Source organism: Methylorubrum populi (assembly GCA_036946625.1).
GTDB lineage: Bacteria > Pseudomonadota > Alphaproteobacteria > Rhizobiales > Beijerinckiaceae > Methylobacterium > Methylobacterium populi_C.
In genome coordinates, this window is record JAQIIU010000003.1 from 453,247 (window position 1) to 509,570 (window position 56,324).

Here is a 56,324-nt window from a genome sequence, read left to right on the forward strand (position 1 = left end):
CGAGCCCTGCCTCGCGTAAAGACTGCCCATGCCCCGCCTCAGGCTGTCGACCGATCCGTCTCCCCTGTCCCACGGCGGCCCCGGCGGCCCCGGCGAGGGCATGGCGGTCTCGCAGATCGCCGGCGTGCTGCGCCGCTCCTGGGCCTGGATCGCGGTGCCGACCCTCGTCGCCGCGCTCGGGGCCGGCGTGTTCGTCCAGGTGGTCGCGCCGCGCTTCACCGGCGAGGCCAAGGTCCTGCTGGAGAGCCGCGATCCCGCCTTCGCCCGCACCGCCGCCGAGCGGGGCGAGCAGACCCTGCCGATCGACGAGCAGGCGGTGGCGAGCCAGGTGCAGGTGGCGATGTCGCGCGACATCGCCCGGGAGGCGATCCGCAGCCTGAAGCTCGCCGGCAATCCCGAATTCGATCCGCAGGCCGAGGGCGCCTCGGCGATCCGGCGCACGCTGATGATGCTCGGGCTCGCCTCCGCGCCGATGGAGCGCGGCGCCGAGGATCGCATCCTCGAGAACTACCTCGATCACCTGCTGGTCTATCCGGTGGGCAAGTCGCGCATCCTCGCCATCGAGTTCCGCTCGCGCGATCCCGACCTCGCGGCCCGGGGCGCCAACACGGTCGCCGACCTCTACCTCGCCTCGCTGGCCGCGGCATCGGTCGACACCGCGCGCTACGCCTCGACCTGGCTCGGCAACAACATCGAGACCCTGCGCGCCCGCGTCGCCGAGGCCGAGGCGAAGGTCGAGGCGTTCCGCACGAAGAACGGGCTGATCGGCGCGGGCAGCAGCGCGGCCTCCCAGCCGCTCTCCTCGCAGCAGCTCTCCGAACTGTCGAGCCAGCTCTCGCAGGCCCGCACGATCCAGGCCGACCTGACCGCCCGCGCCAAGCTGCTCAAGGACATGATCAAGGAGGGCCGCGCCTTCGAGATCCCGGATGTCGCCAACAACGAGCTGATCCGGCGCACGGTCGAGAGCCGGATGGCGATGCGGGCGCAGCTCGCCCTGGAATCGCGCACGCTGCTGCCGGCGCATCCCCGCATCAAGGAGCTGACCGCGCAGGTCCAGGATCTGGAGAGTCAGATCAAGGCCGCGGCCGAGCGGGTGGTGCGCACCCTGGAGAACGACGCCAAGATCGCGGGGGCCCGGGTCGAGAGCCTGCGCGCCACGGTCGAGGGCCAGCAGGACGTGGTGGCCCGGGGCAACACCAGCGAGGTGCAGTTGCGCGCCCTGGAGCGCGAGGCGAAGTCGCAGCGCGAGCAGCTCGAATCCTACCTCGCCCGCTACCGCGAGGCCGCCGCGCGCGACGCCGAGAGCGCGAGCCCGGCCGATGCCCGCGTCGTCTCCCGCGCGGTCGCGCCCGATCTGCCCTCCTTCCCGAAGAAGGGGCCGATCGTCGCCTTCGCCACCGTGCTCGCCTTCCTGCTCGCCAGCGCGGGCGTCGTCGGCCGCCACCTCCTCGTCACGCCGCCGGGGCCGGACGGGGACCGCACCGAGAACGAGGATGAGCCGCCCGCCCGCCGTGCGGAAGGGGACGGTCCGCGCGATCCCTATCCCGAGCCGGAGCCGCCCTCGCGCCGCGGTCCGGCGCACGAGCCCCTCTACGGTGCCCCCTACCCGGCTTCCGCCGCGGAGCGCTTCGCCCCGGCGCTCGCCTTCGCCCATTCCCTGCGGGCCACGGCCACGGTCCACCATCCCGTCTTCGCCAGCCCGGCGCCGATCGTCTCCGAACAGCCTCCGCGCGGCGGCAGGGGGGGAATCGACGTGCCGGCCAGGGCTTCCGCCTCCTCCGCCGATCTCGACGGGCTGATCGCCCGGCTCGAACACGGGGCCGGCGGGCGCTCCAAGGGCGGCTGCGTGCTCGTGGTCGAGACGCTGCGCACGGGCGGCGTGCCGGGCCTCGCCTCCGACCTCGCCCGCGTGCTCGGTCCCCGCGGGCAGACGCTGCTGATCGACGTGAACGGGGCGTCGACCGACCCGGCGGAGCCGGGGCTCACCGACCTCGTGGCCGGCGCGGCCGACTTCCTCGACGTGATCCAGCCGGTGCGCGGCTCGCGGCTGCACGCGGTCAAGCGTGGCTTCGCGCCCCTCGACGTGCTGGTGGAGGAGCCGCAGGGGCTCGCCATCGGGCTCAACGCCCTGTCGCAGAGCTACGATTGGGTGCTCTGCCACCTCGACGCGAGCCTCGGCCGGGACGCGTCCGACCTCGTCACCGCGGTCGGCCCGTGCATGGACGCGATCGTGATCGCCTCGGATGCCGCGACCGACGACCCCGCGCTCGTCGGGCTCTACCGTCTCGCCAAGGAGGCCGGAACCCGTCAGGTCCTGGTCGCCCGCAACGCGGACGACGCGCGGGGGGATGATTCGGGCGCGATGCCGCTGCGGCTCTCCGCCTGACGGAGGCGATTCAGGGGGGCGGCGGCGATCGCGGGGGCAGCCGAGAACGGGTTGGGCCTCGTCCCGAAAGGGGGCTCCGGCTTGTCTGAAAAGACGGTGCACAATCGAAAACCGGGAGCCTCTCCCCGGACGCGGCGGTGGTTCCGCCGGCGCTGATCGGAGAAAGGCCGGCGAAACCGCCGAGCCTCGCTCGGGGGCCGCGTTCGGCCCGGCCCGTCACCTTTGCCCGTTCGACGGGATGCCTGCCTTAACAACATTTGGAGTTGCGGCCGCCGCAGCCGCCCTCGCCCGACGGCGATGCGGGACAGGTCCTCGCTGTGACGCGTCCATGTCCTTGATCCACCGTCTCGTTCGGCGAGCGGTGACGGGGGACGCGATGGGCCGGCGATCGCTGTGACAGGGCGACGCAGACGGGTGCGCCATCGCGCAGGGTAATCGCTCGAAGCCGCATGAGCGGCTTCGCGGCGCGAAGAGCGCCGCGCGGAGCGGGTTTTTCAGGACATTCGTCCTGAAAAACATCGAGCGGAGCGAAAGCCTGAGCCCGCGGAGGCGGGCGCCGGCGACTGAGGCCGGCAAAAACCAGGGCAATCTCTTTCAAGCGATTGCCCTGCGCCATCGCGCTTGCCCGAGGGGCGATGTGTGAATCGCCTCAGAACGGCAGCTTCATGCCGGGCGGCAGCGGCAGGCCCTTGGTCAGGTCCGCCATCTTCTCCTGCGCCGTCGCCTCGGCCTTGGCCCGCGCATCGTTGCAGGCGGCGACGATCAGGTCTTCGAGGATCTCGCGCTCGTCGGCCACCATCAGGCTCGGATCGATCGAGACGCCGAGCACCTGACCCTTGGCCGTCATCCGCACGCCGACGGCGCCGCCGCCGGAGGCGCCCGACACCTCGACCGAGTCGAGTTCGGATTGGAGCGAGGCCATCTTCTCCTGCATGGCCTGGGCCTGCTTCATGATGCCCATGAGGTCGCGCATGATGGGTCCGCTCCGGTTCGGGTCGAGGAAAATTCCGCTCTCCGCACTTAGGCGCGAAGGGTTTCGTCTGCCAGGGCGCGGCTCCGCTCAAGCCTCGTCGTCGTCCGCCTCGTCCGGGGGCGGCGCGGCCGGTCCGGCCTGCGAGGCCGCGTCGGTCATGTCGGCCTCCGGCGCCTTGTCGCGCACGTCGACGATCTGCGCCCCGGGGAAGCGGGACAGCACCTCGCGCACGAGCGGGTGCGCGGCGGCGTTCCGGTGGCGGGTCTGCTCGGCGGTCCGCGCGTTTTCCGCGAGCGTCGGCGCGCCCTCCTCCTTGGAGAGCGCCACCAGCCAACGCCGCCCGGTCCAGGCGTCCAGCGCCCGGGCGAGGTCGGTCGGGAGGTTCTGGCGGCCGCCGGGGGCGAGCCGGAACTCGATGCGGCCCTCCTCGAAGCGCACGAGGTGCACGTCGCGCTCCAGCGCCGCCTTCAGGGCGATGTCGCGGGCGGCCTCGGCCTGGGCGACCACGTCCTCGAACCGTCCGAGCCGCGGGCCGGCAGGCACGGCCGGGCGCGGCGCCGTCTCCGGGGCGAAGGCGGGAACGGGCACGGAGGCCAGGGCCGGCCGGGACGACGGCTGCGCCGCGGGCGCCGCCGCCGTCTGCAAGGCCGCCGAGCCGTGCGAGGCCATGGCACCGCCGTCGCGCCCGGGGCTCGGGCGGCCGTTCGGGGCGGCGCCCTCCGAGGCGGCCGCGTCGGCCCGAAGCTGGCGCAGGGCCTCGTCGGGGGTCGGCAGGTCGGCGGCGTAGGCGAGCCGGACGATCGCCATCTCGGCGGCCGCGAGCGGCCGGGGCGCGGCCTGCACCTCGGGCAGCGCCTTGAGCAGAATCTGCCACGCCCGCGACAGGGCCCGTACCGGCAGGCGCCCGGCGAACCGGGCGCCGCGCACGCGCTCCGCCTCGCTCAAGGTGGGGTCGGCCTCGGCTCCCGGCACCAGCTTGAGGCGGGTGACGAGATGAGTGAAGCCGGCGAGATCCGAGAGCACCACCGCCGGGTCGGCGCCGGCATCGTACTGCGCGCGCAACTCGGCGAAGGCGGCGGGCACGTCGCCGCGCATCGCGGCCTCGAACAGGTCGAGGATGCGCGAGCGGTCGGCGAGCCCCAGCATGTCGCGCACGCCCGCGGCCGTGACCGCGCCGGCCCCGTGGGCGATCGCCTGATCGAGCAGCGAGAGCGCGTCGCGCACCGAGCCTTCCGCCGCGCGGGTGACGGCGGCGAGCGCCTCGTCCTCGGCCTCGACGCCTTCGGCGGCGCAGACCTTCTTCAGGTGGGCGGAGAGCACGTCGGCCTCGACCCGGCGCAGGTCGAAGCGCTGGCAGCGCGACAGGATCGTCACCGGGACCTTGCGGATCTCGGTGGTCGCGAACACGAACTTGGCGTGGGGCGGCGGCTCCTCCAGCGTCTTCAGGAAGGCGTTGAACGCCTTCTCCGAGAGCATGTGGACCTCGTCGACGATGTAGACCTTGTAGCGGGCCGAGACCGGCGCATAGCGGATGCCGTCGATGATGCCGCGCACATCGTCGATGCCGGTATGCGAGGCGGCGTCCATCTCCAGCACGTCCATGTGCCGGGATTCCATGATCGCCTGGCAGTGCTGGCCGAGTTCCGGCATCGACACGGTGGGGCCGGTATCCGGCTGGTCGGCGCGCAGGTAGTTGAGGCCGCGGGCGAGGATGCGGGCGGTGGTCGTCTTGCCGACGCCGCGCACGCCGGTGAGCATCCAGGCCTGCGGGATGCGGTTGGCCGCAAAGGCGTTCGCCAGCGTGCGCACCATGGCGCCCTGGCCGATCAGGTCGTCGAAGGTCCGGGGACGGTACTTGCGCGCCAGCACCCGGTAGGGCGTCGCGGCCGGCGCGGGGGCGGGCATGCCGGGCAGGCCCGGCTCGTCGGTGAGCGTGCCGTGCGTCTCGTCCATGCCGCCGTTCGGATTTTTTCGAAGAGGCCGTGCCGTCCGGCTCAAGCGGACGGCGAGGGTGGGAGGCTGGACAAAGACCCGCTCGGTCTCGTTAGGGCTGCTTCCTTCCGGACCTGACCCGGTTGGCGAGTGAAACGTCCCTCGCCAACCTCCCGCGCCGTATATGACGGCCCGCGCGGGCGGATGCAAGCGGGTTGCCTCGCCCGCCCCGCGCGGCCATGCTCCCCCGAACGAGGGGAGGAGCCATGCGAACGACCGCGATCCCGAAGCGTTGTGCCGCCCTGGCGCTGCTCGCGGGCCTGTGCGGGCCCGTCCTCGCGCAGGACCAGGCGCACGAGGGTGCCCTCAAGGATTGGCAGGGCCGCTACCGCTACGAGCACGTCGCCGGACGCACGGCCGGGGGCACGGGCATCGTCGTGAACTACGATCTGGTGCTGAAGCCCCCGGATGTCCGCGGCGGGTGCGTTCTCACCGTGCAGGGCTTCCAGGCCGACGAGAGATACCGCTGCCGGACCCGTCGGACGGGGCAGGATCTCGCCGTGGAGTTCCATCGCTACGGCGACGGCGGGACGGTCAACAAGTACGGGGTGGCGGTCTACAAGCCGGGGCAGCCGCTGTTCACCCTGGCGAAGGGAGCGGGCGGCAAGCTCGTCACCCGCTGGCAGGGCCTCAAGCCGGATGGCGAGGGTGTGGCCGAGAGCGGGGCCTATTTCGCCAGGGCGAAGTGATCCTGGCTGCCAGCGGCGCCCACAGGCGTGCCCGCGGGACCGGCAACCGTCGCGGTGCCGGATCGCTTATGCTGCCGCTCGCGACGACGGGGCGTGGCAAAACCCTGAAACCCCGTCACCCCTTCAGCCGCGCCTTGATCCGGTAGGTCAGCCCGTCGCGCACGTCGCGGTAGCCGTCGAGGCGCTGCTCGCGCGTCCCCTCCTGCACCAGCGTCGGGTCCGGTGTCGGCCAGTACTCGACATCCGCCGCGACCGTGTGGGTGAGTTCGAGGGCGCGGTGGTGGGCCTCCGGCGAGAGGGTGACGATCAGGTCGAAGTTCAGACCCTCCCAGTCCTCCAACTGCTCGACGGTGCGGGGCTTATGGCGCGCGGCGTCGATGCCGATCTCGTCGAGGGCGGCGACCATGAACGGGTCGCTCGGCTCGCCCGAGCGCACGCCCGCCGACTGCACGTAGGTCGACTTGCCGAAATAGTGGCGCGCGATCGCCTCCGCCGCCAGCGAGCGCACCGCGTTGAAATTGCACATGAACAGGACGGACTGCACCCGCCGCTTCTTCGGGCCGGTCCCGGGGATCGCGTCGTCCGCCATGCCCCGCCTTAGAGCGTCGTCCCGAAGGGGGAGGGCCGATCTGTCCGAGGAGACGATGCAGACACGGTCACCTCCCGCGAAGCCGCCCGCGACGCCGCCCGCGACGCCGCGGCCGAGATGCGCCCGGGTCGGGTGTCTCGCCAGGGGCTTCCGCACGAGCCGATACGGGCAGGCTCGATATAGGCCGCCCGGGCGGTTCCCGAAAGCGCATCGTTTGGCCGGGCGCGACGGTCGTCCGGGCACGATGGTGCCGCAGGCCGGTCAACCCTTCCAGTGCAGGGCGAAGATCAGGGTGAACAGGCGCCGGGCCGTGTCGTGGTCGAGATCGACCTTGCCCTCGAGGCGCTGCCGCAGGAGTTCGGAGGCCTCGTTGTGCAGGCCGCGCCGGCCCATGTCGATCGCCTCGATCTGCGTCGGCGAGGCGGTGCGGATCGCGCTGTAGTAGCTCTCGCAGATCATCTCGTAGTCGCGGATGACCCGCCGGAACGGGGTGAGGGAGAGCAGGTGGGTCATCACCGGCGCGCCGGCCTCCGTCGCGATGGCGAGGGACAGCTTGTTCTCGACCAGCCCGAGCACCAGCCCGTAGGGGCCCTCGTCGCGCTCGGGCAGGGTGAAGCGGTTCTCCTCCAGGATGTCGTAGATCGCGATGGCGCGCTCGTGCTCCTGGTCGGGATTGCCGCGCCCGATCGAGGCCTCGTCGAGGCGCACCGCCGCGAGCCGGTTCCGCGGCTTCTCCTGTGCCCCTTGTGCCCCCTGTCTCGGTTCGGCCTTCATCGCCGCCGCCTTCCCGCAGTCGGCGCCCGAATTCCCGGGCGCCCGGTTTCCGATCACATGAGCCGCAAGCTCAGCCCGCGGGCAAGCCGCTGCACGGCCTCGGTCCGAAAAGTGATCGCCTGCCGCCCTGAAAACCCGCGCGCGTCACGGATTCAGGCGGATCGCCACCGAGCGGGCATGCCCGTCGAGGCCCTCGGATCGCCCGAGCGCGATCGCCGCCGGCCCGAGCGCCCGCAGGGCCGCCGGATCGCAGCGCAGGATCGAGGTGCGCTTCATGAAGTCGAGCACCCCGAGCCCCGACGAGAACCGGGCCGAGCGGGCGGTCGGCAGCACGTGGTTCGGGCCGCCGACATAGTCGCCGATCGCTTCGGGCGTGTGCGAGCCGAGGAAGATCGCCCCCGCGTTCCGGATTCTTCGGGACAGTGCGTCGGCATCTTCCGTCTCGATCTCGAGATGCTCGGGGGCGATCGCATCGACCAGCGGCACCGCTTCCTCGAAGTTCCGCACGCGGATGATCGCGCCGTAATCGCGCCAACTGGCGCGGGCGATTCTTTCACGCGGCAAGGTCGCCAGGGCGCGCTCGACCGCCGCCTCCGTCGCCTCGGCCAGGGCGTCCGAATCGGTGACGAGCACGGCCTGGGCCGCCTCGTCGTGCTCGGCCTGGGCCAGCAGGTCGGCGGCGATCCAGTCGGGGTTGGCGTGCCGGTCCGCCAGGATCAGCACCTCGGACGGGCCGGCGATCATGTCGATGCCGACCTGCCCGAACACCCGCCGCTTGGCCGCGGCGACGTAGGCGTTGCCGGGGCCGACGATCTTGGCCACGGGGGCGATGCTCTGCGTGCCGTAGGCGAGCGCGGCCACCGCCTGCGCCCCGCCGACCCGGTAGATCTCGGTGACGCCGGACAGTTGCGCGGCGGCGAGCACCAGCGGGTTGAGCTGGCCCTCGGGCGTCGGCACCACCATGACGATGCGCGCCACGCCCGCCACGCGCGCCGGCACCGCGTTCATCAGCACCGAGGAAGGGTAGCTCGCCGTGCCGCCGGGCACGTAGAGGCCGACCGATTCGAGCGCGGTCCAGCGCCAGCCGGCGGTGACGCCGAGATCGTCGGTGGCGAGGTGATCCTGCGGGATCTGACGGCGGTGGAAGGCCTCGATCCGCTCGGCGGCGAGCGCCAGGGCCGCGCGGGCCTCCCCGGAACAGGCGGCGACGGCCGCCTCCACCTCCCCGGCGGTGATGCGCAGGGAGGCCTCGGAGAAGTCCTGGCCGAGCCGGTCGAGGCGGCGGGTGTAGTCGACCAGCGCCGCGTCGCCGCCCGAGACGACGCCGCCGATGATGCCGCGCACGGTCTCGTCGACGTCCTCGGCGATCTCGCGCTTGAGGCCGAGCAGGCGCTTGAACGCCTCCCCGAATTCCGGGGAGCGGCTGTCGAGGCGGATCATCGGGGGCAATCGGTCCGTCGCAGGAGGGGGGTCACGGGCGGTTCTCGACGAGGGTGCGCACGGCCTCGTGGTCGGGGCGGCCGCCGGCCTCCCAGACCGGGCCGAGATCCTTCAGGCGCACCTCGACGCATTCGAGTTCGAGCCGGATCGCCGCCCCGCCGGAGAAGACCAGGGTGGCGATGCCGGAGGGAGCCTCGGTCTCCTCGAAGGTGACGGCGAGGAGGCCGAGCGGCGCGTCGGAGGCGGCCCCCGGCGTGATGCCCTTGGCCTTGACCGACAGAACCCGCTCGAAATGCACGCCCGCGAGCCGGCGCCGGGGCGGCTCGCCCGGGGCCACCGACCAGTCGAAGCGGCGGGCCGCCATCACGAAGCGGTGTTCGCCCGGCAGCCACGCGAGGTCGTCCGCCCGCAGGATCGCGTCCTGCAGGTGGGCGGAGATGACGGCGAGATCCTCGGCATCGAGGGCGGCGAGCCTGAGAAGCTCCATGCGGATACGCTCCGGGCTCCCCGACCGGACGCGCGGGGAGCGGATTTCGAGGCGTAGGTAGCGACGCGGCCCGCCTGCGGCAACCGCCGACGCCGAAGGCGTCGGGACCGACGGCTCTTTCGGGCTCATCGCGCGTTCATGAGCGCGCGGCTAAGGTTTCTTACGGACAACCTTCGCCACTCAAGAGGGGATGCGGACGATGCGAAACGGAATTCCGGGCAAGAGGGGGAACATGGGTCGGACCTTGGGGCGCATCCTGGGCGTCGCCCTGGCCCTCGGGCTCGTGGTCAGCCCGGCGAGCGCCCAATACGACCGCGGCGGCTACGACGGCCCGCGCCGCTACGACGACGGATACGGTCGCCGCGGCTACGACGACGACGGATACGGCCGGCGCCGCGGCTACGACGACGAGGACGACGGCCCGCGCTTCCGCGGTCCCCCGCCCCCGCGTTACGGCCGCGGCGGCGGCGGCATCTGCGTCACCGCCCGCGGCAACTGCCCGACGGGCTTCGCGCCGGTCAATTCGCCCTGCGCCTGCGACATTCCCGGTTTCGGGATCAAGCGCGGCGCCGTGGCGCGCTGATCGCCCGACATCGACGCGATGAAGGCGGCCCCGGGGCGCGTATGGCGTTCCGGGGCCCGATCGTGTCAGGCCCGCACGCGCTCGATCCGCGCGCCGCAGCGGGCGAGCTTGGCCTCCAGCGCCTCGAAGCCGCGGTCGAGATGGTAGACCCGGTTGATCTGGGTCTCGCCCTCCGCCGCCAGCGCGCCGATCACCAGCGAGACCGAGGCGCGCAGGTCGGTGGCCATCACCGGCGCGCCCTTCAGCCGCTCCACGCCCTCGACCACGGCGAGGTCGCCGTCGAGGCGGATCCTGGCGCCGAGGCGGGCCAGCTCCTGCACGTGCATGAAGCGGTTCTCGAAGATGGTCTCGCGGATGCGCGACTGGCCCTTGGCCAGCGTCATCAGCGCCATGAACTGCGCCTGGAGGTCGGTCGGGAAGCCGGGGAACGGGTCGGTGGTGATGTCCGCCGGAGCGATGCCGCCGCCGTTGCGGCGCACGCGGATGCCGTCGGGCAGGGCCGTGACCTCCGTGCCGGTGGCGGCCAGCGTCTCGAGGGCCGAGGCCAGCAGGTCGGTGCGGGTGTTGACGAGGGAGACGTCGCCCCCGGTCATCGCCACCGCCATGGCGTAGGTGCCGGTCTCGATCCGGTCCGGCAGCACCTCGTGGCGGGCGCCGGACAGGCGCGCCACGCCCTCCACGACGATGCGGGACGAGCCGGCCCCCTCGATGCGTGCGCCCATCTTGGAGAGGCACGCGGCGAGATCGACCACCTCCGGCTCGCGGGCGGCGTTGTCGATCACCGTGGTGCCGTAGGCGAGCGCCGCCGCCATCAGGGCGACGTGGGTGCCGCCCACCGTGACCTTGGGGAAGTCGATCGCCGCGCCGCGCAGGCCGTTCTTGGTCCTGGCGACGACGTAGCCGCCGTCGATCTCGATCTCGGCGCCCAGCCGCTCCAGCGCCATGATCAGCAGGTCGACCGGCCGGGTGCCGATGGCGCAGCCGCCGGGCAGGGACACCTTGGCCTCGCCGAAGCGGGCGAGCAGCGGCGCGATCACCCAGAAGCTCGCCCGCATGGTCGAGACGAGTTCGTAGGGCGCGGTGGTGTCGATGACGTTGGAGGCGGTGAGCCGCACCGTCTGGCCGGTCTCGGCGGTCTGGCCGGGCCGCTTGCCGACGACCATGTGGTCGACACCGTGATTGCCGAGGATGCGGGTCAGCGCGGCGATGTCGGCCAGCCGCGGCACGTTGACGAGTTCGAGCGTCTCGCCGGTCAGAAGGCTCGCGATCATCAGCGGCAGCGCCGCGTTCTTCGCTCCCGAGATCGGGATGGTGCCGTTGAGCGGCGCGCCGCCGGTGATGTGGATGCGATCCATCGGGGTCCTCGGAGCGCCTCCGGATCGATCGCGGAGGTCGCCTTCACGTCTCGGGCGCGCGGGCGCCGCTCGGTCGAAGGTGAGGTATAGGCGGTATCCGGCAAAAAGAAGAAGCGTGGCCGCACGCTCCGGCCCGCGCCCGGCGCATCCGCCCGAAAAGCGATGGCGAGCCGGGCGGTCGAGCCAGGCGCTTGGCGCCGCCGCGCTAACGCTTCTCCGCCGGCGGTGCCCCATGGGTTGCCTTCGCGGCCGGCTCGGCCTCGGCGGCCGGCGCATCCTCCGCGCGGCCCCGGGCCTGCGCCTTGCGACGGCGCAGGTTGTCGCGCAGGGCCGCCCTGAGGCGGGCGGCGCGCTCCTCGTCCTTGGTCCCCATCGCCTGTCCCGAGACGGTCCCGCCCGATGCCGGGCGGCGCGGCCGTCATAGCCGCCATCGGAAGACGCGTAGCGCGGTTTCCGCGAGGCCGCCAGCCGGACACCGGCACGTCACGGGCGGCGCCATCCCGCCCGCGACCCATCGTCACCCGAGGCCCGGCCGGTCGACGGGCGGGCCCGCGATCCGGCCGAAGGTCGCCCGCAGAACGCACCCGCGCACCGCTGCGGATGCGGGCCGATCTCCCGGCGCGTGCGAGGCCGGGCGTTCGTTCGGGCCCGTGCAAAGCAGGAATGTCTCGAACTCACCTTGAACCAGTTCGAAAATACCTCCTATCTTGCGATCTCGACGGACCCGGCGGGAACCCCTGCCGGGAACACTCGGCCCCGCGGCGAAGCAGGGCCCGCCGGCCGGTGACGCGCATCTCCCTGGGAGCTGAGCCTCGGGAGATCACCGCCCCGGCCGCGAACGGTTCGGCACCGCCCTTTCCGGGGCGGCGCCCGGGCCCGGATTCTCTCCCCGAGGCGTCCCGAGAAGAACGCCCGGCCAGCCGAAAGCGTCGAGGACGGATGCCCGTGAACCTGATGCCCGTGAACGCTGCCGACAGCGCCTGCCCGCCCGACGAGTCGATCGTGGGTGGCGACGGCGGCGTGGACGAAGCCGGTGCAAGCAACGGCCGGGCCAGGTTCGAGCGGCCGGCGGCCCGCCCGCCCGGACCGCGCACGGATTACGACGGCCATTTCCGCGCCGCCCTCGACCGGCTGCACGGCGAGCGCCGCTACCGCGTCTTCGCCGACATCGAGCGGATCTCCGGCCGCTTTCCCCAGGCGACGTGGCGCCGCCCGGAGGGCGGCAGCCGCGAGATCACCGTGTGGTGTTCCAACGACTATCTCGGCATGGGCCAGCACCCGGAGGTAGTCGGCGCCCTGACCCAGACCGCCGCGCGCTGCGGCGTCGGCGCGGGCGGCACCCGCAACATCGCCGGCAACAACTCGCCGCTGGTCGATCTGGAGTGCGAGCTCGCCGACCTGCACGGCAAGGAGGCGGGCCTCGTCTTCACCTCGGGCTACGTCTCGAACCAAGCCGGCATCTCGACCATCGCCAAGCTGATCCCGAACTGCCTGATCCTGTCGGACGCCTTCAACCACAATTCGATGATCGAGGGCGTGCGCCATTCCGGCTGCGAGAAACGCGTCTTCCGCCACAACGACCTCGACCATCTCGAACGACTGCTGGCCGAGGCCGGCGACCGGCCCAAGCTGATCGCCTTCGAGTCGGTCTACTCGATGGACGGCGACGTGGCGCCGATCGGCGCGATCTGCGACCTCGCCGACGCCTACGGCGCCATGACCTATCTCGACGAGGTGCACGCGGTCGGCCTCTATGGCGAGCGCGGTGCCGGCATCGCCGAGCGCGACGGCGTCATGCACCGGGTCGACGTGATCGAGGGCACGCTGGCCAAGGGCTTCGGCTGCGTCGGCGGCTACATCACCGGCTCGGCGACGCTGTGCGACGCGGTGCGCAGCCACGCGGCCGGCTTCATCTTCACCACCGCACTGCCGCCGGCCATCGCCGCCGCCGCCCGCGCCTCGGTGCGCTACCTCAAGCGCTCGAAGACCGAGCGCGAGGCGCACCAGCGGCAGGCGGCCCGCACCAAGGCGGCGCTGGAAGCCGCCGGCCTGCCGGTGCTCGCCACCGAGACCCACATCGTGCCGGTGATGGTGGGCGATGCCGAGCTGTGCAAGGCGGCGGCCGACCACCTGCTGGAGCGCCACGGCATCTACATCCAGCCGATCAACTATCCCACCGTCCCGCGCGGAACCGAGCGCCTGCGCATCACGCCCTCGCCCTTCCACGACGACGCCCGCATCGCCGCCCTGACCGCGGCCCTGATCGAGACCTGGGACACGCTCGACCTGCCGCGGGCCGGGACGGTGTTCGCGGCCGCCGCGGAGTAGGCTTCCCGAAGGCCGCGGCGTCGCTGCACTGCCCGCATGGCCCCGGCCTTCGATCGCACCCGCCTCCTCGAGGCTCTCGAACGGCTCGGCGCGGATCTTTCCGCGCGGGGGCTGTTCGTGGAACGGGCGGTCTACGGCGGCGGGGCGCTGATGCTGCAATTCGCATGGCGGCGCGGCACGCGCCGTACGTCTCGATCTACGGCGAGACGCCGCCGGACGAGGCGCGCCTGCGCTTCCGCTCCGTCCTCGCGGACGCGCCGCGATGAGGCGCGCCTCCTTGCGCGCGGTGGTCGAGCGGGCCCGCGCGGACGGCGACTGGGATCACCACCTGCAGAATTTCCTCGACGCCTTCTATGCCCTCGACGGCGACGTGACGGCGCAGGGGGCGATGATCGCCGAGGATCCCGGCTTTCTCGGCCGGGCGCGGCCCGATGCCTTCCTCGGCGGGGTCGGCGAGTATCTCGCCCGGCGCTGGCGGCTGCCGTGCATCCCTCCTTGGGTGCGGCACGCGGGACGCTATCTCGACACGGCGATGTTCGTGCCCGACGAGCGCAACCTGCGCCGTTACCTGCTCTGCGTCAGCCCGGTCTCGTTCCGCCCGCGCCTGATCTTCACCGGGCCGGACCCGCTCCAGCGCGCCCGCTTTCCCTATCATCGCGGCGTGATCCGGATGCCGCTGACGTTCCCGGAGGGGCCGCAGGCCGCGGCCCCGTTCGCGCCGAAGACCTGAGCGGGGTTCAGCGCCGCTTGACCTCGTTCCCCCAGCCATGCGCCGCGGCGGCCTTCTCGATCTTCTCCTTGAGCTGCGGCATCAGCGTGCCCATCCATTGCTGCATGCCCGTCAGCATGGCTTGGCTCAGTTGCGGCTGCGCCTTGACGAGGTTCTTGCCCGCCGGCGTTGCGTAGAAGGCCGCCACCGCCTTCAGATCCTCCTTCGAGAGGACCGAGGCGAAGGTCAGGGCCTGGATCGCCAGAAGGTCGTCGTAGTTCTCGGAGAGCGTGGGCAGGACGACCTCGTCCACCATCACCTGGGCCTTCCTCGGGTCTGTCAGGCCCATCTGCTGCATCACCCCGGCCATCGGCGCCTTCATTGCCGCGATCACCGCGGCCCGGTCCCCCTGCGCGGCGGCGACGACCTCGCGGGCGGCGGCCAGACGCTCCGGATCGGCGGTGCCGGTCGGCACGGCGGGTTTCGCGGGGACCTGCGCCGAGGCAGGCGCCGGAATCGGCCCTCCGAGCAGCCCGAGACAGAGGGACCCGTACAGCACGACCGTTCGCATGATTCGCCTTTCCCCTTGGTTGAGGAGCCAAGAGGCGGCACGCAGGCCGGGATGTCAAAGCGTGACGACGAGCCCGTCCTCCGCCGCGATGTAGCCGTCCGGCGGGTGGGCGATCATCTCCGGGCTCATATGGGTGAGCATCAGGCGCTTCGGGCCGATCTCGGGCAGGCGCCGCTTCAGCGTCGCCCAGTCGAGGTGGAACTTCACCGGCCGTTCCACGGTGTAGCCCTCGGCGATCATCAGGTCCGCCCCGCGCCCGGCCGCGACGATCGCCTCCACCCACTCGGTGTCGCCGGTATAGCTCACCACCCGGCCGCCGGCCTCGATCCGCAGGGCGTGCGCGGGCGCGCCGGACGGGTGGCGCATGGTGAAGGCGGTGGCGGTGACGCCCGCGGCCCCGACCGGACGCCCGGCCTCCATCTCCACGACCTCGACGGAGAAGCGCCGCCCGGCGGTGCCGGAGCCGGGAAACAGCACCTCCATCGCCGCCGGCAGGCGCTCGGCGGTGCCCGGTGGGCCGACCACGGTGAGCGGGTCGGTGCGCCCGCTGACGAGTTGCCCGTCGAGGATCAGCCAGGGCAGGCCGCCGAAATGGTCGCCGTGGAGATGGGTGAGGAACACCGTGCGGATGCGGTTCGGCTCGACGCCGAAGCGGCGGATCGCGATCAGCGAGGAGGCGCCGCAATCGATCAGGAAGGCGCCCTCCGGTCCCTCGACGTGGAAGCAGGTGTTGAAGCGTCCGCCCGAGCCGAAGGCGTCGCCGCAGCCGAGAACCTGGAGCCGCATCGGTCCCTCCTCGTTTCGTACCGGGACGGGATCTCGGTCGCCGATGTCCGGCGGCAACCGCCGGGACAGGCCTTTTTCCCGTGCGATGGCCCGCCCTGGCGATGACCCGCTGGAACAGCGAATTGGACCTCAAGGATGAAGTCCAGGCCGACTAAGAGCCTGTTCGACCGGCCGCCGTGTCTTCGTCAGGCCACGGCAAGGCGAGAGGAAAGCCCTACTCCCATCTCGACCCTCAGGATGAGGGTCGAGATGGGAGTACCGCAGTCAAACAGGCTCTAAGAGATTGTTTGATCAGGGCCGTCCGATCTGCAACATCATCCTGAGTGCCGCGAAGCGACTTCGAGGGGTCCTACCGTTCTCGCACGGATCCCTGGAGCATCCTTCGAAGCCTCCGCTGCGCTCCGGCCCCTCCGGGGGAGGGAAGGCTGGTCGGATGTCCCCGGTCAAACGACCTCCGAAAGGGCCGACCTCGGTGCACTACGGGCGGAACCGGCCGGGCGGCGGCTCCACTGCGTCAGTCGCCACGTCCGTGAGCGGCCGCTCTTCCCCTCCCTGCATGGAGCAGGCACGGCCAACTCGCCACTGGCAAGAAACCGCTCTATAAGCCCGGCTTCGCGCGAGGCGGGAGGGCCCGCGCGCATCACCCGGTGGGGTGAGCGGAGAGAAGATCATGGCCGAGCGGTGGACCCCGAAAACCTGGCGCAACCTGCCGATCCAGCAGGTCCCGTCCTATCCGGACGCGTCCGCGCTCCAGGCCGTCGAGGCGCAGCTCGCGAGCTTTCCGCCGCTGGTTTTTGCAGGTGAGGCCCGCAAGCTGAAGGCCGCGCTGGCGCGCGTGTCGACGGGCCAAGCCTTCCTGCTCCAGGGCGGCGATTGCGCCGAGAGCTTCGACGAGCACTCGGCCGACAACATCCGCGACTTCTTCCGCGTCTTCCTGCAGATGGCGATGGTGCTCACCTTCGCGGGCGGCTCGCCCGTGGTGAAGGTCGGCCGCATCGCCGGGCAGTTCGCCAAGCCGCGCTCCTCGCCGACCGAGACGCTCGACGGCGTGTCGCTGCCGAGCTACCGCGGCGACATCATCAACGGCCTGACCTTCACCGACGAGGCCCGGATCCCCGATCCGAAGCGCCAGCTCGAAGCCTACCGGCAGTCGGCGGCGACGCTCAACCTGCTGCGCGCCTTCGCCACCGGCGGCTACGCCAACCTCGAGAACGCGCATCGCTGGATGCTGGGTTTCGTGAAGGATTCGCCCCAATCCTCGCGCTACCGCGACGTGGCCGAGCGGATGTCGGACGCGCTCGACTTCATGCGCGCCATCGGCATCAACCCGGAGACGCACCAGGAGGTCCGCACCACGGACTTCTACACCAGCCACGAGGCGCTGCTGCTCGGCTACGAGGAGTCGCTGACCCGCGTCGATTCGACGAGCGGCGACTGGTACGCCACCTCCGGCCACATGCTCTGGATCGGCGACCGCACCCGCCAGCCGGACCACGCCCACGTGGAATACGCCCGCGGCATCAGGAACCCGATCGGCCTGAAATGCGGGCCCTCGACCACCGCCGAGGGGCTGATCCGCCTGATCGATCTGCTCAATCCGGAGAACGAGGCCGGACGTCTCAGCCTGATCTGCCGCTTCGGCGCGGACAAGGTCGGCGACCACCTGCCGGGGCTGATCCGCACGGTGCGGCGCGAGGGCCGCACCGTCGTGTGGGTCTGCGATCCGATGCACGGCAACACCGTCGCCGCCGGCCGCTACAAGACCCGGCCGTTCGAGCGGGTGATGCAGGAGATCGAGGGCTTCTTCGGCGTCCACCGCGCCGAGGGGACGATCGCCGGCGGCATCCATCTGGAGATGACCGGCAAGGACGTCACCGAGTGCACCGGCGGCGCCCGGGCGCTGACGGCCGACGACCTTCAGGACCGCTACCACACCTATTGCGATCCGCGCCTCAACGCGGAGCAGGCGCTGGAGGTGGCCTTCCTGACCGCCGAACTGGTCAAGCGCGAGCGCGCCGAGATCGAGCGCCCGCGCCTCGACGCGGCGGAGTAGGCGCGGACCGAGCGCAGGGCCGATTCGGGGGCGGGGTGATCCGGCGGGGTCGCCCCGCCCTTTTCACAGGATCGGGGAAACGCCGCCCACCGCTTCCCGCAGCCGACGAAATCGTCGGCGAAGCACCACATCGGCGCGCGTCAAGAATGTTTCTCGCGCCCGAGCTTGGTTATCGTCCTCTCGTGCGATCGGCTTCGGAGGCGGCATGGCGGTATCGGCAACCAGGAAGAGTTCTCGGATCCGCAGCCTCTGGCCGATCCGGAATCCGGGAGCGCCGTCCGCGGCCCCGTCTTCGCTGGGGTCATCGGTCGAACGCCGCCCGGTCGGGCTCGAGGCGCGCTTGCCCCCGCACAGCCTCACCGCCCACGAACTCATCGCCATGGCCCGCGCCGCCCGCACGCGCCGCCTCGATCCCTGAAGCCTCGGCGTGCCTCGCGCAGGGTCCCCGATCGCCGACGACGCTCGCTCCAGCCGCACCGGGCGTCTTTCTTTGAGAGCCTGTTACTGCGGTGATCCCATCTCGCCCCTCATCCTGAGGTGCCGCGTGAGCGGCCTCGAAGGGTGCTCCAGGAATCGCGCGGGATCTGGAGCACCCTTCGAGGCTTCCGCTGCGCTCCGGCACCTCAGGATGAGGGTCGAGATGGGAGTAGGGCTTTCCTCTCGCCTTGCCGTGGCCTGACGAAGACACGTCGGCCGGTCGAACAGGCTCTCAGACCCAGGGCTCCGAACGCGGGGAACGGGTTTTGACCCGTGCTCCTCTTGCACTTGTCTCTTGCACTTGCTTGCCCTTGCCCGTCGTTCCGGGCTCGCCTGCGGCGCCCCGGAACGACGACGGAGGGGGCGGACCTGCAACCTGAACGCTTGCTGATCGAGTGCCTCACGAAACGCCCGGTCACCGGTCGTTTCCCTTCGGGCGCGTCGGCGCAGCGGGCGTTTTGTTGAGGGACACTCGACCCGGGTTCGCAGCCTCGTTCTCGTTCCGGCCCCGAGAGCACACCTGTCGTGCGACCGGGATGCCTACTGCACCAGGGCGAGCCGCGTGCGCGTCTCCGCGCCGCCGGTGCGGATCGGCGGCTCGGAATGGCCGGCGAAGAAATCCTCGATCATCTCCCGCAGCACTTCGGCGAGGTCGGCGCCGCGGTCCGCCTCGACATGCACGTCGTTGCCGACCGAGCGGCCGAGGCCCGGCGCGGCGCTGCTCGCCAGGGCGACGAGCCGCTCGTTGTACTCCGCCCCGAGCCCCGTCACCGCGATGAAGTTCCGCCCGCCCAGCACGGGACCGTACTTCACGCTGATCCGCAATTCCTGATCGGCACCGTTGTGCAGGCCGGCGGTGAAGCCGACGAAATCGTCGCGGTCCACCTCCGGGGCGGAGCAGACGATCCGGCCGTGCTCGATCCCGTCCTCCTCCAGCACCTCCGCCATCAGGCTCAACGCCTCGGTGACCGGTGCGAGCGCCCGGGCGCCGTCCTCCAAGAGCCTGGCCCGGACCCGGTTCTTCCGCGCATCGGCGGCGCGCAGGCGCGCTCGGAAGCGGTTCTTGATGTCGAAGGGGTTCGTCATGGATGGGCCCCGCTCGAATGTCAGGTGTCCTATGATCGATTCGGAAGTTAGGCACACGACCAATAAGCGTCAAGATGATGCACAGTATTCGTGCCTGCTTCCAGGCTAAGCGACTGCACTTTTCTGCGGCCTGCCTATTTCGTATGCAGAACTGAGCGTCCCGGTCTTTGCTGCACCGCACCGGTCTTCTCCGGCTCCGTGCCGCGGGGATCGCGTCCGAACCCCTGCCCGGGACCTCACGCCGAACCTGCATTGCGCTCGTTCTCGGAAAGCGCGTATCCGAAAACCGGTCTTGCCCGGCGCGTTCCGTGCGGCGGAACGATGGTCCGGATCGGGCGGCGCAAGGGGCGATGGAGGGACGCGGCTTGGCCACGACGATCGCGAGCATGACGGGCTTTGCCCGCGCCGCCGGCAGCACCGGCCCGGTGCAGTGGCTGTGGGAGATCCGCACGGTCAACGGGCGAGGCCTCGACATCCGCATGCGCGTGCCGAACGGTTTCGAGGCGGCGGGGGAGGCGGCCCGGGCCGCGCTCTCCAAGGCGCTCGCCCGGGGCCAGTGCCAGCTCGGCCTGACGCTGACGCGTCCCGAGGCGGCGGCGCGGGTGCGGATCGACGAAGATCTGCTGGCGCGCCTCGCCGCCGCCGCCGCCCGGGTGCCGCGCCCGGAGGGCGTCGGTCCCGCGACGCTCGACGGGCTGCTCGCGCTGCGCGGCGTCGTCGAGGTGGAGGCCGAGGCCGGCGCCGACCCGGAGGCGCTCGACCGCGATCTCGCCGCCGGCATCGGCGGCCTCGTGGCCGACCTCCTCGCCGCTCGCCGGGCCGAGGGCGCGCGGCTGCACGAGATCGTGGCGGGCCAGCTCGCCGCGATCGCCCGTCTGACGCAGGCCGCCGAGGACTGCCCGGCCCGGCGGCCCGAGGCCGTGCGCGCCCGGCTCGCGGATTCGGTGGCGGCGCTCGTCGGGGCGGGAAGCCTCGACCCGGACCGCCTGCATCAGGAGGCGGTGCTGCTCGCCGCCAAGGCCGACGTGCGCGAGGAACTCGACCGCCTGCGGGCCCACCTCGCCGCGGCGGGCGAACTGCTGGCGCTGGGCGGCGCGATCGGCCGGCGGCTCGATTTCCTGGCGCAGGAACTCGGCCGCGAGGCCAACACGCTGTGCGCCAAGGCCGGCGACATCGGCCTGTCGCGGATCGGACTCGACTTGAAGGCCGTGGTGGAGCAATTCCGCGAGCAGGTGCAGAACGTCGAGTAAGGGCGCCGGACATGGGATGCGGAGTGAACGGCCGATGACGCAGGACGCCACGCAAGGCAGGCCGGGGATCGCCCGGCGCGGGCTGATCCTGATCCTGTCCTCGCCCTCGGGCGCGGGCAAGACGACGCTGACCCGGGCCATCGCCCAGCGGCCCGAGTGGGGGCTCGACCTGTCGATCTCGGTCACCACCCGGGCGCGCCGCCCCTCGGAGATCGACGGGCGCGACTACCGCTTCATCGACCGCGAGGCGTTCGAGGACCTGCAGGCCCGCGACGACCTGCTCGAATGGGCCGAGGTCCACGGCAATTTCTACGGCACGCCGCGCCGCCCGGTGGAGAAGACCCTCGGCCAGGGCCGGGACATGATCTTCGACATCGACTACCAGGGCACCCGTCAGGTGCGGCAGCGGCTGCAGGACGATGTGGTGACGGTGTTCATCCTGCCGCCGAGCTTTTCCGAATTGCGCCACCGCCTGGAGCGCCGGGCGGAGGACGCGCCCGAGACCATCGAACGGCGGCTGGCCAACGCCCGCAACGAGATGCGGCGCTGGAGCGAGTACGACTACGTCATCGTCAACGACGACCTCGACGAGTCCTTCCGTGCGCTCCAGGCGATCCTGGCCGCCGAGCGCCTGAAGCGCACCCGCCGCACCGGCCTGCCGGGCTTCGTCGATGGGCTGCTGGCGGAGGCCGAGCGGGGCGGTTGAGAAGGGGCATCCCCGCTCCCGGCACGCGAGAGGGGAAGACGCCTTACTCCGCCGCGGTGCGCGGCGCGCAGGAAAACGACTCGTCCACCTGCGCGGCGTGGAGGCGGCGGTAGTAGCCGTCGGCGGCCATCAGCGCGTCGTGCCGTCCCTGCTCGGCGATGCCGCTCTCGGCCACCACGACGATGCGGTCGGCGTGCCGGATCGTGGCCAGACGGTGGGCGATCACCAGCGTCGTGCGCCCCGCCGCCAGTTCGAACAGCGAGGCCTGGATCTCCCGCTCGGTCTGCGTGTCCAGCGCCGAGGTCGCCTCGTCGAGGATCAGGATCGGCGGGTTCTTCAGGAAGGCGCGGGCGATGGCCAGGCGCTGCTTCTGCCCCCCTGAGAGCTTCACCCCGCGCTCGCCGATCACCGTGTCGAGCCCGTCCGGCAGCGACGCGATCAGCGCGTCGAGCCGGGCGCGGGCGGCGGCGGCCAGGATCTCGGCTTCGCTCGCGCCGAGACGGCCGTAGGCGATGTTCTCGCGGATCGTGCCGGCGAACAGGAACACGTCCTGCTGCACGATGCCGATCTGCCCGCGCAGGGAGGCCAGCGTCAGGTCGCGGATGTCGTGGCCGTCGATGGCGACGCGCCCGCTTTGCGCCTCGTAGAAGCGCGGGATCAGCGAGAGAAGCGTCGTCTTGCCCGCCCCCGAGGGCCCGACGAAGGCCACCGTCTCGCCCGCGCGGATCGTCAGGTCGACATGCCTCAGCACCGGCCGGTCCGGGCTGTAGCCGAAGCGCACGCCCTCCAGGCGGATCTCGCCCTTGAGCGGCGGGGCGGGAATCGCGTCCGGCCGGTCGGCGATGTCGGGCTCGGTGGCGAGCAGGGCCTGGTAGCGGCGAAAGCCCGCGATGCCCTTCGGATAGGTCTCGATCACCGCGCCGATCTTTTCGAGCGGCCGGTAGAACACGCCGACGAGCAGTAGGAAGCCGACGAAGCCGCCCGCCGTCAGGTCGCCGCGCACCACGAAGGCGGCGCCCCCTAAGAGCACCACGATCTGCACGAGACGCAGGCCCAGATAGTTGATCGAGAGCGCGCCGGCCATCAGGCGGTAGGCTTCGAGCTTGGTGGCGCGGTATTTCAGGTTGTCGGAGGCGAACAGGGCGCGCTCGTGCGCCTCGTTGGCGAATGCCTTCACCACGCGGATGCCGCCGACATTCTCCTCGATGCGGGCGTTGAAGGCGCCGACGCGCCCGTACTGCGCCTGCCAGTTGCGGGTCATGCGCCCGCCGTAGCGGAGGGTGACGAAGGCGATCAGCGGCAGGATCGCCAGCGTCGTCAGCGCCAGCGGCGGGTGGACGAGGAACATCAGCGCGAAGGCGCCCAGAAGCGTCATCACGGCGATGAACAGGTCCTCCGGCCCGTGATGGGCGACCTCGCCGATCTCCTCCAGATCCTTGGTGACGCGGGCGACGAGATGGCCGGTCTTCTGCCCGTCGAAGAAGCGGAAGGAGAGTTTTTGCAGGTGGTCGAAGGCGCGGGCGCGCATCTCGGTCTCGATGTTGATGCCGAGCACGTGGCCCCAGTAGGTGACGACCGCCATCAGGCCGGCATTGGCGACGTAGAGCAGCGTCAGGCCCGCGGCGGCGAGCCCGATCAGGCTCCAGTCCTGCTGCGGCAGCAGGCGGTCGACGAAGGCTTTGACGGCGAGCGGGAAGCCGAGTTCGAGCAGGCCGGAGAGCACGGCGCAGCCGAAATCCACCAGGAACAGCGTCCGGTGCGGCCGGTAATAGGCGAGGAAGGCCTTCAGCATGGGGCGGCTGTGACCGATCTTCATGCCCGGAAGAGGGCGGCTCCCCGGCGCATAGGCGAGGCGGTCCCGATGCGCCAGACGCCGCCGCGCAGGGCGGGCCTCACGAAGCCGCGCGGTCGGCGGCGAGCGTGCGCGCGATCGTCCCGCGCAGGAGCATCACGGCGACCCCGTAGAGCGGCACGGCGAGCGCAAAGTAGACCGGCCAGCCGACCGCGCCGGCGAGCGCCGGTGCCCCGACGCGCAGCGGCATGGCGGCGAAGAAGGCGGCGCCGAACAGCAGCGCGTAATCGGTCGCGGGCTGCGGCCCCTGGGCCCAGCGGTAGATCATGTTGAACACCGGCACGCCGAGCCCGCCGCCGCACAGGATCCCGAGGATCGCAGCCGCGATGCCGAGGCTCGGGGCGGCGTGCGCGCTGGCCCACAGCATCAGCAGGCCCGAGCCCGCGACGCCGAGGGCGGAGACGGTGATCAGCGGCAGCGTGCCGACCCGGCGCACGAGGAGGCCGGAGGCCAGGGCCATGACGAGGTTGATGCCCGACGAGAGCCCGCCGGTGACGAGCCCGACCTCGGAGAGCGGCACGCCGAGATCGAGCAGGGCGAGGTTGTTCAAGCCGGTGAGCGCGAACATCGCCGCGAAGTAGAGGCCGAGCACCAGCACGCGCCCGCCGAGCAGGCGCAGGCGGCCGAGGGTCGGCACCCCGCGCTGCGGATCGACGGTCGTCCGGCGCAAGGTCCGCTCGGGATAGCGCAGCATCGGCAGGAGGCAGAGCCCGTTCAAGGCCGCCACCGCCAGCACCGCGCCGGGCCAGCCGAGCCGGTCGTACGCGGCGATCAGGACGCCGGCGCCGACGATGCCGCCGAGGGAGGCGCCGCAGAGTTTCGCGGAGGCGACGTAGGGGCGTCGCTCCGGGCCGACGGTCTCGACGACCAGGGCTTCCAGCGCGATGTCCATGGTGGCGACGCAGAAGCAGGTCGCGATGGCGAGCGCGAACAGGGCCGCCGGCGGCCACGCCTCGCCCCGGCTCAGCACCAGAAGCAGCGCGATGGTCGCGCCCTGCATCAGCACGATCCAGCCCAGCCGATGCGGCAGGCGCGGCAGGCGGAAGCGGTCCACCGGAACGGCCCAGAGGAAGGTGAGCCCGACCGGCAGGTTGATGAGCTGGAGGAAGCCGACCTCGGCGAGGTCGATGCCGCGGGCCCGCAGGATCAGCGGTGCGCCGCCGACGAGGAAGCCGAGGGTCGTACCGAAGGTGACGTAGAGGCAGAAGAACGGCGCGAGCTGGGTCAGCGCGCCGGGATCGGGCCGGCCGGCAACGGGCATCGCGTCCGATCCCCGGCCGGCGGCAACGACTGCGCGTTCGTCTCTCATGCCCGGGCCTTCCCGCGCCTGGGGCCGCCCCGGCCCCGCGACGCCGTTCGATGCATCCCCGGTCGATCCTTTTCAATCGTCCCATCGGTATCGGCCCAGGGCCATCGCTTCGGAAAAAGCCGCGCATCGCAGCGGCATCGCCGCGAAGGGGATCGGGCGCCGGTCTCGCGTTCGGGCGCGAGGCTCCCCATATGGGATGGGCCGCGGATCGGCGCCGGCCCTTGCGCGCGCGCCGGTTCGGCGTGATGCCCGCCGGATCGGCCGCCCTCCGTCCTCCTCCTCAGCCCCGATACGGTAAGAGTCCATGAGCTCCGGACACGCCCCTTCCCCCACGGCCGCGCTCGAAGGCGGCGACGACGCCGTACTGCCCTTCGCCGTCGAGGCGCTGGATCTGCGCGGCCGCGCGGTGCGGCTCGGGCCCTCGATCGACACGATCCTGCGCCGTCACGGCTATCCCGACGCGGTCGCCCGGCTGATCGGCGAGGCGGCGGCGCTCACGGTGCTTCTGGGCTCCTCGCTGAAGCTCGAAGGCCGCTTCCAGTTCCAGACCAAGACCGACGGGCCGGTGGGGATGCTGGTGGTCGATTTCGAGGCGCCGGACCGGGTGCGCGCCACCGCCCGCTTCGAGGCCGAACCCGTCGCCGCCCTCGGGCCGAAGGCGCGCGCGGCCGACCTGATGGGCCGGGGCCATCTCGCCATGACCATCGATCAGGGCTCGACCCGGAATCGCTACCAGGGCGTCGTCGCCCTCGAAGGCCAGAGCCTCGAGGAGGCCGCCCACCAGTATTTCCGCCAGTCCGAGCAGATCCCGACGCTGGTGCGCCTCGCCGTCGCCGAGCAGATGGAGGCCGGGGAGAGCCGCTGGCGCGCGGGCGGCCTGCTGGTGCAGTTCCTGCCGACCTCGCCCGACCGGATGCGCCGGGCCGACCTGCCCCCCGGCGACGCGCCGGAGGGCCACGGGATCCTGGCCGGCGGCCCCGGCGAGGACGATGCCTGGGTGGAAGCGCGCAGCCTCGTGAACACCGTGGAGGACCACGAACTGGTCGATCCGGCGGTGTCGAGCGAGCGGCTGCTCTACCGGCTGTTCCACGAGCGCGGCGTGCGGGTGTTCGATGCGCAAGCCGTGGTCGAGCGCTGCCGCTGCTCTCGGAAGCGGGTGATGGGCATGATCCGCTCGTTCTCCCCCGAGGAGCGCCGGGACATGGTGGCGGATGACGGCACCATCGCCATCACCTGCGAGTTCTGCTCGCGCCGCTACGTGCTCGACCCGGCCGAAGTCGAGCGGGAGATCGCGTCCGCGTCGGGGGCGTGAGGCTCATCCTCGAACGATCGTCCTGGGATTGCCGCGCGATCTTTGCAATCGCTCCGGCTCGTACGGGATCGTGCCGCCGTGATGGTCAGCGACCGCGCGGTGGCGTTCTTGCTCACGGTGATGGCCGGGATCGGAAATCCGATCACCTCCCCCAGCCTGCCTGCTCAGCCTTTCGGCGGCAGCGGTCGGCTCCTCCGCTACAGGTCCGGTGCCCGGACGGTCGCGGCTGGGGAGGTGCACTCGATCGAAGCGACGACAGCCTCCGGGCGCACGCCGACAACCGGAAATTTCGTTTGATTCTCGATCCCGTCTTGATTGATGAAAACGTTCCCACAAGCGTGATGCCGTTTGGAGTCTCTCCATGTTAAGGAGAGCGCGGGCCCCGATCTTGCGGGCCTGTCCGTGCCGTCGAAATCCGAACGAGGCGAACGAGCCATGCCGGAGCTTCATCCCGAGGTCGCCGCAGTCACCGAGCGCGTCATCGCGCGCTCCCGCGACAGCCGCCGCGGCTATCTCGACCTGATCGAGCGCGAGCGCGAGGCGGGCGTGCACCGCCCGAAGCTCGCCTGCGGCAACCTCGCCCACGGCTTCGCGGCCTCGGGCGAGGACAAGCCGGCGATCATCGCGGGCCGCGCGATGAACATCGGCATCGTCACCGCCTACAACGACATGCTGTCGGCGCATCAGCCCTACGGGCGCTACCCGGAGCAGATCAAGCTGTTCGCCCGCGAAGTGGGCGCCACGGCCCAGGTCGCGGGCGGCACGCCCGCCATGTGCGACGGCGTCACGCAAGGGCAGCGCGGCATGGAGCTGTCGCTGTTCTCGCGCGACACCATCGCGCTCTCGACCGCGGTGGGCCTGAGCCACGGCATGTTCGAGGGCGCGGCCCTGCTCGGCATCTGCGACAAGATCGTACCGGGCCTGATCATCGGGGCGCTCCGCTTCGGCCACCTGCCGGTGATCCTGATCCCGGCCGGTCCCATGCCCTCGGGCCTCGCCAACAAGGAGAAGCAGCGCATCCGCCAGCTCTACGCGGAGGGCAAGGTCGGCCGCAAGGAACTGCTGGAGAGCGAGTCCGCCTCCTATCACGGCGCCGGCACCTGCACCTTCTACGGCACCGCCAATTCCAATCAGATGATGATGGACGTGATGGGCCTGCACATGCCCGGCGCCTCCTTCATCAATCCCGGCACCCGGCTGCGGCAGGCGGTGACCCGCTCGGCGATCCACCGGCTGACCGAGATCGGCTGGTCCGGCAACGACTACCGCCCGCTCGGGCGCTGCGTCGACGAGCGGGCGATCGTCAACGCCATCGTCGGCCTGCTCGCCACCGGCGGCTCGACCAACCACGCGATCCACCTGCCGGCCATGGCGCGCGCCGCCGGCATCGTCATCGACTGGGAGGATTTCGACCGGCTCTCCGGCGTGGTGCCGCTGATCGCGCGGGTCTATCCGAACGGCGCGGGCGACGTGAACCACTTCCATGCCGCCGGCGGCATGTCCTACGTCATCGCCTCGCTGATCGATGCAGGGCTCCTGCACGACGACATCCTCACGGTCGCAGGCCATAGCCTGCGCGACCATGCCCGCGACCCGAAGCTGTCGGGGGACGGGGACGAACTGACCTTCGAGGACGCGCCGGCCGAGCCGCTGGACGCGTCCATGCTGCGCCCGCCCGCCAATCCGTTCCAGCCGGACGGCGGGATGCGGCTGGTGAAGGGCAATCTCGGCCGCGCCACCTTCAAGACCAGCGCGGTCGAGCCCGAGCGCCGCACGATTCAGGCGCCGGCCCGTGTCTTCGCCGACCAGGACGAGGTGATCGCCGCCTTCAAGGCCGGAGAACTGGAGCGCGACGTGGTGGTGGTGGTGCGGTTCCAGGGCCCGCGGGCGAACGGCATGCCCGAACTGCACAAGCTCACCCCGCCGCTCGGCGTCTTGCAGGACCGCGGCCACAAGGTCGCCCTCGTCACCGACGGGCGGATGTCGGGCGCCTCCGGCAAGGTGCCGGCGGCGATCCATGTCAGCCCCGAGGCGGTCGGCGGCGGCCCGATCGGCCGCATCCGCGACGGCGACATGATCCGCCTCTCGGCGGAGGAGGGGCTGTTGGAGGTGCTGGTCGACCCCGCCGAGTGGCAGGGCCGCGAGGACGCGAGCCGGCCCCCGCCCGGCCTCGGCACCGGCCGCGAGTTGTTCGCCTTCATGCGCCACGGCGCCGACGACGCCGAGCGCGGCGGCTCGGCGATGCTGGCGGCGGCGGGACTGTGACGACCGCGCCGTCATCGCGAGCGTGAGCGAAGCAATCCAGACGGCACCGCCTCTTCCGAGGGGGCGCGCCCTGGATTGCTTCGGCTTCGCCTCGCGATGACGGAGAGTGAATCCAAATCGCTCGGACCCGCAGCACGGAGAGGGGAGAAACCCACATGAGCACCATCGACGCGCTGATGCGCTCCGTTCCCGTCATCCCCGTGCTGGTGGTGGAGGATGCCGCCGACGCGGTGGCCGTCGCCGAGGCGCTGGTCGGCGGCGGCCTCACCGCCCTCGAAGTCACCCTGCGCACGCCCGCCGCCCTCGACGTGATCCGGGCGATGTCGACCGTCGCGGGGGCGGTGGTCGGCGCCGGCACGGTGCTGAACGCGCGCGATCTCGACGCCGCCCTCGGCGCCGGCGCGACGTTCATCGTCAGCCCCGGCCTCACCGCCCCGCTGACGGAGGCGGCCATGGCGTCGGGCGTGCCCTACCTGCCGGGCGTGGCGACGTCGGCCGACATCATGCGCGGCCTCGACCACGGGCTCGACCGTTTCAAGTTCTTTCCGGCGGAAGCCGCGGGCGGCCTGAAGGCGCTGAAGGCGCTGGCCGCACCCTTCGGGCAGGTGCGCTTCTGCCCGACAGGCGGCATCACCGAGGCGACCGCAGGGGACTGGCTCGCGCATCCGTCCGTGCTCTGCGTCGGCGGAAGCTGGGTGGTGCCTGCGGGCAGGCCCGATCCGGCCCGGATCCGTGCGCTTGCGCAAGCCGCCGCGCGGTTGCGGGCGGCCTGACGCATCACACCGCCCGCAGCGGTCCCTCCAGCACGCCGATGACGCGGGCGAGATCGTTGCCCCTCTTCATCACGAGGCCGCTCGCCGCGATCACGGCGTAGGCGCCCTGGCGGCGGCCGAGCTTCGGATCCTTCTCGATCCGGTAGAGCGGCATCTCGGAGGTGCGGCGATAGATCGAGAACACCGCCTTGTCGCGGCGGAAGTCGAGGGCGTAGTCGCGCCACTCGCCCTCGGCGACGCGCCGTCCGTAGAGGTTGAAGATGGTCCGCAACTCGTCGCGCCGGAAGGCGACCTGCGGGGTGGTGGGGGATGGAAACGGGATCACTTGCGGGATCACTTGGCCGTCCCGGTCGGTCGAGCGGTGTTCGACGCCCTGCCCCTCGCTCATCGTCGCTCCCGTTGCGGTGCCGTCGTATGCGCGGCGTGGGACGGGATGATGGGCCTCGCGACCGACGCCCGCAAGGTGCTTCGCCGGCCATCCAGGCTCCGAACCCGGTTTTGCGTTCCTACAGACCCGCTTCGGTCCATCCCCGCCGTCATTCCGGGTTTGCCTGCGGCGCCCCGGAACGATCACGGACGGGGCGGATCGGCATCCGAACGGCTTGGCCGGGTCGATCCGAGTTCGCAGCCCCGTGCGGCCATCGCCGGCTTGAGGCGGAGCGCGAAAAGCATGTGCGTCGCCGCACGGTGAGGCGGCCGACATCACGCTCTCGCCGCGATCTCGCCTTGCCAAGGCCATGACGACAGGCTTTCAGTGTGACCCGAAACCTCGTCGGTCCGTCCACCGCGGCGGCGTCCGAAACCCGAGCTCCCCAGCCCTCGGGCGACGCCGTGGACCCGGCCGGATCGACATCCGGAGGTTTCGAGACCCAAGGACTTCAGGCGGCCTCTTCGGAGCGCCGCCCTTTTTCTGGGCCGATGCCGCTTGGCAGGCGGGCCCGCCGGCGCGAGAAGCGGCGGCCATGTCCGAGTCCGCTCCAGCCGCGTCGACCAGCCCGCCCGTCTTCGAGGACGCCTTCCGGGCGCGCTTGGCGGACCTGTTGGTGTGGCGGCGGGACGTGCGGCGCTTCCGCACCGATCCCGTCGACGAGGCCGCCCTGCGGACCTGCCTGGATTGGGCGGCGCTGGCGCCCTCGGTCGGGAACAGCCAGCCCTGGCGCTTCGTGCGCGTGGCCGATCCCCGGCGGCGTGCCGCGGTCGCGGCGAGCTTCGAGCGCTGCAACGCCGCCGCCCGCGACGGTTACGCCGACGAGCGGCGGAGGCTCTATGCGCGCCTGAAGCTCGCGGGCTTGCGCGAGGCGCCGGTCCATCTCGCCGTGTTCTGCGACGGCGCGACGGAGACCGGCCACGGCCTCGGTCGCGCGACCATGCCGGAGATGCTGCGCTACTCGGTGGCGGCCTGCGTCCATGCCTTCTGGCTCGCCGCCCGCGCCCACGGCCTCGGCGTCGGCTGGGTCTCGATCCTGGAACCCGCGGCCGTGACCGCGGCCCTCGACGTGCCGGAAGGGTGGGAGCTGGTCGCCTATCTCTGCGTCGGCCTGCCGGTCGAGGAGCATGCCGACCCCGAACTCGTCCGCCACGGCTGGCAGGAGCGGCGCCCGGATGCCGCCCGGCTGCACGAGCGCTGACCGGCACGGGCCCGTTTCCTTAAAATTCGTCCGAAATCCTGAGCCCGGGATTCGCCCTGCCGCGAAGAGGCGGTGCATGAGGTGCCGATTTCGCCGCGCGTAGAGCAGAAGCGCAAGCCGGAACGTCGGATCGTCTTCGCCAGTTACGCTCCGGCTTGGAAAGGCGATCTGCGATGTTCGGAATGGGCAAGGACAGGGCGCGGCTCGCGGGCGCGTTCGCGGGTGTGCTGTGCGCGGTCGGTGCCGCGCAGGCCCGGGAGATCGTTCCGTTCTCGGACGGGATCGGGGCGGGCACCATCGTCGTGCGCACCAACGAGCGGCGGCTCTACCTCGTCAACGGCGACGGCACGGCGATCCGCTATCCCGTCGCGGTCGGCAAACCGGGCAAGCAGTGGAGCGGCGCCACGCAGATCGACGGCAAGTATGTCCAGCCCGACTGGTCGCCCCCGGCGGAGGTGAAGCGTGATCATCCGCGCCTGCCGAACCTGATCCGCGGCGGCTCGCCGGGCAATCCGATGGGCGTGGCGGCGATGACCCTGCGCGGCGGCGAATACGCCATCCACGGCACCAACCGGCCGAACTCGATCGGCACCTTCGCGTCCTACGGCTGCATCCGCATGTACAATCAGGACATCGCGGACCTGTTCGAGCGCGTCTCGGTCGGCACGCAGGTCTACGTCATGCGCTGACAGCGGGGCTGCTGGTTTGCTTCGCTGACGGAGAGTGCTGGCGAATGGTTTTCGGGTCGCGTGCGTGCCTCATCCGGCTTGCGTCGCGCTTCTGGATTGCTTCGGCTGAAGCCTCGCCATGACGGAGAGCAAATCCACACCGTCATGGCGAAGCCATCCAGAACCGCGACAGATGCCTGATTTCGCGCGACCGCTTCGGCACGCCCCGGTGTCTCGCCTTTGTCTCGCCTTCCCGCCGCGACCCTAAAAATCCGTGTGCAGCCGCGTCCCGAAAAAATCCGCCGGGCCGCGGTCGCGGTTGTAGGCCGGGTTCTCGACGTGCTGGTAGTCGAAGGACATCGTGACCGCCTTCGTCAGGTTCAGCGCGTAGTAGACCTCCACCGCCCGCTCGGGCGCGTAGCGGTCGAGGCGTCCGTCGCCGATCAGGAGCCCGAGGCCGCCATTGGCGAAATAGGCGCGGTGGGAGGGTGAGATCCGGTTGGCGGCGGCACCGAGGCCGATCGCGTCCTGCGGGCGGCCCCAGGCCGTTCCCTTGAGGGAGAGGCCGCCCGAGACCGAGCCGTCGATGTCCGTGAAGGACAGGCTCTGGTTGCGACCGTCGTTGACGCTCGCCCGCGCGAACAGCCCGAGGTCGGCGGTGAGCGCCTGTTCGAGGTTGAGGTAGACGCCGCTCTTGCGCCGCGGCGCCCGGGTCGCCGCCACCGCGGTGTCGATGTCGTCGAACGCACCCGCCTGCGTCAGCGCCACGACCTGCCGGAAGTTCGCGGTGTTGCCGACATTCGAGAACAGGCCGAGGCGCAGCTTGCCCGGCTGGTCGAGCACCGGCAGCGTGTGGCGCTCCTCGAACTCGATCGTCGCGCCCGCCCGCTCGAAGATCCGCGGGTCGAGCACGTCGGAGGACGGCTCCTTCGGCACCTGCGTGTAGGCGGCGCGGATCGCGAACTCGGCGCGGTTGTACTCGACCATCAGCCCTTGCGTGTAGCCGGGGAGGTTGGCCGGGAAGTCGTAGGCGCCCGAGGCCCAAAGGCCCCAGTTCATGAAGTCGATCCGCGGATCGTGGGCGTAGACGTTGCCGTCGAAGAAGTCGCCGAGCGCGAACTTGCCGGCGATCACCGTGATGCGCTCGACGTCGCGGGTGCCGGCGATGGCGTTCGGCCCGTCGAGCACCTGTTCGGTCTCGCCGCCGAGGCCGAAGGTCTGGCGGACGAAGTAGCGGTTGGAGCGCAGCTTCGGGAAGGGCGCGCCCGCCTTCTGCGCCTCGCCGTTGACGAAGCCGGCGATGCCGAGCGTCCGCGACAGGCCGAAGCCCTGGCTGAACTCGGGATTGTAGTAGAGTTCCGTGCCCTCGAAGAGCCTGAGGCCGAGGAACAGGGTCGCGGTCGTCGTCGCCTGCGCCTGGTCCGGCACGAGGCTCTGGGGGCCGCGATAGGGCGCGCGAAAGCCGGTCACGCCCTGATCGACGAAGGTGGTCTGGCCGTGGAGCGAGAAGCGCGCGTCCTTGGGCGGTGCATCTTCGGGCGGCTCGTCCTCGTCCTCCGGGGCCAGGGCGAGCGCCTCCGGGTGCCAGATCAGCCGGGCCATCATCTGGTTGGAGACGAAGCCGGTGCGGGTCGTCACCGGGCCGCCGTCGATCCCGGGCAGCACGCCGAGGTCGAAGCGGCGGCTCTCGCCGAGATCGCTGTAGCGGTAGTCGATCCCGAGGGAGAGGTGCGGATCGACGGCGAACTGCACGCCCCCGCCCAGGGTGACCCCGAGATAGGACACGCTGCGCGAGGCGGTCGCGGCCGTGCCGCCGGCGAGGTCGGGATAGGTGGCGAGCACGCGCCCGTTGGCGCCCGCGAGCCCGAAGGTGGCGTAGATCAGGGTGTTGCCGAAGGCGTAGCCGATCCGCGCCCGGGCGGTGCCGAACAGGTCGGTCTTCTCGCGGATCAGCGCGAAGGGCGGGTCGATCCCCTCGTAGCCGAAGCCCCGCGCGTCGGAGCGGGCGCCGCGCTTGAGGTTGGCGCCGACGAGATCCGCTTCGAGCCCGTAGACGAGGGCGCCCGCCTGCCCGTTCCAGCCGGCGAAGGCGCCGCCCACCACCGTGGTGGCGTCCCGGCCCAGGTTGTCGCTGCCGGTGGCGTCGCCCGTCGAGACCGTCGGAACGCGGCGGGGGCCGATCGTGGTGGGGCCGAAATCGTAGTTGCCGAACGCGGCGCCGGCGCTGCCCTGCGCCCCGGCATAGAAGCCGGACCAGTCGATGAAGCGCGGGCGGGACGGCTCCGGGAGGTCGGCGGCGATGGCGCCGCCGGCACACAGGCCGAGAATCGCGGCGAGGCCCGACCGGGCTATGCGTCGATTCCTGATCGTCCCCGCCCGCCCGATGTGCACCGCACCAGCCCCTGCCGCCACCGCCAAGCGGCCTAGCAGATGCCGTCGCCGCCGCAACGTTCGGGCCCGACGGAGCGCGAGGCTCCGCCGCGGTTGCACGAACGACACGATGCCAGGGAGACCCGAAACGTCCGACAAGAGGATGACGGACACGCGCGCTTGACCGGTATTGCGTCCGACCGCGCGAAAATGTCGGGGACGCGGCCGAAATCCGAAAAAGCTCGGCCGCGGCCACTGGCCGCGCCGAAGCGCGGCACTACCTCCCCTCGGCCTTGACCCCCATCAGGTTGGGCGAAGACTTCAGGGCGCGCACGGCAACGGCGCGCCCTTTTTGCATGGGCCGAGAGCTTACTCGGCCGGGCCGGCCTTGGCCGGAGCCGGCTTGGCGGCCGGCTTCGCGGGCTTGGCCGGCACCTCCACCGAGGCGGCCGCGGCCTGCTGGTTCACGTCCGGCACGCGGGTCCAGGTCTGCGAACCGCACAGGACCTTGAGCATGCAGCCCTGCACGTTCAGCTCGGCCTCGCTCTCGCGCTCCAGGCTGACCTGATAGATCTTGCCTTCGTCGGCGTTGTAGATCTCGCCCGCGAAGCCGGCATCCTCCGGCTTCAGGTTGTCGAGCAGCGTCAGGCCGATGATCGGACGGGCCCGCTTCTTCGGGTCGGGGTTCTTCAGGTCGGTGCGCGGCGCGCCCGCGTCGGTCGTCGGGGACTTCAGCCACACCACCTTGCCGCAGGCATTGCCGCCGCCGGGGCCGCAGCGGTCGATGCGGATCTTCGCGCGCCCGTCCTCCGTCAACCATGTCCCGGACAGATCCTTGGGCGCAGCGAAGGCGGCGCTCGAAATCAGGAGGGCGGTGAGGCTGAGGGCGATACGCATGGAAGCGGCTCCTGGGGCTAAAGCCCTCGAAAGGGCTGGGCTTGCGGAGAGGAGGGGCCGTCCTCCGGCAGGCGCGAGGGACGGCGGCGGATCGTTCGTCGGCGAGTAGGCCGGCGCAATCCGGCGATTTTTCGGCAGTGTTGCGCAAAAGCCAGGGCGCGGCCGAAAAAGGCCAAGCTCTGACCCGCAACCAGGACGCTGGTGCGGGTCGGTTGAGGGCACCCGGTTGCACCGCTATAAGCCCGGCGCGCCGACGGCCTCTCCGGCGGGATTCGACTCCGCCATCATCCAGCGCGTCGCGCGACCCCTTTCTCCAACCGAACCGGACTGGACCCATGGCCCTCGAGCGCACCTTCTCCATCCTCAAGCCCGACGCGACCCGCCGCGACATCACCGGCGCGGTCAACGCCGTGATCGAGGCCGCCGGCCTGCGCATCGTCGGCCAGCGCCGCATCCGGATGACCCGCGCCCAGGCCGAGACGTTCTACGAGGTGCACAAGGAGCGCCCGTTCTACGGCGAGCTCGTCGCGTTCATGACCTCGGGCCCGGTCGTGGTGCAGGTGCTGGAGGGCGAGAACGCCGTGGCCAAGTACCGTGAGGTGATGGGCGCCACGAACCCGGCCCAGGCCGCCGACGGTACCATCCGCAAGCAGTTCGCCGAGTCGGTCGGCGAGAACACCGTCCACGGCTCCGACAGCGCCGACAACGCCAGGATCGAGATCGCGCAGTTCTTCACCGACGCCGACATCGCCGCGTAACGGCACTGTCTCTCGCCGGCTCCCCTCTCGGAGCCGGCGAGAGACAGGATCGCGCTTGCCCGAGGCCGGCCTCGAAAGCGCATTCCGGCGCGGTGTGACCCTCCTGCCCTAGCGGCGCGGGGCCGCCTCCCCGAAGAACGGGATCCGTTCGACGATTTCCCGTCCTGCTAGTCCGGATCCAGCCTCATGCGCTCCATGTTCCCGCGCACCGGCCGCCTGCTCGTCGCGGCCGGCCTCGTCTCCCTGCTGGCCGCCTGCAACACCGCCGGCCGCTCCACGCAGTACGCCGCGCTCGAAGGCTACGTGCCCGATCCGGCGCTGAAGACCGCCTCGAAGGGCAACCTCACTGGCCGCGTGCGCCACGCCTGCACCGTGACCCAGGCCAAGCTCCAGAAGATCGAGGAAGCCTCGCTCGCCGCCCCCTGCGGCTGCTACGCCGAGCGCACCCTGTCCGCTCTCGACAAGGACGAGATCGCCTCCTACCGCACCACCGGCTACTTCAACGACAGCGCCCGCGCCAAGGCGCTGAACGCGCTCGATCGCTGCAATCTGCCGCGCCCGGTCTGATCGGGGGAGAGGACGGCACGCGTCGTCCCCCCTCGCGGACATTGCAGGGCTCTGCCCTGCACCCGCGAAAGGACTTGTCCTTTCGAAACCATGACTCTTTATCGAAGCGGCCAGCCTTCACGGCTTCTCGGTCGGCGGGGTCTTGCCGTCCTTCGGCTTGGCCGGTTTCGGGCAGATGCCCCGAAGGGTCTGCCACTCGGCCTCGGACAGGAGGCCGGCGCCGCTCGGCGTCTCGCCCGCCATCGCCCGGATCCGGGCGGCGCGCTCCGCCGTGAACGGGTGCGAGCGCAGGAACGACACGGCGTCCGGCTTCTCGTCCTCCGCGTCGGTGATGCGTTCGAGGATCGCGGCGAGCGCCGCCCCGTCGCCGCCCGCCCGCTCGACCGCACCGACGGCGAAGGCATCCGCCGCCCGCTCCGCGTCGCGCGAGTAGCCCGCCGAGATCGCCGCCTGCCCGATCGTCACCAGCACCGTCGAACCGGTGAGGTCGCCCAGCACGAGGCTCAGCAGGAACGAGGTGCCGCCCGCGGTGATCACCGAACGCATCGGATCGCGCGCGGCGACGTGGCCGAATTCGTGGGCGAGGATGCCGGCGAGTTCGTCGCCGTCCTTCGCCTTGGCGATGATGTCGGAGAGCAGGATCACCCGGCCGCCCGGCAGGGCGAGCGCGTTGGCGACGGCGTGGCGGCGCACGCTCACCTGCGGCGTCACCGGCAGCGCCATGCCCTCGGCGAGACGCGCCGTCAGCCGGTCGAGCACGGCGCGGGCCGGCGCGTCGTCGCACAGCGGCGGGTCGCCGAGCAGGCCGACGATCTGGCCGTCGACGCTGCGCCCGAGCTGCGCCTCGAACGCTTGCGGCACCAGCGGCGCGATCACGCCGGAGGCCGCCGGCACGCCGTAGAGCGCCGCGAGCAGGACGGAGATGCCGGCGGCCGCCGACCAGAGCACGAGCCGGGTGAGGCCGCCCTCCCGCTCCGTCCGGCCGAGGTCGGGGCAGCGCGCCTTCAGGGCGTCGGCGAAGGCCGCGTCCGCGAACTCGACGCTCTCCGGCCCCTGCGCATGGTTGATCCGCATCTGCGGCGGCGCGGCGTCGGCGGCGCGCAGGTCGAGCAGGCTCCAGTCGCGCGAGACGTCGCCCCCGGCGATCTCCAGGCGATACGACAGCCGCAGCGTCACCGGTCGGGGCCGGGCACTGATGCCGTCGAAGAAGGTGCCCGTGGTGGAAACCGTCTCCATCGGCGCCCTAGAAGCCGATTTCGAGGGCGCCGCCGACATCGAGCGCGTCGGCCAGCCCCTCGTTCAGGCCGCTCGCCGGATCGCGCGTCGAGGCGAGAACGGCTTCGAGAGCCGGCAGGTTCTCGATGTGCGCCGTGGTCGCCACCGCGTGCCACAGGCGCACGGTGACGAAGCGGACGTAGATCACCGCCGAGCCGAGCAGGGCGCCGAGGTAGATCAGCATGATCCCGATGAAGGACGACACCTGTGCGCCCACGCTCGGCTCGTCCCTTGCGATCAGCGGGATGAGGACGACGAAGATGATGCCGATGACGAGGAAGAAGCCGACCAGCGCGAGCATGTAGACGATGTAGGGCCAGTAGAACTGACGGGCCTTGAGCGTGGACGCCAGCCGCGCCTCCCCGAGATGGGCCGCGTCGAGGAAGGCACGGGCCTCGCGGGCGCGGTAATAGGGGATCAGCAGCAGCGCCAGCGGGATCGACACGCTCGCGGCGGCGACGACGACGGTGCCGTAGAACCCGAGCGCCGTGCCCTCGTAGTCCGGGTTGAAGATCAGCTTGCTCTTCTCGGTGGTCGGATCCTGGATCAGCAGATCGCTGGGGATGTCGAAGCCCGTCGCCGCCAGCAGAGCCAGGATGCCCGCCAGGGTCGGCAGCAGGCCGACGATGTAGAACATCAGCCAGGGCAGCAGGATCGAGCGGCCCGTCGCGGTGGAGCGCATCCGGCCCTGGCCGACCAGGGTGTGATCGATGCGGTAGCGCTCCAGCGCGGCACGCATGAACGGGAAGGCGAGGCCCAGCGTGAACAGGGTGGCGAGCCACCACAGGCTGGCGAGCCCCGCATAGGTGAAGCCCGATCCGTCCTGGCCGAGCCGGATGCCGCGCCAGCGGGTGCGCGAGGCCCGGTATCGCCGTCCGCGGAACAGCGCATACTGCCCGAGCACGAACAGCAGCACGAACGAGATCAGCGCCGCGAAGGCCGCGAGCATCGGGCTGGCGAAGCTGAGCAGGAACAGGACGAGATAGACCGGCACCAGGATGGCGAGCGCCACGAGGAAGCCGAGGAACAGCTCCTTGCCGGTGCCGAGATATTCGGCCGGGCTCCCCGCCACGACCGTGCGGCTCCAGAAGAAGCGCCGCAGGTTGGTGACGTACCAGAACCGGTAGATCGAGAAGGTGACGAGCGAGAGCAGGAAGCCCTTGATGACGATGCCGGTCAGCCCCGCCGCCCGCCGGTCGAACGCAATGGTTCCGATCTGCGCCGGAGCCGGGCTCGGCACACCCTCGAACTGATTCATCGTCGCAGTCCCCCTCGTTTCGGGGAGACTAGAGCCTCGCTCGGCTGCCGTGCAACCGAGCAGGCGTTCGAGCCTCGTTCGGTTGCGGGGTCCAAGGGCGGATCACCGGACGCCCGGTCCCCGGCGTCCCGTTTTCCGTCGAAGCCGGTGGCCGGGCATGAAGGGAGCAGGTCGCGATGTCTGCCGAGCCTGCTACGGTTTCCGCTTGATCGCTTCGGGTTGTTTGGCCACCCTCCGTCATCGCGAGCGTTAGCGAAGCGATCCAGGGCGCGACAGGTCCGGAAAGGGCGCGCCCTGGATTGCTTGCGCCGAGCCTCGCAAGGACGGTGGAGAGGCCGAGGTCATCGACTCGATGTCGTATCAGGCCGAACGCCGACTCGATCGGCGCCGACGCATCGCTCATGCGCGGAGCGCCGCAAGCCCACATTTAATTTCACGTGAAAATGGCACGACCGACCCGCGTTCCGATTCGGTGCGCTCCGACGACGGCCCCGCGGGGAACCCTCGATCGGTCGTTCAGCAGCAGCGGAAGCCCGAGCCGTTGCCGATGCCGAAGCGGGCATTCTCGCGATTGCGGAAGAATTCCCGCTCGGTCATCGGCGTCTGGTCGGGATGGGTTTTCGCGATGTGGGCGACGTAGGTGCCGTAATCGCCCTGGCCCACCATCAGCCGCGCGCCGTCGCAGACGCATTTGTTGAAGACCCGCAGGCGTTCGCGAAAGTTCTGCGACGGCGTGCTCATGGTCACCTCACTCGGCCGGAGCCAGGGTGGGGTCCGCCTCCAGCGCCGTCCAGCGGTCGGCACGGTAGGCTTTGACGCAGGCCATGATGCCGAACGCGGCGATCGCCAGCACGAGGCCGACGAACAGCACCGCGAGGCCTGCGTCGATGCGGTCGTTGAAGACGATCTTGTGCATGTCGCCCATGCTTTTGGCCGGGCCCAGCACCTTGCCCTCGGCGATCGCGGCCGAGAACCGGTCGGCATGCGCCAGGAAGCCGATCTTCGGATCGGGCGAGAAGATCTTCTGCCAGCCCGCGGTCAGGGTGCAGATGCACAGCCAGACGGTCGGGATGATCGTGACGAAGGCGTAGCGCTCGCGCTTCATCTTGAAGATCACCACGGTGGCGAGCGTCAGCGCCACGGCCGCCAGCATCTGGTTCGAGATGCCGAACAGCGGCCACAGGGTGTAGATGCCGCCGAGCGGGTCGGTGACGCCCTGGTAGAGGAAGAAGCCCCAGGCGCCGACGCACAGGGCGGTGGCGAGCACGCTCGGCACCCAGGCCGAGGTGTCCTTGAAGGACGGCGCGACGAGGCCGAGCAGGTCCTGCAGCATGAAGCGGCCGGCGCGGGTGCCCGCATCCACCGCGGTCAGGATGAACAGGGCCTCGAACAGGATCGCGAAGTGGTACCAGAAGGCCATCATCGCCTTGCCGCCGATGGCCGACGAGATGATGTGGGCCATGCCGACGGCGAGCGTCGGGGCGCCGCCGACGCGGGAGATGATCGAGTGTTCGCCGACGTCGACGGCGGTCTGGGCGATCACCTCGGGGGAGACGGGGAAGCCGAGCGCCGTCACCGCCGCCGCGGCGGTCTCCGGCGTGGTGCCGAGCAGGGCGCCGGGCGAGTTCATGGTGAAGTAGACGCCCGGATCGATCACGCTCGCGGCGACCAGCGCCATGATCGCGACGAAGCTCTCCATCAGCATGCCGCCGTAGCCGATGAAGCGGGTGTCCATCTCGTTGTCGACGAGCTTCGGCGTCGTGCCCGAGGAAATCAGGGCGTGGAAGCCCGAGACCGCGCCGCAGGCGATGGTGATGAACAGGAACGGGAACAGCGAGCCCGCCCAGACCGGGCCGGTGCCGTCGACGAACTTCGTCATCGCCGGCATCTGCATGTGCGGCGCCACGAAGACGATGCCGATGGCGAGCCCGACGATGGTGCCGATCTTGAGGAAGGTCGAGAGGTAGTCGCGCGGGGCGAGCAGCAGCCAGACCGGCAGGATCGCCGCGACGAAGCCGTAGCCGATCAGCATCCAGGTGAGCTGTACGCCGGTGAAGGTGAAGGCCGGGCCCCAGTACGGGTCGGCGGCGATCCGCCCGCCGTAGACGATCGCGGCCATGAGCAGGATGAAGCCGATGATCGAGACCTCGCCGACCTTCCCCGGCCGGATGTAGCGGGCGTAGAGGCCCATCAGCAGGGCGATCGGGATCGTCGCGCCGACGGTGAAGGTGCCCCAGGGACTCTCGGCCAGCGCCTTGACCACCACCATCGCCAGCACGGCGAGCAGGATGATCATGATCATGAAGGTGCCGAACAGGGCGATCACGCCGGGGATCACGCCGAGTTCGGCCCGGATCAGCTCACCCAGCGAGCGGCCGTCGCGGCGCATCGACACGAACAGGATCATGAAGTCCTGCACCGCGCCGGCGAGCACGACGCCGGCGAGGATCCAGAGCATGCCGGGCAGGTAGCCCATCTGCGCCGCGAGCACCGGGCCGACCAGCGGGCCGGCGCCGGCGATGGCCGCGAAGTGATGGCCGAACAGCACCGACTTGTTGGTCGGGACGTAGTCGAGGCCGTCGTTGTGGCGGTGGGCTGGCGTCTCGCGCTTCGGATCGAGGCGCATGACGTTGTCGGCGATGTAGAGGGAGTAGTAGCGGTAGGCGATCAGGTAGGTGCAGACCGCGGCCACCACGACCCACAGCGCGTTGATCGATTCGCCCCGATGCGTGGCGACGACCGCCAGGGCCGCGGCGCCCAATGCCCCGACCAGGGCCCAGGGTCCGTGTTTCTGTATCGCGCCCATCCGACGCCTCGCTCCGTGCATCGGCCGCATTCTTGATGCAGGCGGCCTTCGCGGTCCTGTTTGGCGCAAATTTTCCCGCGAGGCCAGTTGCCGGGAGCACACAGGCACGGGTTCCCTCAACGCCGGCAGTGACATCCGCCAGATCGCGTCACCCGGGCCGCGGGATTGGTTTTTTCCGTACGCGCGGGGCTGCGCCCGTTGCGGCGTCAGGTATCCCGGTCGAGGACGATGACGCGGTTGGGCAGTTCGTTGTCGCCCCGGCCTCCCGGCAGGGCGGCCGCGAGCACCGCGCCGACCCGCTCCACCGCCGCGACGAGCCCGTCGCCGAGGGCATCGCGCCCGGCCGCGCCGAGCAGGTCGGACACGATCGCGCACCACCGCTCGTCTTCGATCCGGGCCCGCACGCCCTGGTCGGCGACGATCTCGGCGTAGCGCTCGGCGAGCGCCACGTAGATCAGCACGCCGGTGCGTCCCCGCGTCCCGGTCAGGCCGTGGCCCAGGAATTCGCGGCGGGCGGCGGCGTGGGCGCGCTCGCGCCGCCAGTGCCGCGGGGTCAGCGCGATCCGCAGGCGTTCGTTCAGCGTCAGCAGGAGCGTGCCGAGCACGGCGGCGGCCTGGACGAGCGCGATCTCGCCCGCGCTCAGGGCGGTGAGCCGGATCAGCGGCCACGGTACCGCGAGGCCGACCGCGAGCGCCAGGGCGAGGCCGGGGGAGCGGTAGAGCCCGGCCCGGGCGGCGACGAGCACCACGATCTCGCCCGAGGTGCCGGCCTCCGCCCGGCCGATCGCCACGGCGATGCGGTCCCGTTCGGGGCCGCTGAGGATGGCCTCGCTACCAGTCACCGGACGCTCCCCCGCCGCCGAACGAGCCGCCCCCGCCCGAGAAACCGCCCCCGCCGCCGTCCGAGAAGCCGCCGCTCCAGCCGCCGGAGGGGCCGGGGACGACGACGAAGCCGCCGCCGCGCCCGCGCCGCCCGCCACCGCCGCCGCTCATCCGGGTCAGGACGACGACCAGCACGACGATGACGAGGATCCAGAACGCGACGGTGACGGGATCGACCGTATCCTCCCGCACCGGCGCGCGGCGCTGCCATTCGTCGGCATCGCCCGCCAGGACCGACAGGATCGCGTCGACCCCCGCCTCGACGCCGCCGGAAAAGTCGCCCTGGCGGAAGCGCGGCGTGATCGCGCTGGTGACGATGGTCTTCGACAGCGCGTCGGTCAGCGCGCCTTCGAGCCCGTAGCCGACCTCGATGCGCACCTTGCGCTCGGTCGGCGCCACCAGGAGCAGCACGCCGTTGTCGGTCTTCTTCCGGCCGATGCCCCAGGCCCGGGCGAGGCGGTTGGCGTAGTCCTCGACCGTGCGGTCCTGAAGGCTCGGCACGGTGGCGACCACGATCTGGTCGCCGCTCCTGTCCTCGTGCGCCTCGATCTTGCCGTCGATGCGCGCGCGGGCTTCCGCCGAGAGGATGCCGGCCGCGTCCACCACCCGCCCGGTCAGCTTCGGGAAGTCGGGCTCGGCCGCCCGGCCGAGCCCGGCGAGGGCGGCCAGGATCAGGAGTGCGAGCGGCAGCACCCGCAGGGCGCTCGCCGCGCGGGCCGAAACGATCCGGTCGGAGGGGGCCATCACCGCAGCGAGGGGTTTGGCAGGCGCGCTAGAACTTCACGTTCGGCGCGCGCTCGGCGCCCGGCGTCGAGGTGAAGGTCTCCATCGGCTTGGCGTCGGGATAGAACCACGACGCGACCCAGCGGCCGGGAATGGTGCGGATCTCGGTGTTGTAGGCCTGGACCGCCTGGATGTAGTCGCGCCGCGCCACCGCGATGCGGTTCTCGGTGCCCTCCAACTGCGATTGCAGCGCCAGAAAATTCTGGTTGGACTTCAGGTCCGGATAGGCCTCGACCGAGGCGAGCAGCCGCCCGAGCGCGCCCGAGAGCTGGTTCTGCGCGTCCTGGAACTGCTTGAACTTTTCCGGATCGCTCACCGTGGAGGCATCGACCTGCACGCTGGTCGCCTTGGCCCGGGCTTCGGTCACCCGGGTCAGGGTCTCCTGCTCCTGCTTGGCGTAGCCCTTCACCGTCTCGACGAGGTTGGGGATCAGGTCGGCCCGGCGCTGGTACTGGTTCTGCACCTCGCTCCAGGCCGATTTCGCCTGCTCCTCCAGGCTCGGCACCCGGTTGATCGCCCCGCACCCCGCCAAGCCCGTCGCCAGCCACAGGGCGACCAGCGCGGAGACGAGCCGGCCGAGTATGGAGGGGCGGGTTGGGGCTGGGAGGGCGAGGGGCATAAGGGGCTCCAGGGCAAACCTGCTTTATCAAAAAAGGTTTTAAATCGGTTTTCTCACACGACACTTTGCAGAAGTATTCTCCAGCGGGCATTCGATGCCTGCGTTGGAGAAAAATTCATGAAAAGCGCGCTTGAGCCCTGGCCAATCTCTATCATTATCGTAATAATCGTCTCCTACCAAAAGCCCGCCAGGGCGAACGAGTGGCCACCAAGCTTTCAAGTCTGAAATAACTGATTCATATTCGTGGCCGGCATCGATATGAACCATGTCTACTTGCACTTGGCGTAATTTAAGTAATTCTGCCGCGTTGATGCTGTCAAGCGGTAGGGGAACAATATAATCACTTACTTCGGATTTTACAACATTTGTCATGAAAGTCCGCATGAGCATCGGTTGACCATGTTCCACAACTAGTGAAGAAAACCAATTTTCATGCGCCCAATGATCAACCGCTCCAAGCCAAGTATCGACAGCGATAACGGCACCATCGATACGAAGATCCTTCATCCGCTTTGCCATTACTATAGATGAAGAGCCTTTCCAAACCCCCACTTCAACGACAATTTTTGGCCTTAAATCATCAATGCCTTCTCTTAAATACGGATGGTTTTCGTTCCACCCTTGAGCGTCTGCTTGAAAAAGGCCATCCGGAAAAGCAGTGAAGGGATCTTTACCAAACCATAGCGTTTCAACCAGCTCGTTTTTGATACCCGGCATAACGTTATCCTCTTTAGCTGTCGATAGCTTCGAGCAGATGATAAGCCACTGCCTTCGGGTCGCCTAACCGATAGGCCGTAGCAAAGTTCGCCACCTTCTCCTCCTTGGTGATATGGACAGGAGTAAGGTATGTAGCGGTGTTTTTTGCGACTCTATCGATGAGATGATAGTTTGCATTAACTACGTTATTGGCTGACAATGCCACAATACGTTTAGCCGAACTAAATATAGATAAATGTAAAGCAGATCCGGCAATAGCTAATATTTTTTCAGCATGTTGCATTAATCCAAGTTGTTGCCGGAATGTGAGCTCCTCTGGATGAATGATTTTGACGCCAGAATTTGCTAAATACTGCTCCATCTCCGACTCGTTTACAAATGAGCCAGTACCGATACTTAGCTGACTTCTAGATAAATAAACCCGATTCGACACTCCACTCGGTGGGAGCTCGGGTCCAATTGTCGCATTTAGATTTCGACAAAATTCACCATAAACATGATGAATATATCGTTGTGCACTCAAGCTTGTTTTTGGAATGAGTACTTCTGGCAGTCTTACGGGTTCTTTAAGCACAACAACGTCATTAATTGTAATGCCAATGGCGTTTAGTACTTCTCTAACATATGGAAAGTGAAACCAAGTCTCTGCGCCATGATCGGAATGAAACAAGAGTTTCGCCGACCCTCGTTCATGCGCGAACCACAATCGAGACAAAGTATCTATCAAAAAATGCCCAAAATGACAATTGAAATATCCACAATATATGTAATAGTGTTCTTGATTTGTATTATTTACACTGTCAAAATCTATATTTGCTTGAGTATTTATATTATAAATCTTTCTCTCAGTCATGGCTGCTTCGATACAATCTCCGTCGGAGCTGAATAAACCCCAGGATTCAGATGGGTTCCAAGGCAAATAAATGCAATCCTTTGCTATAATAATGCTCGGATTTGCCTGGATAACTTTGATATCGCCCCAGATGTGTGGTGCAGAGGATAATCCCCACGAAGCAACAGCTCCATCCAAGTCTGACGAGCTCACAACTCGAAACTTCTCCCAATCTCCCAAATTACTGCTATTGAACTCAAGTTTATCCCAGTGTGGAGCCGCCCGAATAAAAAAACCATCTTTCACAAGACTGACAGTTCCGTCTTCATTTTTCTCCATAGTTATTCCAGTTAGACTGGCTGGCAAGACGGCGAAGTTATTTTCTTCGACTTCGCACATCACTGAAAGGTTCGCAGAAAGCGCTGGTACTTGAACCAAGCCTACGCCATCGCGATAACCTAAGACGCTGCCATTGGCGGTCATTAAGTACACTGCAACGTCTCCATGTCGAAGTTTTTCATTGAACTAATGAATCTCGGCAACGAAAGTTATTCCTGAAGTTTGAGAACATTTCCAGGTTATGCACGCGGCAACATTCAGAAAACATATCGAGCTTGTCCTGGGGAACCATGGCATAATTCCAGGCATTCATGTCTGCAATAATAAGAGGTGTATAGATGGCGCACGTTGTTCGAAGACGGAATGGAACATAGTCAAACTTAGAAAAAAGTTTCGAAAGAGAGTAGAACTCCTTTTGTGCTCCTGCCAGCATTTCTGCAAATATTATCGGACGATCCGACTCAAGATATGTGTGAGCGCCGCGGAAAAAGGCAGCTTCATGTCCCTCAATGTCAACTTTTACGACACTGATTTGTTCATCAAATTTGAAGCTGTCAAGTCTTCTCTTGTTGACTATGATGGTGCTTTCATGTGCCTTAAACGCGGCTTCCAGGGATGCGCTGGTCTCTAAAAGTCCATGGCTCTTGTCGGGAATGTAGAGAGTTGCTTGTCCCTCGTCATCACTAAGCGCAAATTCTTCTACATTTACTTGATTGTCTAGGCCATTCGCTTTGATGTTCCTGCGAAGGATATCCAAGGCTGCCGGTAGAGGCTCAAAGGCAGTAATTTTTACTCCAGGGCGCGATTTGCCCGCGAGAATCGAATAAAGGCCATTGTTTGCCCCAATATCAAGAAAGCGCCCGGGCGAACGTGATACAACAGCCATCAAGATAAGTGGCAACGGTGCTTCATAGGATCCATCTGCCATTGTTCGTGCAACCAAATCAGCGCCATCCGCGGTGTCAAGAGTGAACTGTCGACCCGCAAAACTGAACGAAATCTGTTGATTCTGTTGAGGTATCATCTTCGCTTGCATCCTACATAATTTAGTAAATCTCAACTTCGTCCAGATGGAAGAAGTCTCGACTCACAAGTGACAACTTAATATATCGCGCATCTATTGCGACCCGCACGATCAATGGATGACCGTCAGCTCCACCGAAAGGAGAATGTGTCGGGTTCGTGAAAACGGTTTCCCAGTTGTCTGCGTCAGGCGAGACTTCAATTTTTAAAGGATAAGCTCTGGCAGCAAATGGGCGGTTTTTTAAAGAATTAAATACACGAATTTCCGTTATATTAAAATTATCGCCTAGATCGGTTTGCCAATAAGGGTTGTCTTCAAGATCCGTGTGGAAGCCATCAGCACCGGTATGGATGCCACTTATTGCACCTTTGGCATCTTCGTAGATATCGCCTTTAGACCAAGAAGAAACAGAGCTTTGATGAGGTTTAGATTTAAGGGCTAGATTGATTTTTCCATTAGGCTGTACTATCGTCGTTGCTTGCGCCCTGCGTCGAACGATGCCTTGTTGATCTTCCCAATAGTCCGCAAGGAATCGATCCTCTGTATCGTTCAAGATCGATATGAACTTATCAAGAGTTCCGTCACTGCTCGCTGCGACGTTGCCCCACATCGGTTGGAAATAGTAAGCGCCCAGCGTGCCGCGGCGAACGCGGCGAATGAAATCCTCGCGCGATCGAAAGAGGTAATGATATGTGATTGCTGTATCGAAAATAGCTTGTCGCTTGTTGATGTTTGTTAAATATTCCTCACCGGACCTTGGAAATTCCGATAAATACTCATTCATTGGATCGCCGATCACATTCATCGATCTCATTCGCGCTTGGATGGGAGCCGGCCAACGATGATTTAGCATCGGGTCTGGCGGATAGCCTAAGAAACGTAGATCAACGCAGGAACTCCGTGTCATGGTTTTGACACAAGGATCCATCCGTTCGAGTAGATTTTCTCGACGAACAAACTGAGTTAATGTACTGCCGCTGGGGCGCTCTATAAAAGCTTGGGGACCGAACCAAATCCAATTGAAGAAAATACAGTCTGCCTTGTCTTCCCTTTCTGTCATAAATGCTTTAATATTATTTTTAGGCTTAATAGCAAGAAATTCGTCACCATCAACGAACATGAACCACTCGCATTCATGCTTGTGATGTGTCAAGAAATGCATCCAGCAAGAGTCTTGTTGCCCTTGATAGGGAAGATGATGGAAAGTTACAAATGGATTGTCGCTTTCGATGAATGAAATGATGCGATTATACATTTCATAGGGATCATCATCATTGCAATATATGTAGCAGTGGTCGAACCCGATGGATTTATAATATAAAAGCCATTCCACAACAGTTTCTGTTTCCCAGCGCGAAGAATTCAGCACAACATGCTGATACTTTGATTTGTGTGGTTCCGGCATGGTGCTTCGCTCCTTGATAATCTTGCATCTCACTTGCAAAAATATATATTGATATTGTTTTTATTTCCAATTATTATCTTGATACCTTTGCATCCAATGAGATGCTGAGCCAGCTTGTATGCTCCGGGATCGTTCCTCGGAAAGTTGAGGCGCGTTTCAGTGTCCCGTATCCAGATGGACGGCGTTCCTTCACACACGAGTTCGCCATGCCTGCCATGAACGACGCGGAAGTGAAAGTCACCTCATCGCACACGGTCAAACCCCGCATCGCCATCACCTACTGCACCCAGTGCCAGTGGCTCCTGCGTGCGGCGTGGATGGCGCAGGAGCTTCTGTCAACCTTCCGCGACGATCTCGGCGAGGTCGCGCTGCGGCCCGGCCGCGGCGGGGTGTTCGTGATCGAGGTCGAGGGGGAGGTGATCTGGGAGCGGGTGCGCGACGGCGGGTTTCCCGATGTGAAGACGCTCAAGCAGCGGGTGCGCGACCGGCTCGATCCGGGGCGGGATCTCGGGCATGTCGATCGGGCGGGGCGCGAGGGTGAAGACGGAGGTTGAGGCGGCTTCCGGGGAGCGCCGCGAGGGAGGTGCTGGCCCCTGCGCTCCGGCTGGGGCATGATGGGGGAGGGTCACTCCCCAAGAACCCTCCAGCGCGCGAGCCGCGGGACGCCTTGATCCGACGCATGCTCTCCCGGCTCGGCCAGCGTGGCTTCTCCACGCAATTCTACCTCATCATGCTCGTGATCGCGCTGATCGGGCCCGGCCTGATCTTCACCGCGATCCTGCTGACCCGCTACGCCGCCACCGAGCGCGCCCGCTTCGAGCAGGACGCGCGGGAGAACGTGCGCGGCATCGCCCTGTCGATCGACCGCGACACCGCCGGGCTGGTCTCGGTGCTGCAGACGCTCGCCACCTCGCCCCGGCTCAAGGACGGCGAGTTCGCCAGCTTCGAGAGCCAGGCGCGCCTCGTGCGCGAGGCGGTCGGCCTCGACCTCGTGCTGCGCCGCCCCGACGGGCAGCAGGTCGTCAACACCGCCCTGAAGCCGGGGGCGCCGCTGCCGGTGAGCGCGCTGCCGATCGACCGCGACCTCCTCGGCAGCGGGCAGCGCTCGATGGTCACCGGCTTCCTCGCGGGCGCGACCGCGGATCAGGCGCACTACGCCGTCGCGGTGCCGGTGCGGATCGAGGACAGGGTGGCCTACATCCTCGGCTTCTCGGTGCCGCTGAACCGCATCGCCGGCATCCTCGCCCGCGAACAGGTCCGGGGCTGGGTCTCGGGCGTGTCGGACCGCGACGGCACCGTGCTGGCGCGCCTGCCGGAGATGCCGGGCATCGTCGGGCATCCCCGGCTCGCGACCCTGCGCCAGACCGCGACGGGCACCCCCGGCGTCTGGGAGGGGCGCGACCGCAACTTCAAGCCCGTCACCGTCGTCGAGGCGCGCTCGCGGCTCAACGGCTGGACCGTGGCGGCGAGCATCCCGCGCGAACTGGTCGAGGCGCGGCTGCGGCGCTGGATCTGGGCCTTCGGCGGCTTCGGGCTCCTCGTGCTCGCCACCTCCTCGGTGCTCGCGGTGCATCTGTGGTCGCGGGTCTCGAAGCCCCTGCGCCAGCTCGCGGCGTCGGGGCCGGCGCTGTCGCGCGGGCAGGCGATCCCGCGGGTGGCCTCGCCGATCCACGAGATCCGCCGCCTCGGCGACGTGCTCTCGGAGGCGTCGCTCCGCCTGCGCACCCGCAGCGAGGAGCGCGACCGGGCGCTGGCCGAGACCCAGCGCGGCCTCGCCGCCCTGCGCGAGAGCGAGGCCCGCTTCCGCCACATGGCCGATTCGGCCCCGGCGCTGATCTGGATGACCGACGAGACCGCGCGGGTCGTCTTCGCCAACATGCATTTCGACCACCTGTTCGGCCGGCCCGCCACCGAGATGGCCGGCAGCGGCTGGGAATCGGTGATGCATCCGCCGGACCTGGCCGGGTTCCAGGCAGCCTTCCAAGAGGCGTTCGACAGCCGCCACCCGTTCCGCGCGGAGATGCGGGTGGTCGATCGCAACGGCGAGATCCGCTGGCTGCGCTGCGAGGGCGTGCCGCGGCTCGACGACCACGGCACCTTCCTCGGCTTCACCGGCTGCAGCGTCGACGTCACCGACGCCAAGCGGGCCGAGGAGCACCTGCGCCTGCTCATCAACGAACTGAACCACCGGGTGAAGAACACGCTCGCCACCGTCCAGTCGATCGCCGTGCAGTCGCTGCGCGGGCTCGACGGCGAGGAGGCGCAGAGCGCCCGCTCCGCCTTCGAGGCGCGGCTGCTGGCGCTCGCCCGCGCCCACGACGTGCTGACCCGCGAGAGCTGGGAGGGCGCCGAGCTGAAGACCGTGGTGGCGGACGCGATCCGCCCGCTGGAGGCGGGGGACGGGCAGGACTCCCGCTTCGCCGTCTCGGGCCCGCGCCTGCGGCTGGCGCCGCGGCTCGCGCTCTCCATCGCCATGGCCCTGCACGAGCTCGGCACCAACGCGGTGAAGTACGGGGCGCTGTCGAAGGAGGGCGGCCGGGTGACGATCACCTGGACCGTGCAGCGCCGGCCGGAGCTTCATCTCTCCCTGCGCTGGAGCGAGGCCGGCGGCCCGCCGGTGACGCCGCCGACCCGCCGCGGCTTCGGCTCGCGCCTGATCGAGCGCAGCCTCGCCCGCGAACTCGCGGGGCGGGTGGAACTGCTCTACGAGCCGGAGGGCGTGGTCTGCACCATCGAGGCGCCGGTGCCGCCGCCGGGCCTGCTGGAGCGCAAGGGCGGCACGCGGCTCGCCGCGTCGAAGCCGCTGCCGCTCGCCGGTTAGAGCCACGTCCTGGATGTCGGATCCAGGACGTGGCTCTCGGTTTTTGCCTTTGCATCGTCTTTTCGGACAAGCCGGCAGCCACCGTTCGGGACGACGCTCCAGAACCTACTGGAACGTCATCGGGTCTGGCCCGATGCGCCCGTCGGCCCGGTCGAGGCCGGCGATGGCGGCGTGGTCCTCCTCCGTGAGCCGGAAGCCGAACACGTCGATGTTCTCGTGGATCCGGGCGGCGGTGGCGGATTTCGGGATCGCCACGATCCCGTTCTCGACATGCCAGCGCATCACCACCTGGGCCGGCGTGCGCCCGAGGCGGTCGGCGATCCGGGTGATCGCCGGCTCCTCCACCGCGCGGGCCTGACCCAGCGGGCTCCAGGCCTCGGTGACGATGCCGAGCCGGTCATGGGTCGCGCGCAAGGCGTGCTGCTGGAAGCGGGGATGCAGCTCGATCTGGTTGAGGGCGGGGGCGACGCCGGTCTCGGCGACGAGCCGGTCGAGCTGGTCCTCGGTGAAGTTCGAGACGCCGATCGAGGCGGCGCGGCCCTCCTCGCGCAGGCGGATCAGCGCCCGCCACGTATCGAGATAGAGGCCGCGCTCCGGGCAGGGCCAGTGGATCAGGTAGAGGTCGATCCGCTCCAGGCCGAGCCGGGCGAGGCTCTCGTCGAAGGCGCGCAAGGCCGCGTCGTAGCCCTGGCCGTCGTTCCACAGCTTGGTCGTCACGAACACGTCGGAGGGGGGCACCACCGTCTCGCGCAGGCCTCGCCCGACGCCGGCCTCGTTGCCGTAGGCCGCGGCGGTGTCGATCGAGCGGTAGCCGCTGCCCAGCGCCGTGCCGACCAGGGCCGGCGTCTCCTCGTCCTGAAGGCGCCAGACGCCGAAGCCGATCCGGGGGATGGACCGTCCGTCGTTGAGGGAAATCCGCGGGACGGGATCGGGGGATGTCATGGCGTACCGGTTCTTGTGCGCCGCCCGGGCGACGGCCGGGGCAGGGAGGCGGAGAATCGGCAAGATCGTGCCTGCCGTACAGGCACCCATCCGGGGGGCTGGCCTGCGCGCGTGTCAGGACCGGACGTGCGCGGACGCCTCCCGATCCTCGCCTTCGGGCGCCTTGACGAGGTGCAGATAGGCCGGATCGAAGTCGCAGAACGCCCGCAGGCGCCCGACATCCGGCACGTGCAGGCGGCGGTCCTTCAACTGGATCAGGCCGGCCACGCGCAGGTCGCGCAGGATGCGGCTGACGTGGATCGTGGTGATGCCGAGGATGTCGGCGAGCATCGGCTGGGTCAGCGGCAGGGGGCAGTCCCGCTCCCCGGCGGCGCCGACGAGTTGCTGGCGCAGCAGCAATTCGCAGAACAGGTGGGCGATGCGCCGGTCGGCGGAGCGCTGGCCCATGCTGGCGAGCCATTCCCGCAGGATGCTCTCGTCGACCAGCGTCGCCCACCACAGCGCCCGGGCGAGCCGTGAATCGCTGAAGACCAGGGCGTCGACCCGGGCCTGCGGGATGTCGGCGACGGTGCAGGCGGTGAGCGCGGCGATGTAGTGGTCGGACGGGCCGAGCACGACCGATTGCAGGTCGCAGAAATCGCCCGGCAGGAGCAGGCCGAGGATCTGCCGCTGCCCGTCGCTGACGAGCTTGTAGCGGAAGGCGTAGCCTTCGAGGACGATGTGAACGCCGGTGGCCCGGTCACCGGCCCGGACGATGTCCTGCTGCGGGTCCAGGCCGCGGCCGTTCCGGGAGAGCTCGGCGAGCAGGGCCCGGTCTCCGGCGTCGAGATCGGCACCGTAGCGGAGCTTGAGGATCAGAGGATTGCTGCGCGGGAGCGCCACGGTCGCGTCCATGCACGCACAACGCCGAAACGGTCGTTCCGTGCCAGGGAAAAGGCCGGAAAACATCGCGGCGCGATCAGCCGGGACCGTCGTCCCGGCTCCCGGGCAATCGCTTGAAAGCGATCGCCCTGGTTTTTGCCGGCCTCAGTCGCCGGCCGCCCGCCTCCGCGGGCTCAGGCTTTCGCTCCGCTCGATGTTTTTCAGGACGAATGTCTTGGAAAAACCCGCTCCGCGCGGCGCTCTTGCCTGTGTCCCTTGGCGCCGCGAAGCCGCTCATGCGGCTTCGAGCGATGGCCCTGGTCCCGGCTCCCGGAGTTGTTCCGGCGCCTCCTCAGGCCGCCTTCCAGCGCCGGGCGGTGTTGTTGCCGAAGGCGCGGGCGTAGAGGGTGCAGTAGTTCAGCGCCGCGCCGTCCCAGCCGAACGAGCGCGACATGGCGCTGCGCCGCATGGCGTTGAGGCGCTTCTTCTGGCCGAAGGTCTCGAAGGCGCGCCGGATCGCCGAGGACAGCCCCTTGGGCGAGGCCTCGCCGAAGGTGAAGCCGGTGACCTCGTCCTCGACCGTGTCGTTGAGGCCGCCGGTGCGGCGCACGATCGGCAGGGAGCCGAAGCGCTGTGCGTACATCTGCGCCAGCCCGCAGGGCTCGAAGCGGGAGGGCATCAGCAGGAAGTCGCTGCCGGCGAAGATGCGGCGTGCCTCCGTCTCGCGGAAGCCGACATGGACGCCGACATTCTCGGGGTGACGCCCGGCGAGGTCGCGCAGCGCCTCCTCGAACCGGCCCTCGCCCTGGCCGATCACCACGAGCTGGCCGCCCTCCGCGACGATCGATTCGGCCGCGCCGATGCTGAGGTCGATCCCCTTCTGGTGCACGAGGCGCGAGACGATGGCGAAGAGCGGCCCGCGCGAGACCGCCATGCCGAAAGCCTTGCGCACCTCGTCGGCGTTGGCCCGCTTGCCCTTCCAGTCGTCGGGCTCGAAGCGGGTGGCGAGGTGCGGGTCGGTGCGCGGGTCCCAGCTCTCGTCGATGCCGTTGAGGATGCCGGTGAGCCGGCCCTGGGCGGCGCGGGTGCGCAGCAGGCCGTCGAGGCCGCAGCCGCCCTCCGGCGTGGTGATCTCGCGAGCGTAGGTCTCGCTCACCGTGGTGACGTGCGAGGCGTGATAGATGCCGGCCTTCAGGAAGGAGAGCTGTCCGTAGAACTCCACGCCATCCATCTGGAAGGCGTAGTCCGGCGCGCCGATGCGCCCGAGGTTGTCGCGGTGGAACAGGCCCTGATAGGCGAGATTGTGGATCGTCAGCACGCTCGGGCGGCGGATGCCGAGCCACGACAGATAGGCCGGTGCCAGCGCGGTCTGCCAGTCGTTGAGGTGCAGGAGATCGGCCGACCAGCAGGGATCGACGCCGGCCGCGAGTTCGGCCGCGGCCCGGCCGAGGCGGGCGAAGCGCAGGTCGTTGTCGCCGAAATCGCCGCCCGCGTCGCCGTAGGGCGTGCCTTCGCGCTCGTAGAGATCGGGGGCGACGAGGACGTAGACGCCCAGCCCGTCGGACGTAGTGCCGAAGCCGAGTTCGCAGGCCGGCACCCCGGCGAAGGCGCCGAGCCGGGTCAGGATCGTCAGGTTCTCGAGCCCGGCCAGCACCCGCGCGTAACCGGGGATGAGCACCCGCACGTCGTAGTGGCGGCGCAGGGCGCGCGGCAGGGCGCCCGCGACTTCGCCCAGACCGCCGGTCTTCACGAAGTCCGCCATCTCCGGCGTGGCGTAGAGGATGCGGGGGAGAAGGGCATTGCCGAGCCGTGCATCGGGCTCGGGATGGGGGAGCGGCGGCGACGCCTCGGTGACCGCAGGCCCACCGAGCTCCACGTCAGCCATCGGAACGCCCCCACGCCATCCGCGCCGCTCGTCGAAAGCGGGAAAAGCCGCTGCTGCGCTCGGCATCGTAATGCTCCGGAAGGCGATCCGTTCCGTTGCATCGCACAATTCAGGCCAGGTTCAGACCGGTTTCTCGGTCCGCAGCCCGGCGTCCTCGTCATGGGGTGCATGTGACCGGGGAATGAGGGGCGGCACGCGGCACCGCCATCGGCGCGAAGCCCGAGGCGCCGCGGTGCGCGCCCGGCCCGTCACGGCTTCAGCGATGGTTCCGGGCGAAGGATGGCACCCTCGTCCGGCCCGAGTCCGATGCGGCCCTGCAACCGGTCGCCGGTCCGTCCGGGACGGGTCGAGAGCAGGATGGTCCAGCCTCCCGCGCCTTCCAGCGGCACCGTCCATTCCAGGCTTCCGAAGTTGAGCAGGATGCGCAGGGTTTGCCCGTCCGCGAAGCGCTCGAAGGCGAACACCTCGGCGGCGAGGGCCGGTGCCAGGGCGAGGCCCCGCCAGCCGCCGACCGACAGGGCCGGATGGTCGCGCCGGAGGGACAGCAGGCGGCGGTAGAGCGTCAGGATCGAGCGGGGATCGTCGCGCATCGCGTCGACGTTGCGGCGGTCCGCATCGGCGCTCTGCGGCAGCCAGGGCGTGCCGGTGGTGAAGCCGGCATTCGGGCCGTCGTCCCATTGCATCGGCGTGCGCTCCGGGTCGCGGCCGTGGCCGGGCTCGTTGCGTCCCCACGGGTCCTGCGCCCGTTGCGCGGGCACCGCCACGTGCGCCAGCCCGATCTCGTCGCCGTAATAGAGCGTCGGCGTGCCGCGCAAGGTGAGCAGCAGCATCGCGGCGATGCGCGCCTGCGCCTCGCCGACCCGGACGGCGATGCGGGGCTGGTCGTGGTTGCCGAGCACCCAGTTCGGCCAGCCGCCCTCGGGCAGGGCCGCCTCGTATTCCGCCACCAGCGCGGCCACGGCGTCGGCGCGCCACGGGGTCTGGATGAGCTGGAAGTTGAAGGGCAGGTCGGCCCCCGTCAGGTCCGGCCCGTAATAGGCCACCAGCCGCTCGATCGGCAGGTAGATCTCGCCGATCAGCACGCGCTCGCCGTAGCCGCGCAGCACCGCGCGCATGCCGGCGATGACGTCGAGCACCTCCGGCCGGTCGCAGGAATAGACCTGCCGGAAGCGGTTGATCCCGGCCTGCTGCGGCCGGAAGTCGGGGTTCTCGGGGTTGTCGCGGAAATCGTCGTCCTTGATCAGGTGCCAGATCACGTCGACGCGGAAGCCGTCCACCCCGCGCTCCAGCCAGAAGTGCAGGGCATCGTGCATCGCCGCCCGGACCTCCGGATTGCGCCAGTTCAGGTCCGGCTGCTCGGCCAGGAAGGCGTGGTAGTAGTACTGGCCGGTGGCCTCGTCCCGCGTCCAGGCCGGGCCGCCGAAATTCGAGAGCCAGTTGTTGGGCGGTCCGCCGTCCGGGGCGGGATCGCGCCAGACGTACCAGTCGCGCTTCGGATTCTCGCGGCTCGCCCGGCTCTCGGCGAACCACGGATGGGCGATCGAGCTGTGGTTGGGCACGAAGTCGAGGATCACCCGCAGCTTGCGCCGGTGCGCCTCGCGGATCAGGGCGTCGAAGTCCTCCAGCGTGCCGAACAGCGGATCGACCGCGCAGTAATCGGCCACGTCGTAGCCGAAATCCGCCATCGGCGAGCGGTAGAACGGCGAGATCCACACCGCATCGACGCCGAGCCATGCGAGGTGATCCAGCCGCGCCGTGATGCCCCGGAGATCGCCGACGCCATCGCCGTCCGTGTCCTGGAACGAGCGCGGATAGACTTGGTAGACCGTCCCGCTCTGCCACCAGACCGTCTTGTCGATCATCTTGGAGCCGCTCGTCCCGGACATCGGACCTCCCGCGATGATGGTGTCCCGGCGACGTGCGCGTCGCTCCACAGGGTGCGTAGGGCCGTTCAGGAAGCCTTCAAGCGCAGGGCGTCAATTCTCGTATCCGACGTCGGCCGATGCGCGGGCGTTGTGTCGGCTGGGACACAGGCTTGCGGGCACGCGGCTTGCGAAGGGCGTGTTCGCACGCATGTGTCTCGACAAGTCCGGCGACCGGCAACACCATGTCCGGGCAGGGCGACAGACCACGTCGCGGATCACCGTGCCGCCACAAGAAGCGGGCAGGATCCGTGGCGAACCGACACCGCATCGGCTGCAACGAAGGGGGATCCTCAGGTGCTGAACGAAGCTCTGTCCGT

50 protein-coding genes and 1 other RNA gene (1 of these 51 running past the window's edge) are annotated in these 56,324 nt (G+C 69.0%); 19 read left to right on the top strand and 32 right to left on the bottom strand.

What is annotated here, in order from left to right; all coding sequences use genetic code 11:
• The first annotated feature begins 28 nt into the window (after window positions 1-28).
• Window positions 29-2,386, top strand: coding sequence for a lipopolysaccharide biosynthesis protein (locus PGN25_13495; GenBank protein MEH3118567.1), 2,358 nt, complete (start codon window positions 29-31; stop codon window positions 2,384-2,386).
• Between the two features lie 649 nt (window positions 2,387-3,035).
• On the opposite strand, the gene PGN25_13500 is transcribed toward PGN25_13495, so the two are convergent.
• From PGN25_13500 to ffs, 3 genes are all read right to left on the bottom strand, one after another.
• Entirely contained in the window at window positions 3,036-3,359 is a 324-nt protein-coding gene (locus tag PGN25_13500) for a YbaB/EbfC family nucleoid-associated protein (GenBank protein MEH3118568.1), read from the bottom strand.
• 87 nt (window positions 3,360-3,446) lie between these two features.
• Window positions 3,447-5,312, bottom strand: coding sequence for a DNA polymerase III subunit gamma/tau (locus PGN25_13505; protein MEH3118569.1), 1,866 nt, complete (start codon window positions 5,310-5,312; stop codon window positions 3,447-3,449).
• Window positions 5,313-5,368: 56 nt separating this feature from the next.
• An RNA gene (gene ffs / locus PGN25_13510) (signal recognition particle sRNA small type) lies at window positions 5,369-5,467 on the bottom strand.
• A 90-nt stretch (window positions 5,468-5,557) separates the two neighbouring features.
• On the opposite strand from ffs, the gene PGN25_13515 reads away from it, so the two are divergent.
• Window positions 5,558-6,040 carry a DUF5991 domain-containing protein gene (locus PGN25_13515; protein MEH3118570.1) on the top strand — a complete coding sequence of 161 codons (483 nt, stop codon included), beginning with the start codon at window positions 5,558-5,560 and terminating at the stop codon, window positions 6,038-6,040.
• A gap of 115 nt (window positions 6,041-6,155) precedes the next feature.
• On the opposite strand, the gene PGN25_13520 is transcribed toward PGN25_13515, so the two are convergent.
• From PGN25_13520 to PGN25_13535, 4 genes are all read right to left on the bottom strand, one after another.
• Window positions 6,156-6,629 (bottom strand): low molecular weight phosphatase family protein, encoded by a 474-nt coding sequence (locus PGN25_13520; GenBank protein MEH3118571.1) that lies wholly within the window; start codon window positions 6,627-6,629, stop codon window positions 6,156-6,158.
• A gap of 261 nt (window positions 6,630-6,890) precedes the next feature.
• On the bottom strand, window positions 6,891-7,403 hold the full coding sequence (locus PGN25_13525; GenBank protein MEH3118572.1) for a UPF0262 family protein: 513 nt from the start codon (window positions 7,401-7,403) through the stop codon (window positions 6,891-6,893).
• Between the two features lie 144 nt (window positions 7,404-7,547).
• Window positions 7,548-8,843, bottom strand: coding sequence for a histidinol dehydrogenase (hisD, locus tag PGN25_13530; protein ID MEH3118573.1), 1,296 nt, complete (start codon window positions 8,841-8,843; stop codon window positions 7,548-7,550).
• 31 nt (window positions 8,844-8,874) lie between these two features.
• Window positions 8,875-9,330, bottom strand: coding sequence for a DUF2948 family protein (locus PGN25_13535; protein ID MEH3118574.1), 456 nt, complete (start codon window positions 9,328-9,330; stop codon window positions 8,875-8,877).
• 232 nt (window positions 9,331-9,562) lie between these two features.
• Between PGN25_13535 and PGN25_13540 the strand changes: the two genes are divergently transcribed.
• Window positions 9,563-9,913, top strand: a complete 351-nt coding sequence (locus tag PGN25_13540; GenBank protein MEH3118575.1) for a hypothetical protein — start codon at window positions 9,563-9,565, stop codon at window positions 9,911-9,913.
• A 65-nt stretch (window positions 9,914-9,978) separates the two neighbouring features.
• Here the strand turns inward: PGN25_13540 and murA are convergent, their stop codons facing one another.
• Complete coding sequence (gene murA / locus PGN25_13545) at window positions 9,979-11,268, bottom strand: UDP-N-acetylglucosamine 1-carboxyvinyltransferase (protein MEH3118576.1); 1,290 nt, start codon at window positions 11,266-11,268, stop codon at window positions 9,979-9,981.
• A 205-nt stretch (window positions 11,269-11,473) separates the two neighbouring features.
• Entirely contained in the window at window positions 11,474-11,641 is a 168-nt protein-coding gene (locus PGN25_13550; protein ID MEH3118577.1) for a hypothetical protein, read from the bottom strand.
• Window positions 11,642-12,207: 566 nt separating this feature from the next.
• Here PGN25_13550 and hemA point away from each other — a divergent pair.
• Together hemA and PGN25_13560 are read left to right on the top strand one after the other, a co-directional pair.
• Window positions 12,208-13,596 (top strand): 5-aminolevulinate synthase, encoded by a 1,389-nt coding sequence (gene hemA, locus PGN25_13555; protein MEH3118578.1) that lies wholly within the window; start codon window positions 12,208-12,210, stop codon window positions 13,594-13,596.
• 262 nt (window positions 13,597-13,858) lie between these two features.
• Entirely contained in the window at window positions 13,859-14,326 is a 468-nt protein-coding gene (locus PGN25_13560; GenBank protein MEH3118579.1) for a hypothetical protein, read from the top strand.
• A 7-nt stretch (window positions 14,327-14,333) separates the two neighbouring features.
• Here the strand turns inward: PGN25_13560 and PGN25_13565 are convergent, their stop codons facing one another.
• Window positions 14,334-14,780, bottom strand: a complete 447-nt coding sequence (locus PGN25_13565; protein ID MEH3118580.1) for a DUF2059 domain-containing protein — start codon at window positions 14,778-14,780, stop codon at window positions 14,334-14,336.
• A 150-nt stretch (window positions 14,781-14,930) separates the two neighbouring features.
• On the bottom strand, window positions 14,931-15,662 hold the full coding sequence (locus tag PGN25_13570; protein ID MEH3118581.1) for an MBL fold metallo-hydrolase: 732 nt from the start codon (window positions 15,660-15,662) through the stop codon (window positions 14,931-14,933).
• Between the two features lie 670 nt (window positions 15,663-16,332).
• Here PGN25_13570 and PGN25_13575 point away from each other — a divergent pair.
• Window positions 16,333-17,715, top strand: coding sequence for a 3-deoxy-7-phosphoheptulonate synthase class II (locus PGN25_13575; GenBank protein MEH3118582.1), 1,383 nt, complete (start codon window positions 16,333-16,335; stop codon window positions 17,713-17,715).
• A gap of 1,017 nt (window positions 17,716-18,732) precedes the next feature.
• Here PGN25_13575 and PGN25_13580 read toward each other — a convergent pair.
• Window positions 18,733-19,278 carry a hypothetical protein gene (locus PGN25_13580; protein MEH3118583.1) on the bottom strand — a complete coding sequence of 182 codons (546 nt, stop codon included), beginning with the start codon at window positions 19,276-19,278 and terminating at the stop codon, window positions 18,733-18,735.
• A gap of 350 nt (window positions 19,279-19,628) precedes the next feature.
• Between PGN25_13580 and PGN25_13585 the strand changes: the two genes are divergently transcribed.
• Together PGN25_13585 and gmk are read left to right on the top strand one after the other, a co-directional pair.
• Window positions 19,629-20,528, top strand: a complete 900-nt coding sequence (locus PGN25_13585) for a YicC family protein (protein MEH3118584.1) — start codon at window positions 19,629-19,631, stop codon at window positions 20,526-20,528.
• 34 nt (window positions 20,529-20,562) lie between these two features.
• A complete protein-coding gene (gene gmk, locus PGN25_13590; protein ID MEH3118585.1) occupies window positions 20,563-21,234 on the top strand; it encodes a guanylate kinase in 672 nt (223 codons plus the stop codon).
• A gap of 43 nt (window positions 21,235-21,277) precedes the next feature.
• Here gmk and PGN25_13595 read toward each other — a convergent pair whose 3' ends face one another.
• Window positions 21,278-23,026 (bottom strand): ABC transporter ATP-binding protein, encoded by a 1,749-nt coding sequence (locus PGN25_13595; protein ID MEH3118586.1) that lies wholly within the window; start codon window positions 23,024-23,026, stop codon window positions 21,278-21,280.
• A 100-nt stretch (window positions 23,027-23,126) separates the two neighbouring features.
• Window positions 23,127-24,347 (bottom strand): MFS transporter, encoded by a 1,221-nt coding sequence (locus tag PGN25_13600; protein ID MEH3118587.1) that lies wholly within the window; start codon window positions 24,345-24,347, stop codon window positions 23,127-23,129.
• Between the two features lie 352 nt (window positions 24,348-24,699).
• Here PGN25_13600 and PGN25_13605 point away from each other — a divergent pair, with 352 nt between their 5' ends.
• The 4 genes from PGN25_13605 to eda all read left to right on the top strand — a co-directional run bounded on the left by PGN25_13605 (window position 24,700) and on the right by eda (window position 28,745).
• The gene (locus PGN25_13605; protein MEH3118588.1) at window positions 24,700-25,707 is read left to right on the top strand and encodes an Hsp33 family molecular chaperone; all 1,008 of its coding nucleotides are present in this window, start codon (window positions 24,700-24,702) and stop codon (window positions 25,705-25,707) included.
• A gap of 78 nt (window positions 25,708-25,785) precedes the next feature.
• On the top strand, window positions 25,786-26,004 hold the full coding sequence (locus tag PGN25_13610) for a hypothetical protein (protein ID MEH3118589.1): 219 nt from the start codon (window positions 25,786-25,788) through the stop codon (window positions 26,002-26,004).
• A gap of 138 nt (window positions 26,005-26,142) precedes the next feature.
• Window positions 26,143-27,972, top strand: a complete 1,830-nt coding sequence (gene edd, locus PGN25_13615; protein MEH3118590.1) for a phosphogluconate dehydratase — start codon at window positions 26,143-26,145, stop codon at window positions 27,970-27,972.
• 155 nt (window positions 27,973-28,127) lie between these two features.
• Complete coding sequence (eda, locus tag PGN25_13620) at window positions 28,128-28,745, top strand: bifunctional 4-hydroxy-2-oxoglutarate aldolase/2-dehydro-3-deoxy-phosphogluconate aldolase (protein MEH3118591.1); 618 nt, start codon at window positions 28,128-28,130, stop codon at window positions 28,743-28,745.
• Between the two features lie 4 nt (window positions 28,746-28,749).
• Here the strand turns inward: eda and PGN25_13625 are convergent, their stop codons facing one another.
• The gene (locus PGN25_13625) at window positions 28,750-29,133 is read right to left on the bottom strand and encodes a DUF2794 domain-containing protein (protein MEH3118592.1); all 384 of its coding nucleotides are present in this window, start codon (window positions 29,131-29,133) and stop codon (window positions 28,750-28,752) included.
• Window positions 29,134-29,707: 574 nt separating this feature from the next.
• Between PGN25_13625 and bluB the strand changes: the two genes are divergently transcribed.
• The gene (bluB, locus tag PGN25_13630) at window positions 29,708-30,373 is read left to right on the top strand and encodes a 5,6-dimethylbenzimidazole synthase (protein MEH3118593.1); all 666 of its coding nucleotides are present in this window, start codon (window positions 29,708-29,710) and stop codon (window positions 30,371-30,373) included.
• Between the two features lie 173 nt (window positions 30,374-30,546).
• Window positions 30,547-31,062 (top strand): L,D-transpeptidase, encoded by a 516-nt coding sequence (locus PGN25_13635; protein ID MEH3118594.1) that lies wholly within the window; start codon window positions 30,547-30,549, stop codon window positions 31,060-31,062.
• Window positions 31,063-31,305: 243 nt separating this feature from the next.
• Here the strand turns inward: PGN25_13635 and PGN25_13640 are convergent, their stop codons facing one another.
• Together PGN25_13640 and PGN25_13645 are read right to left on the bottom strand one after the other, a co-directional pair.
• Complete coding sequence (locus PGN25_13640) at window positions 31,306-33,432, bottom strand: carbohydrate porin (GenBank protein MEH3118595.1); 2,127 nt, start codon at window positions 33,430-33,432, stop codon at window positions 31,306-31,308.
• 348 nt (window positions 33,433-33,780) lie between these two features.
• Window positions 33,781-34,308 carry a DUF2147 domain-containing protein gene (locus PGN25_13645; protein MEH3118596.1) on the bottom strand — a complete coding sequence of 176 codons (528 nt, stop codon included), beginning with the start codon at window positions 34,306-34,308 and terminating at the stop codon, window positions 33,781-33,783.
• A gap of 335 nt (window positions 34,309-34,643) precedes the next feature.
• On the opposite strand from PGN25_13645, the gene ndk reads away from it, so the two are divergent.
• The gene (ndk, locus tag PGN25_13650) at window positions 34,644-35,066 is read left to right on the top strand and encodes a nucleoside-diphosphate kinase (GenBank protein MEH3118597.1); all 423 of its coding nucleotides are present in this window, start codon (window positions 34,644-34,646) and stop codon (window positions 35,064-35,066) included.
• A 186-nt stretch (window positions 35,067-35,252) separates the two neighbouring features.
• Window positions 35,253-35,633 carry a hypothetical protein gene (locus PGN25_13655; protein MEH3118598.1) on the top strand — a complete coding sequence of 127 codons (381 nt, stop codon included), beginning with the start codon at window positions 35,253-35,255 and terminating at the stop codon, window positions 35,631-35,633.
• A gap of 117 nt (window positions 35,634-35,750) precedes the next feature.
• On the opposite strand, the gene PGN25_13660 is transcribed toward PGN25_13655, so the two are convergent.
• From PGN25_13660 to PGN25_13710, 11 genes are all read right to left on the bottom strand, one after another.
• On the bottom strand, window positions 35,751-36,869 hold the full coding sequence (locus PGN25_13660; protein ID MEH3118599.1) for a M48 family metallopeptidase: 1,119 nt from the start codon (window positions 36,867-36,869) through the stop codon (window positions 35,751-35,753).
• A gap of 7 nt (window positions 36,870-36,876) precedes the next feature.
• Entirely contained in the window at window positions 36,877-38,166 is a 1,290-nt protein-coding gene (locus tag PGN25_13665; protein MEH3118600.1) for a YjgN family protein, read from the bottom strand.
• 516 nt (window positions 38,167-38,682) lie between these two features.
• A complete protein-coding gene (locus tag PGN25_13670) occupies window positions 38,683-38,907 on the bottom strand; it encodes a YbdD/YjiX family protein (protein MEH3118601.1) in 225 nt (74 codons plus the stop codon).
• A gap of 7 nt (window positions 38,908-38,914) precedes the next feature.
• Window positions 38,915-40,972: a carbon starvation protein A gene (locus tag PGN25_13675; protein MEH3118602.1), complete on the bottom strand. Its 2,058-nt coding sequence runs from the start codon at window positions 40,970-40,972 to the stop codon at window positions 38,915-38,917.
• A gap of 206 nt (window positions 40,973-41,178) precedes the next feature.
• Complete coding sequence (locus tag PGN25_13680) at window positions 41,179-41,814, bottom strand: hypothetical protein (protein MEH3118603.1); 636 nt, start codon at window positions 41,812-41,814, stop codon at window positions 41,179-41,181.
• Window positions 41,804-42,598: a TPM domain-containing protein gene (locus PGN25_13685; protein ID MEH3118604.1), complete on the bottom strand. Its 795-nt coding sequence runs from the start codon at window positions 42,596-42,598 to the stop codon at window positions 41,804-41,806. The genes PGN25_13680 and PGN25_13685 overlap by 11 nt, the downstream gene beginning before the upstream one ends.
• 28 nt (window positions 42,599-42,626) lie before the next feature.
• Window positions 42,627-43,256 (bottom strand): LemA family protein, encoded by a 630-nt coding sequence (locus PGN25_13690; protein ID MEH3118605.1) that lies wholly within the window; start codon window positions 43,254-43,256, stop codon window positions 42,627-42,629.
• A gap of 39 nt (window positions 43,257-43,295) precedes the next feature.
• Entirely contained in the window at window positions 43,296-43,973 is a 678-nt protein-coding gene (locus PGN25_13695) for a class I SAM-dependent methyltransferase (GenBank protein ID MEH3118606.1), read from the bottom strand.
• 13 nt (window positions 43,974-43,986) lie between these two features.
• A complete protein-coding gene (locus tag PGN25_13700) occupies window positions 43,987-45,288 on the bottom strand; it encodes a glycosyltransferase 61 family protein (protein MEH3118607.1) in 1,302 nt (433 codons plus the stop codon).
• A gap of 34 nt (window positions 45,289-45,322) precedes the next feature.
• Complete coding sequence (locus tag PGN25_13705) at window positions 45,323-46,180, bottom strand: FkbM family methyltransferase (GenBank protein MEH3118608.1); 858 nt, start codon at window positions 46,178-46,180, stop codon at window positions 45,323-45,325.
• Window positions 46,181-46,190: 10 nt separating this feature from the next.
• On the bottom strand, window positions 46,191-47,573 hold the full coding sequence (locus tag PGN25_13710; protein ID MEH3118609.1) for a glycosyltransferase family 2 protein: 1,383 nt from the start codon (window positions 47,571-47,573) through the stop codon (window positions 46,191-46,193).
• A 206-nt stretch (window positions 47,574-47,779) separates the two neighbouring features.
• On the opposite strand from PGN25_13710, the gene PGN25_13715 reads away from it, so the two are divergent.
• Both PGN25_13715 and PGN25_13720 read left to right on the top strand, forming a co-directional pair.
• Entirely contained in the window at window positions 47,780-48,127 is a 348-nt protein-coding gene (locus PGN25_13715) for a SelT/SelW/SelH family protein (protein ID MEH3118610.1), read from the top strand.
• 125 nt (window positions 48,128-48,252) lie between these two features.
• Window positions 48,253-50,394 carry a PAS domain S-box protein gene (locus tag PGN25_13720; GenBank protein MEH3118611.1) on the top strand — a complete coding sequence of 714 codons (2,142 nt, stop codon included), beginning with the start codon at window positions 48,253-48,255 and terminating at the stop codon, window positions 50,392-50,394.
• 105 nt (window positions 50,395-50,499) lie between these two features.
• Here PGN25_13720 and PGN25_13725 read toward each other — a convergent pair whose 3' ends face one another.
• The 4 genes from PGN25_13725 to PGN25_13740 form a co-directional block, all read right to left on the bottom strand.
• Window positions 50,500-51,336 (bottom strand): aldo/keto reductase, encoded by an 837-nt coding sequence (locus tag PGN25_13725; GenBank protein ID MEH3118612.1) that lies wholly within the window; start codon window positions 51,334-51,336, stop codon window positions 50,500-50,502.
• A gap of 114 nt (window positions 51,337-51,450) precedes the next feature.
• Window positions 51,451-52,230 (bottom strand): Crp/Fnr family transcriptional regulator, encoded by a 780-nt coding sequence (locus tag PGN25_13730; protein ID MEH3118613.1) that lies wholly within the window; start codon window positions 52,228-52,230, stop codon window positions 51,451-51,453.
• 319 nt (window positions 52,231-52,549) lie between these two features.
• On the bottom strand, window positions 52,550-54,082 hold the full coding sequence (gene glgA, locus PGN25_13735) for a glycogen synthase GlgA (protein MEH3118614.1): 1,533 nt from the start codon (window positions 54,080-54,082) through the stop codon (window positions 52,550-52,552).
• Between the two features lie 248 nt (window positions 54,083-54,330).
• Window positions 54,331-55,968, bottom strand: a complete 1,638-nt coding sequence (locus PGN25_13740; protein ID MEH3118615.1) for an alpha-amylase family glycosyl hydrolase — start codon at window positions 55,966-55,968, stop codon at window positions 54,331-54,333.
• Window positions 55,969-56,301: 333 nt separating this feature from the next.
• Between PGN25_13740 and PGN25_13745 the strand changes: the two genes are divergently transcribed.
• A protein-coding gene (locus PGN25_13745) for a glycogen/starch/alpha-glucan phosphorylase (protein ID MEH3118616.1) crosses the window boundary here: on the top strand, window positions 56,302-56,324 show its start. 2,524 nt of this gene lie beyond the right edge of the window; the window shows 23 of its 2,547 coding nt (coding positions 1-23); its start codon is at window positions 56,302-56,304; its stop codon lies beyond the right edge, outside the window.

Excerpts from the sequence above, each read along its gene's own strand:
- PGN25_13495 (MEH3118567.1), top strand. The coding sequence starts at position 29 with ATGCCCCGCCTCAGGCTGTCGACCGATCCGTCTCCCCTGTCCCACGGC.
- PGN25_13500 (MEH3118568.1), bottom strand. The coding sequence starts at position 3,359 with ATGCGCGACCTCATGGGCATCATGAAGCAGGCCCAGGCCATGCAGGAG.
- PGN25_13505 (MEH3118569.1), bottom strand. The coding sequence starts at position 5,312 with ATGGACGAGACGCACGGCACGCTCACCGACGAGCCGGGCCTGCCCGGC.
- PGN25_13515 (MEH3118570.1), top strand. The coding sequence starts at position 5,558 with ATGCGAACGACCGCGATCCCGAAGCGTTGTGCCGCCCTGGCGCTGCTC.
- PGN25_13520 (MEH3118571.1), bottom strand. The coding sequence starts at position 6,629 with ATGGCGGACGACGCGATCCCCGGGACCGGCCCGAAGAAGCGGCGGGTG.
- PGN25_13525 (MEH3118572.1), bottom strand. The coding sequence starts at position 7,403 with ATGAAGGCCGAACCGAGACAGGGGGCACAAGGGGCACAGGAGAAGCCG.
- hisD (MEH3118573.1), bottom strand. The coding sequence starts at position 8,843 with ATGATCCGCCTCGACAGCCGCTCCCCGGAATTCGGGGAGGCGTTCAAG.
- PGN25_13535 (MEH3118574.1), bottom strand. The coding sequence starts at position 9,330 with ATGGAGCTTCTCAGGCTCGCCGCCCTCGATGCCGAGGATCTCGCCGTC.
- PGN25_13540 (MEH3118575.1), top strand. The coding sequence starts at position 9,563 with ATGGGTCGGACCTTGGGGCGCATCCTGGGCGTCGCCCTGGCCCTCGGG.
- murA (MEH3118576.1), bottom strand. The coding sequence starts at position 11,268 with ATGGATCGCATCCACATCACCGGCGGCGCGCCGCTCAACGGCACCATC.
- PGN25_13550 (MEH3118577.1), bottom strand. The coding sequence starts at position 11,641 with ATGGGGACCAAGGACGAGGAGCGCGCCGCCCGCCTCAGGGCGGCCCTG.
- hemA (MEH3118578.1), top strand. The coding sequence starts at position 12,208 with ATGCCCGTGAACCTGATGCCCGTGAACGCTGCCGACAGCGCCTGCCCG.
- PGN25_13560 (MEH3118579.1), top strand. The coding sequence starts at position 13,859 with ATGAGGCGCGCCTCCTTGCGCGCGGTGGTCGAGCGGGCCCGCGCGGAC.
- PGN25_13570 (MEH3118581.1), bottom strand. The coding sequence starts at position 15,662 with ATGCGGCTCCAGGTTCTCGGCTGCGGCGACGCCTTCGGCTCGGGCGGA.
- PGN25_13575 (MEH3118582.1), top strand. The coding sequence starts at position 16,333 with ATGGCCGAGCGGTGGACCCCGAAAACCTGGCGCAACCTGCCGATCCAG.
- PGN25_13580 (MEH3118583.1), bottom strand. The coding sequence starts at position 19,278 with ATGACGAACCCCTTCGACATCAAGAACCGCTTCCGAGCGCGCCTGCGC.
- PGN25_13585 (MEH3118584.1), top strand. The coding sequence starts at position 19,629 with ATGGAGGGACGCGGCTTGGCCACGACGATCGCGAGCATGACGGGCTTT.
- gmk (MEH3118585.1), top strand. The coding sequence starts at position 20,563 with ATGACGCAGGACGCCACGCAAGGCAGGCCGGGGATCGCCCGGCGCGGG.
- PGN25_13595 (MEH3118586.1), bottom strand. The coding sequence starts at position 23,026 with ATGCTGAAGGCCTTCCTCGCCTATTACCGGCCGCACCGGACGCTGTTC.
- PGN25_13600 (MEH3118587.1), bottom strand. The coding sequence starts at position 24,347 with ATGCCCGTTGCCGGCCGGCCCGATCCCGGCGCGCTGACCCAGCTCGCG.
- PGN25_13605 (MEH3118588.1), top strand. The coding sequence starts at position 24,700 with ATGAGCTCCGGACACGCCCCTTCCCCCACGGCCGCGCTCGAAGGCGGC.
- edd (MEH3118590.1), top strand. The coding sequence starts at position 26,143 with ATGCCGGAGCTTCATCCCGAGGTCGCCGCAGTCACCGAGCGCGTCATC.
- eda (MEH3118591.1), top strand. The coding sequence starts at position 28,128 with ATGAGCACCATCGACGCGCTGATGCGCTCCGTTCCCGTCATCCCCGTG.
- PGN25_13625 (MEH3118592.1), bottom strand. The coding sequence starts at position 29,133 with ATGAGCGAGGGGCAGGGCGTCGAACACCGCTCGACCGACCGGGACGGC.
- bluB (MEH3118593.1), top strand. The coding sequence starts at position 29,708 with ATGTCCGAGTCCGCTCCAGCCGCGTCGACCAGCCCGCCCGTCTTCGAG.
- PGN25_13635 (MEH3118594.1), top strand. The coding sequence starts at position 30,547 with ATGTTCGGAATGGGCAAGGACAGGGCGCGGCTCGCGGGCGCGTTCGCG.
- PGN25_13645 (MEH3118596.1), bottom strand. The coding sequence starts at position 34,308 with ATGCGTATCGCCCTCAGCCTCACCGCCCTCCTGATTTCGAGCGCCGCC.
- ndk (MEH3118597.1), top strand. The coding sequence starts at position 34,644 with ATGGCCCTCGAGCGCACCTTCTCCATCCTCAAGCCCGACGCGACCCGC.
- PGN25_13655 (MEH3118598.1), top strand. The coding sequence starts at position 35,253 with ATGCGCTCCATGTTCCCGCGCACCGGCCGCCTGCTCGTCGCGGCCGGC.
- PGN25_13660 (MEH3118599.1), bottom strand. The coding sequence starts at position 36,869 with ATGGAGACGGTTTCCACCACGGGCACCTTCTTCGACGGCATCAGTGCC.
- PGN25_13665 (MEH3118600.1), bottom strand. The coding sequence starts at position 38,166 with ATGAATCAGTTCGAGGGTGTGCCGAGCCCGGCTCCGGCGCAGATCGGA.
- PGN25_13670 (MEH3118601.1), bottom strand. The coding sequence starts at position 38,907 with ATGAGCACGCCGTCGCAGAACTTTCGCGAACGCCTGCGGGTCTTCAAC.
- PGN25_13675 (MEH3118602.1), bottom strand. The coding sequence starts at position 40,972 with ATGGGCGCGATACAGAAACACGGACCCTGGGCCCTGGTCGGGGCATTG.
- PGN25_13685 (MEH3118604.1), bottom strand. The coding sequence starts at position 42,598 with ATGGCCCCCTCCGACCGGATCGTTTCGGCCCGCGCGGCGAGCGCCCTG.
- PGN25_13690 (MEH3118605.1), bottom strand. The coding sequence starts at position 43,256 with ATGCCCCTCGCCCTCCCAGCCCCAACCCGCCCCTCCATACTCGGCCGG.
- PGN25_13695 (MEH3118606.1), bottom strand. The coding sequence starts at position 43,973 with ATGCCGGGTATCAAAAACGAGCTGGTTGAAACGCTATGGTTTGGTAAA.
- PGN25_13700 (MEH3118607.1), bottom strand. The coding sequence starts at position 45,288 with ATGACCGCCAATGGCAGCGTCTTAGGTTATCGCGATGGCGTAGGCTTG.
- PGN25_13705 (MEH3118608.1), bottom strand. The coding sequence starts at position 46,180 with ATGCAAGCGAAGATGATACCTCAACAGAATCAACAGATTTCGTTCAGT.
- PGN25_13710 (MEH3118609.1), bottom strand. The coding sequence starts at position 47,573 with ATGCCGGAACCACACAAATCAAAGTATCAGCATGTTGTGCTGAATTCT.
- PGN25_13715 (MEH3118610.1), top strand. The coding sequence starts at position 47,780 with ATGCCTGCCATGAACGACGCGGAAGTGAAAGTCACCTCATCGCACACG.
- PGN25_13720 (MEH3118611.1), top strand. The coding sequence starts at position 48,253 with ATGCTCTCCCGGCTCGGCCAGCGTGGCTTCTCCACGCAATTCTACCTC.
- PGN25_13725 (MEH3118612.1), bottom strand. The coding sequence starts at position 51,336 with ATGACATCCCCCGATCCCGTCCCGCGGATTTCCCTCAACGACGGACGG.
- PGN25_13730 (MEH3118613.1), bottom strand. The coding sequence starts at position 52,230 with ATGGACGCGACCGTGGCGCTCCCGCGCAGCAATCCTCTGATCCTCAAG.
- glgA (MEH3118614.1), bottom strand. The coding sequence starts at position 54,082 with ATGGCTGACGTGGAGCTCGGTGGGCCTGCGGTCACCGAGGCGTCGCCG.
- PGN25_13740 (MEH3118615.1), bottom strand. The coding sequence starts at position 55,968 with ATGTCCGGGACGAGCGGCTCCAAGATGATCGACAAGACGGTCTGGTGG.